The organism is Planosporangium spinosum (genome assembly GCF_049999945.1).
Taxonomy (GTDB): Bacteria; Actinomycetota; Actinomycetes; order Mycobacteriales; family Micromonosporaceae; genus Planosporangium; species Planosporangium spinosum.
This window is the reverse complement of the sequence record NZ_JBLYUB010000001.1, coordinates 170,813-228,483: the sequence shown is the minus strand read 5'-3', so window position 1 is coordinate 228,483 and position 57,671 is coordinate 170,813. Positions and strand designations below refer to the sequence as shown.

43 protein-coding genes and 3 pseudogenes (2 of these 46 running past the window's edge) are annotated in these 57,671 nt (G+C 73.4%); 37 read left to right on the top strand and 9 right to left on the bottom strand.

Features of this window, described 5'->3' with window-relative positions; genetic code table 11:
- The 9 genes in view from ACNTMW_RS01020 to ACNTMW_RS00980 are tightly spaced (at most 14 nt apart) and all read left to right on the top strand, a layout consistent with a single transcriptional unit that may run on beyond the window.
- A protein-coding gene (locus ACNTMW_RS01020) for an AMP-binding protein (protein WP_426631367.1) crosses the window boundary here: on the top strand, nt 1-904 show its 3' portion. It extends 32 nt beyond the left edge of the window; the window shows 904 of its 936 coding nt (coding positions 33-936); its start codon lies off the left edge, out of view; its stop codon occupies nt 902-904.
- The gene (locus ACNTMW_RS01015; RefSeq protein WP_426631366.1) at nt 901-2,127 is read left to right on the top strand and encodes a phenylacetate--CoA ligase family protein; all 1,227 of its coding nucleotides are present in this window, start codon (nt 901-903) and stop codon (nt 2,125-2,127) included. Before ACNTMW_RS01020 ends, ACNTMW_RS01015 begins: the two co-directional genes overlap by 4 nt.
- The gene (locus tag ACNTMW_RS01010) at nt 2,127-3,434 is read left to right on the top strand and encodes an amidase (RefSeq protein WP_426631365.1); all 1,308 of its coding nucleotides are present in this window, start codon (nt 2,127-2,129) and stop codon (nt 3,432-3,434) included. Before ACNTMW_RS01015 ends, ACNTMW_RS01010 begins: the two co-directional genes overlap by 1 nt.
- A 14-nt stretch (nt 3,435-3,448) precedes the next feature.
- Nucleotides 3,449-4,798, top strand: a complete 1,350-nt coding sequence (locus ACNTMW_RS01005) for an ATP-grasp domain-containing protein (protein WP_426631364.1) — start codon at nt 3,449-3,451, stop codon at nt 4,796-4,798.
- A 1-nt stretch (nt 4,799) separates the two neighbouring features.
- Complete coding sequence (locus tag ACNTMW_RS01000) at nt 4,800-6,158, top strand: MFS transporter (protein WP_426631363.1); 1,359 nt, start codon at nt 4,800-4,802, stop codon at nt 6,156-6,158.
- A 2-nt stretch (nt 6,159-6,160) separates the two neighbouring features.
- The gene (locus ACNTMW_RS00995; RefSeq protein WP_426631362.1) at nt 6,161-7,432 is read left to right on the top strand and encodes an ATP-grasp domain-containing protein; all 1,272 of its coding nucleotides are present in this window, start codon (nt 6,161-6,163) and stop codon (nt 7,430-7,432) included.
- Nucleotides 7,432-8,610: a 3-deoxy-7-phosphoheptulonate synthase gene (locus ACNTMW_RS00990; protein ID WP_426631361.1), complete on the top strand. Its 1,179-nt coding sequence runs from the start codon at nt 7,432-7,434 to the stop codon at nt 8,608-8,610. Before ACNTMW_RS00995 ends, ACNTMW_RS00990 begins: the two co-directional genes overlap by 1 nt.
- Nucleotides 8,607-10,271, top strand: a complete 1,665-nt coding sequence (locus ACNTMW_RS00985; protein ID WP_426631360.1) for an HAL/PAL/TAL family ammonia-lyase — start codon at nt 8,607-8,609, stop codon at nt 10,269-10,271. Before ACNTMW_RS00990 ends, ACNTMW_RS00985 begins: the two co-directional genes overlap by 4 nt.
- Nucleotides 10,268-11,770, top strand: coding sequence for an amidase family protein (locus ACNTMW_RS00980; protein WP_426631359.1), 1,503 nt, complete (start codon nt 10,268-10,270; stop codon nt 11,768-11,770). Before ACNTMW_RS00985 ends, ACNTMW_RS00980 begins: the two co-directional genes overlap by 4 nt.
- 36 nt (nt 11,771-11,806) lie before the next feature.
- On the opposite strand, the gene ACNTMW_RS00975 is transcribed toward ACNTMW_RS00980, so the two are convergent.
- The 4 genes from ACNTMW_RS00975 to ACNTMW_RS00960 form a co-directional block, all read right to left on the bottom strand.
- The gene (locus ACNTMW_RS00975) at nt 11,807-14,734 is read right to left on the bottom strand and encodes an ATP-binding protein (protein WP_426631358.1); all 2,928 of its coding nucleotides are present in this window, start codon (nt 14,732-14,734) and stop codon (nt 11,807-11,809) included.
- Between the two features lie 178 nt (nt 14,735-14,912).
- Nucleotides 14,913-15,131, bottom strand: a complete 219-nt coding sequence (locus ACNTMW_RS00970; protein WP_426631357.1) for a hypothetical protein — start codon at nt 15,129-15,131, stop codon at nt 14,913-14,915.
- Nucleotides 15,132-15,196: 65 nt separating this feature from the next.
- A complete protein-coding gene (locus ACNTMW_RS00965; RefSeq protein WP_426631720.1) occupies nt 15,197-18,433 on the bottom strand; it encodes a type 2 lanthipeptide synthetase LanM family protein in 3,237 nt (1,078 codons plus the stop codon).
- A 385-nt stretch (nt 18,434-18,818) separates the two neighbouring features.
- Nucleotides 18,819-18,947, bottom strand: coding sequence for a hypothetical protein (locus ACNTMW_RS00960; protein ID WP_426631356.1), 129 nt, complete (start codon nt 18,945-18,947; stop codon nt 18,819-18,821).
- Here ACNTMW_RS00960 and ACNTMW_RS00955 point away from each other — a divergent pair.
- Together ACNTMW_RS00955 and cspE are read left to right on the top strand one after the other, a co-directional pair.
- Nucleotides 18,946-19,323: a BlaI/MecI/CopY family transcriptional regulator gene (locus ACNTMW_RS00955; protein ID WP_426631355.1), complete on the top strand. Its 378-nt coding sequence runs from the start codon at nt 18,946-18,948 to the stop codon at nt 19,321-19,323. The two genes, ACNTMW_RS00960 and ACNTMW_RS00955, sit on opposite strands and share 2 nt — an antisense overlap.
- 474 nt (nt 19,324-19,797) lie before the next feature.
- Nucleotides 19,798-20,001 (top strand): transcription antiterminator/RNA stability regulator CspE, encoded by a 204-nt coding sequence (gene cspE / locus ACNTMW_RS00950; RefSeq protein ID WP_426631354.1) that lies wholly within the window; start codon nt 19,798-19,800, stop codon nt 19,999-20,001.
- 125 nt (nt 20,002-20,126) lie between these two features.
- Here the strand turns inward: cspE and ACNTMW_RS00945 are convergent, their stop codons facing one another.
- Nucleotides 20,127-22,883, bottom strand: coding sequence for an AbfB domain-containing protein (locus ACNTMW_RS00945; protein ID WP_426631353.1), 2,757 nt, complete (start codon nt 22,881-22,883; stop codon nt 20,127-20,129).
- A gap of 268 nt (nt 22,884-23,151) precedes the next feature.
- On the opposite strand from ACNTMW_RS00945, the gene ACNTMW_RS00940 reads away from it, so the two are divergent.
- From ACNTMW_RS00940 to ACNTMW_RS00855, 18 genes and pseudogenes are all read left to right on the top strand, one after another.
- On the top strand, nt 23,152-24,231 hold the full coding sequence (locus ACNTMW_RS00940) for an ABC transporter substrate-binding protein (RefSeq protein ID WP_426631352.1): 1,080 nt from the start codon (nt 23,152-23,154) through the stop codon (nt 24,229-24,231).
- 89 nt (nt 24,232-24,320) lie between these two features.
- A complete protein-coding gene (locus ACNTMW_RS00935) occupies nt 24,321-25,904 on the top strand; it encodes a sugar ABC transporter ATP-binding protein (RefSeq protein ID WP_426631351.1) in 1,584 nt (527 codons plus the stop codon).
- A complete protein-coding gene (locus tag ACNTMW_RS00930; RefSeq protein ID WP_426631350.1) occupies nt 25,901-26,878 on the top strand; it encodes an ABC transporter permease in 978 nt (325 codons plus the stop codon). Before ACNTMW_RS00935 ends, ACNTMW_RS00930 begins: the two co-directional genes overlap by 4 nt.
- Nucleotides 26,875-27,903 carry an ABC transporter permease gene (locus tag ACNTMW_RS00925; protein WP_426631349.1) on the top strand — a complete coding sequence of 343 codons (1,029 nt, stop codon included), beginning with the start codon at nt 26,875-26,877 and terminating at the stop codon, nt 27,901-27,903. Before ACNTMW_RS00930 ends, ACNTMW_RS00925 begins: the two co-directional genes overlap by 4 nt.
- A gap of 25 nt (nt 27,904-27,928) precedes the next feature.
- Nucleotides 27,929-28,066 (top strand): annotated as a pseudogene (locus ACNTMW_RS00920) (LacI family DNA-binding transcriptional regulator); the annotation flags it as partial.
- Nucleotides 28,052-28,966: a LacI family DNA-binding transcriptional regulator gene (locus ACNTMW_RS00915; protein WP_426631719.1), complete on the top strand. Its 915-nt coding sequence runs from the start codon at nt 28,052-28,054 to the stop codon at nt 28,964-28,966. The pseudogene ACNTMW_RS00920 and the gene ACNTMW_RS00915, both read left to right, overlap by 15 nt.
- A 31-nt stretch (nt 28,967-28,997) precedes the next feature.
- Nucleotides 28,998-32,288 (top strand): LamG-like jellyroll fold domain-containing protein, encoded by a 3,291-nt coding sequence (locus tag ACNTMW_RS00910; protein WP_426631348.1) that lies wholly within the window; start codon nt 28,998-29,000, stop codon nt 32,286-32,288.
- 460 nt (nt 32,289-32,748) lie between these two features.
- Entirely contained in the window at nt 32,749-34,044 is a 1,296-nt protein-coding gene (locus ACNTMW_RS00905) for a patatin-like phospholipase family protein (protein WP_426631347.1), read from the top strand.
- Between the two features lie 204 nt (nt 34,045-34,248).
- A complete protein-coding gene (locus ACNTMW_RS00900; protein ID WP_426631346.1) occupies nt 34,249-35,004 on the top strand; it encodes a metallophosphoesterase in 756 nt (251 codons plus the stop codon).
- 777 nt (nt 35,005-35,781) lie between these two features.
- Nucleotides 35,782-37,131: an aspartate aminotransferase family protein gene (locus tag ACNTMW_RS00895; RefSeq protein WP_426631345.1), complete on the top strand. Its 1,350-nt coding sequence runs from the start codon at nt 35,782-35,784 to the stop codon at nt 37,129-37,131.
- Nucleotides 37,128-38,099, top strand: a complete 972-nt coding sequence (locus tag ACNTMW_RS00890; protein WP_426631344.1) for a UbiA prenyltransferase family protein — start codon at nt 37,128-37,130, stop codon at nt 38,097-38,099. Before ACNTMW_RS00895 ends, ACNTMW_RS00890 begins: the two co-directional genes overlap by 4 nt.
- Before the next feature lie 2 nt (nt 38,100-38,101).
- Nucleotides 38,102-39,124 (top strand): SDR family oxidoreductase, encoded by a 1,023-nt coding sequence (locus tag ACNTMW_RS00885; RefSeq protein WP_426631343.1) that lies wholly within the window; start codon nt 38,102-38,104, stop codon nt 39,122-39,124.
- Nucleotides 39,125-39,205: 81 nt separating this feature from the next.
- Nucleotides 39,206-39,463 (top strand): phosphopantetheine-binding protein, encoded by a 258-nt coding sequence (locus tag ACNTMW_RS00880; protein ID WP_426631342.1) that lies wholly within the window; start codon nt 39,206-39,208, stop codon nt 39,461-39,463.
- A 110-nt stretch (nt 39,464-39,573) separates the two neighbouring features.
- Nucleotides 39,574-41,604 (top strand): AfsA-related hotdog domain-containing protein, encoded by a 2,031-nt coding sequence (locus ACNTMW_RS00875; RefSeq protein WP_426631341.1) that lies wholly within the window; start codon nt 39,574-39,576, stop codon nt 41,602-41,604.
- Nucleotides 41,601-44,459 carry a PEP/pyruvate-binding domain-containing protein gene (locus ACNTMW_RS00870; RefSeq protein WP_426631340.1) on the top strand — a complete coding sequence of 953 codons (2,859 nt, stop codon included), beginning with the start codon at nt 41,601-41,603 and terminating at the stop codon, nt 44,457-44,459. The genes ACNTMW_RS00875 and ACNTMW_RS00870 overlap by 4 nt, the downstream gene beginning before the upstream one ends.
- A complete protein-coding gene (locus ACNTMW_RS00865) occupies nt 44,456-45,571 on the top strand; it encodes a hypothetical protein (RefSeq protein ID WP_426631339.1) in 1,116 nt (371 codons plus the stop codon). The genes ACNTMW_RS00870 and ACNTMW_RS00865 overlap by 4 nt, the downstream gene beginning before the upstream one ends.
- Nucleotides 45,568-46,080: a hypothetical protein gene (locus ACNTMW_RS00860; protein ID WP_426631338.1), complete on the top strand. Its 513-nt coding sequence runs from the start codon at nt 45,568-45,570 to the stop codon at nt 46,078-46,080. The genes ACNTMW_RS00865 and ACNTMW_RS00860 overlap by 4 nt, the downstream gene beginning before the upstream one ends.
- Entirely contained in the window at nt 46,073-46,519 is a 447-nt protein-coding gene (locus ACNTMW_RS00855; protein ID WP_426631337.1) for a type II toxin-antitoxin system RatA family toxin, read from the top strand. The genes ACNTMW_RS00860 and ACNTMW_RS00855 overlap by 8 nt, the downstream gene beginning before the upstream one ends.
- Here the strand turns inward: ACNTMW_RS00855 and ACNTMW_RS00850 are convergent.
- Nucleotides 46,506-46,985, bottom strand: a complete 480-nt coding sequence (locus tag ACNTMW_RS00850; RefSeq protein ID WP_426631336.1) for a hypothetical protein — start codon at nt 46,983-46,985, stop codon at nt 46,506-46,508. The genes ACNTMW_RS00855 and ACNTMW_RS00850 overlap by 14 nt on opposite strands.
- Nucleotides 46,986-47,126: 141 nt before the next feature.
- Here ACNTMW_RS00850 and ACNTMW_RS00845 point away from each other — a divergent pair, with 141 nt between their 5' ends.
- On the top strand, nt 47,127-48,743 hold the full coding sequence (locus ACNTMW_RS00845; RefSeq protein WP_426631335.1) for a CocE/NonD family hydrolase: 1,617 nt from the start codon (nt 47,127-47,129) through the stop codon (nt 48,741-48,743).
- Nucleotides 48,744-48,774: 31 nt separating this feature from the next.
- Nucleotides 48,775-49,254, top strand: a complete 480-nt coding sequence (locus ACNTMW_RS00840) for a cupin domain-containing protein (RefSeq protein ID WP_426631334.1) — start codon at nt 48,775-48,777, stop codon at nt 49,252-49,254.
- A 206-nt stretch (nt 49,255-49,460) separates the two neighbouring features.
- On the opposite strand, the gene ACNTMW_RS00835 is transcribed toward ACNTMW_RS00840, so the two are convergent.
- From ACNTMW_RS00835 to ACNTMW_RS00825, 3 genes are all read right to left on the bottom strand, one after another.
- The gene (locus ACNTMW_RS00835) at nt 49,461-50,186 is read right to left on the bottom strand and encodes a hypothetical protein (protein WP_426631333.1); all 726 of its coding nucleotides are present in this window, start codon (nt 50,184-50,186) and stop codon (nt 49,461-49,463) included.
- 851 nt (nt 50,187-51,037) lie between these two features.
- The gene (locus ACNTMW_RS00830) at nt 51,038-51,745 is read right to left on the bottom strand and encodes an SDR family oxidoreductase (RefSeq protein ID WP_426631332.1); all 708 of its coding nucleotides are present in this window, start codon (nt 51,743-51,745) and stop codon (nt 51,038-51,040) included.
- A 167-nt stretch (nt 51,746-51,912) separates the two neighbouring features.
- Nucleotides 51,913-52,203: a hypothetical protein gene (locus ACNTMW_RS00825; protein WP_426631330.1), complete on the bottom strand. Its 291-nt coding sequence runs from the start codon at nt 52,201-52,203 to the stop codon at nt 51,913-51,915.
- 218 nt (nt 52,204-52,421) lie between these two features.
- Between ACNTMW_RS00825 and ACNTMW_RS00820 the strand changes: the two genes are divergently transcribed.
- The 6 genes and pseudogenes from ACNTMW_RS00820 to ACNTMW_RS00795 all read left to right on the top strand — a co-directional run.
- The gene (locus ACNTMW_RS00820; protein WP_426631329.1) at nt 52,422-53,252 is read left to right on the top strand and encodes an SDR family NAD(P)-dependent oxidoreductase; all 831 of its coding nucleotides are present in this window, start codon (nt 52,422-52,424) and stop codon (nt 53,250-53,252) included.
- 83 nt (nt 53,253-53,335) lie between these two features.
- Nucleotides 53,336-53,641, top strand: a complete 306-nt coding sequence (locus tag ACNTMW_RS00815) for a GNAT family N-acetyltransferase (RefSeq protein ID WP_426631328.1) — start codon at nt 53,336-53,338, stop codon at nt 53,639-53,641.
- A gap of 408 nt (nt 53,642-54,049) precedes the next feature.
- Entirely contained in the window at nt 54,050-56,107 is a 2,058-nt protein-coding gene (locus tag ACNTMW_RS00810) for a DNA gyrase/topoisomerase IV subunit B (protein WP_426631327.1), read from the top strand.
- Nucleotides 56,108-56,214: 107 nt separating this feature from the next.
- Nucleotides 56,215-56,571: pseudogene (locus ACNTMW_RS00805) on the top strand (DNA gyrase subunit A); the annotation flags it as partial.
- A 75-nt stretch (nt 56,572-56,646) separates the two neighbouring features.
- Nucleotides 56,647-57,228, top strand: a pseudogene (locus ACNTMW_RS00800) (LAGLIDADG family homing endonuclease); the annotation flags it as partial.
- Between the two features lie 300 nt (nt 57,229-57,528).
- Nucleotides 57,529-57,671: the beginning of a DNA topoisomerase (ATP-hydrolyzing) gene (locus tag ACNTMW_RS00795; RefSeq protein ID WP_426631718.1), read on the top strand. Its footprint extends 2,338 nt past the window's final position; the window shows 143 of its 2,481 coding nt (coding positions 1-143); it begins with the start codon at nt 57,529-57,531; the stop codon falls past the right edge of the window.

Here is a 57,671-nt window from a genome sequence, read left to right as displayed (position 1 = left end):
TACCACCGGCGAGCCGGTGCGCTGGCTGCGCACCGCCGCGCAGGTACGCGCCGAGGCCGAGCTGCTCGCGGTGCTGTGCGACGCCGGCGACGCGGACGGGATCGTCTGCTACCCGCCGCCCGCGCACCTGTACGGCCACCTGATGGGCCGGGCCCTGCCCGACCTGCTCGGCCTGCCGGTACGTCGGGTCGGGCTGACCGAGCCGGCGCGGGACGCGTTCGCGGGCCTGCGCCGCCCGGTCGTGGCCGCGCTGCCGGCCGCGCTGGCGCACCTGAGCCGCGCGCTGCCGCTGCTGCGCCGGCTGGACCGGCTGACCCTGGTACACAGCAGCGCCCTGCTGCCGGCCGCCGCCACCCGGCTGCTCGCCGACCTCGACGGCCGCGCCGGCCTGGTCGAGCTGTTCGGCTCCACCGAGACCGGGCTCGTCGCGACCCGCCGGGACCCGCTCCGTCCGGAGTGGACGCTCGCGCCCGACGTCGCGTTCGACGCCGACGTACCGGCCGGCGGTGAGGCGCCGCTGCGGGTGCGCAGCCCGCGCCTGGCCACCCGGCCGGGGACCGCGCCGGCCACCCGGTACACCCTCGACGACCTGGTCGACGTCGTCGACGCGCGGACGTTCCGCTGGCTGGGCCGGCGCAGCCGGCTGGTGAAGGTCAACGGCCGGCGGGTCAACCTCGACCTCGTCACCGACACGCTGCGCGGCGAGGTCGGCGCCGACGCCGTACCCGAGCACGTCGTCACCTGCCGCCCGCACCGCGACGACCTGCGCGGCGAGTGGTTCAGCGTCCGGGTCGCCAGCGGCGACCCGGCGGTGCTCGCCGCGGTCACCGCCGCCTGCCGCCGCCTGCCGGCCTGGCAACAACCCCGATCGATCGAGCCCGTACCCGAACGGATCACCACATGACACCTCCCGTCACCGCGCTGCGCGACCTGGTGCGCGCCGCCGCCCGCCACCCGTACTTCGCCGGCAAGTACCGCGACCTGGACCTGGCCGGTGACTTCGCCTTCACCGACGTGCCGGAGATGACCCGCGACGACATCACCGCCGCCACCGAGCAGATCGTCGCCGCTACCGACCGGGCGACGGGCGCGTTCCTGTTCACCAGCGGCGGCAGTACCGCCGAACCGAAGATCGCCTGGATCCCGTGCGAGATGCACCTGGGCGCGCTGCTGCCGCACTGGCAGCCGCTGACCCACCGCGACGTGCTGGCCAACCTGGCCATGCCGGGCCGGCTGTGGTCGGCGCACTACTGCTACAACCGGGTCGCCGAACACGCCGGCGCCGACGTGATCGGCCTGGGCAACATCGGCGACGACGAGCTGGGCCGGTGGCTGGACTTCCTGGTCCGCCACCGCACCACCGCCGTCGCCGGCACGCCGTCGCAGCTGCTGAAGATCCTGCGGTACGCCGAGCGCACCGGCCACCCGATCGCCACCCGGCTGCGGGCGGCGCTGTGGTTCGGCGAACCGGTCGACGCCGAACTGCTCGACCTGCGCGACCGGTGCGCCCCGCACCTGGAGCTGTGGGGCAACTACGGCTCCACCGAGACGTGGGTGATCGGGACCAACGGCCCCGGCTGCCCGGTCGACACCTTCCACGTCCTGCCGTACCAGCACGTCGAGGTGGTCGACGGGCACGTCCTGGTCAGCACGCTGCATCCGGGCGCGGTCAGCCCGGTCATCCGGTACCGCATCGGCGACCGCGCCGCGTTCACCGACTGTGCCTGTGGCCGGCCGGCGGCGCTGCGCCTGGGCGGCCGGGAGGGCGCGCTGGTCAAGTTCGCCGGCACCCTGGTCGACCCGCAGGACCTGGTCGCCGTCGCGCGCGCGGTCCCCGGGGTACGCGCCGCCCAGGTCGCCCTCATCGCCGGCGCCGGCGGCGAGGCCATGGAGGTCCGTGTCGTCGGGACCGGGGTGAGCGCGCCGGCGCTGCGGGAACGGCTGCTCGCCTCGCACATCGACCTCGGGTTCGGGCTGCGCGGGGAGGACGACACGTTCCGGGTCCGACTGGTCGACCGGCTGGCGACCAGCGCCCAGACCGCCAAGACCCCCGCCCTGGTCCGGGAGTCCGCGGCCGCCGCGCCGGTCCGGGAGTCCGGAGCCGCCGCCCTGGTCGGGGAGCCCTAGTGTCCGACGATCGCTTCACCCTCCCGCTGGCGCGCCGCCGCGAGCTGGTCGAGACCGGTGCGCTCGACCCGCACGCGTACCGGCGCGACCTGGTCGAGCACATCCGCGACGCCGACCCGGCGGTCCGGGCGTTCGTCGACTGGCGCCCCGGTGACGTGGCCGCCTCCGGTGTGCCGTGGGCGCCCTCGGTCACCTACAAGGACACCATCGACGTGGCCGGCTACCCGACCCGGCTGGGCATCCGCTCCGGGTACCGCCGGTACCCGCGGGCCTCGGCCGAGATCGCCCGGCGACTGGCCGCCGTGGGCCTCGGTTGCGCCGGCAAGGTGGCCACCACCGAGTGCGCCCTCGGGTCGGTCAAGCCCAGCCGCAACCCGCGGTACCCGCACGTGTCGCCGGCCGGCTCCAGTACCGGCTCGGCGGTGGCGGTGGCGGCCGGGTTCTGTGACCTGTCGGTGGGCACCGACTCGGGCGGCTCGCTGCGCTGGCCGGCCGTGTACTGCGGGGTCACCTCGCTGCGGGTGACGCCCCGGCCGGAGCTGCTCGCCGGCGTGCACACCGTGGCGCCGAGCCTGGAGTCGGTCGGGTTCGTCGCCCGTACCGCCGCCGACCTGGCCTGGTGCTGGCGCACGTACGGGCTGGGCGCGGTGGTCGGTGCGCGGGCGGTGCGGCCGTCCGGCCGGCTGCGGGTCGCGGTCACCCGCCCGCCCGGTGAGACGCTGCACCCGGAGGTCGGCGCGCTGCTGGACCGGGTCCGCGACGCGCTCGCCGGCTCCCACCACGCCGTCACCGAGGCCGACCTGCCCGAGGTCTGGCGGCTGCGGGCCCCGGCGGGTGAGCTGCTGGCCCGGGAGGCGCACGACAGCTTCGCGGAGCTGGCCGCCGACCCGGGCGTCGAGCTGGGGCCCGACACCCGGGCCGCGATCGACCGGGGGACCGCCGTGACCGATCCCCGGTACCGGTGGCTGCGCGCGCTGCAGGCGGATGCCCGGGTCCGGCTGGCGCTCCTGCTGCGCAGGGCGTACGACCTGCTGATCATGCCGCTGGAGGCGGACCTGCCCGACTCGGCCGACGCGCGGCCGGCCAGCACGCTGCCGGAGCCCGGTGGCGGCGCCATGACCCTGGTCGCCAACCTCGCGGGGCTGCCCGTCCTGGCCCAGCCCCTAGCAATGTCCACACAGGATTCACCGCTCGGTGTGCAGGTGCTCGCCGCGCCCGGCGCCGACGACCTGCTGGTGGCCGCCGCCGAGCTGCTGGCCGGCCTCGACCTGCCGGTCCTGGCCGGCAGCCCGGAAACCGGCAGATGAGAAGGGAAGAGCAGATGGATGCAGAGCGGGACGCGATCGTCGTCCTGGGCGCACTGTTCGGGGCGCGCTACCCGGCCCTGGTACCCGCCGCGTCGGCGCGCGGCCTGACCGTCCTCGGCGTCGACGCGCCCAGCCCCGGCAAGCAGCGCTTCGACGCCGCCCGCCACCGGTACCCCGACCACCCGCTCGCCGGTATCGCCGAGCTGGCCTGGACCACCGGCGACCGGCACGACGAGATCCTCGACCGGGTGCTCGGCTGGACCGCCGCCGGGTACGCCGTCCGCGGGGTGCTCGCGTTCGGCGAGGACTACGTCGAGGCCGCCGCCCTGGTGGCCGACCACCTCGGCCTGCCGTCGCCGGGCCTGCGCGCCGGCCGGGTCTGCCGGAACAAGCTCCTGCAACGGCGGTACCTCGCCGCCTGGAGCCCGCGGTCCTGGCTGCTGGCCGGGCCGGGCCGCGGAGACCGGGCACGGACCTGGACGGAGTTCCCGGCCGTGGTCAAGCCGACCGGACGGGAGGCCAGCTCCGGGGTCCGGCGCGTCGACGACCGTACCGGTCTGCTGGCCGCGCTCGACGGGTACGACGCGGGCGAGCCGCTGCTGCTCGAACAGCTCGTCGCCGGCCACGAGGTGTCGGTGGAGACCCTGGTGCAGGGCGGCCGGGTCGTCTTCGCCGCCGTCACCGGCAAGCGCACCAACGAGACCGGCGGTGCGTTCTTCGTCGAGATGGGGCACACCACCGACGACCCGTCGCTGGACGACGCGACCCGGGGCGCGGTGCTCGGCACCAACCGGGCGGTGCTGGAGCGGCTGGCGTTCGCCGACGGCGTCGCGCACGCCGAGTACCGGATCACCGCCGACGGCCGGGTGTACCTGATGGAGATCGCCGCCCGCGCGGCCGGCGACAGCATCGTCATGCTGTACCACCTCGCCACCGGCGCGCCGATGGAGGAGGCGATGCTCGCGATCGCGCTGGGGGAGCCGGCGAGCTACCCTCCGCCGCGCCGGTACGTCCGGCAGGTGTACGCCGACCACCGGCCCGGGGTGCTGCGCGGCGCCCGGATCGACGGCCTGGACACCCCGCTCACCTGGCTCGTCGAGCGGTGGATGTGGCCACCGGTCACGCCGTGCGCGCCGGGCGACCCGGCGACCGTCCACATGGTGGTGGTCGGCCGGTCCCGCGGCGACGAACTGGTCGAGATCCGGCAGTCCGGGGACCGGGCGCTGATGTACGTCGTCGACGCCGACACCCCGGCCGAGCTGGACGAGCTGGAGGCCCGCTGCGCCGCGGCGGTCTCGCTCGACGTCGAGCCGCGGGACGAGCCGGCGCGGATGGCCGCGCCCGTCCCGGTGAAGGCGGGCTGACGTGGCCGGATACGCCCGCGCCGCCGTCGCCGCCGTCGTGCGCGAGCGCCTGGAGGCGCTGCGCCCCCCCGGCTACCGGCGGATCGCCGCCTCCATGCTGGTGACCAACTTCGGCAACGGCATGCAGTTCATCGCGAACGTCTGGCTCGTGTACACGATGACGAAGAGCCCGTCGGCGGTGCCGCTGGTGCTGCTGACCGCCGCCGTGCCCGGGGTGGTGTTCGGGCCGTTCATCGGGGTGGCGATCGACCGCTTCCCGCGCCGGCTGGTGTTCGCCGCCGCCGAGGTGGCGTCGGCCGCCATCCTGCTGGTGACCGCGGTGCTGGCGCTGACCGGGGCACTGCGTACCTGGCACGTCTTCGCCACGGTGTTCCTGCTGGGGCTGACCGAGTCGACCGCCGTGCCGACCGGTACCACCCTGGTCCGCGAGATCGTGCCGGTGGGGCGGCTGATGGCCGCCAACGCCACCACCGGGGTGGCGGTGCAGACCGGCAACGTCACCGGCGCGGCCGTCGGTGGGGTGCTCATCGCCTGGACGTCGGTCAGCTCGGTGCTGCTGGCCAACATGGTGACGTTCGGAGTCTCGGCGCTGTTCGTGCTCGGCGTGCGGACCACCCGACGCATCGAGGTACCGGACGGGGAGGGCTGGCGGGAGTCGGTGCGGCGGGCCGCCATGGGGCTGACGTACCTGCGCACCCACCCGAAGATGGTGCCGTCCTACGCCATGCTGCTGGTGCTGTTCGCGACGCTGTACCTGCTGAACACACTGCTCGCGCCGTTCGCCACGGACGTGCTGCGGGTCGGCGCGGACGGGCTCGGCTTCATCGACGCGATGTTCGCCCTCGGCGCGATCGCCGGCGGGATCGCGTTGCCGCTGCTGACCGCCCGGCTCAACCGCGACCGGCTGGCCGGCCTCGGCGTGATCGGTCTCGGTGCCGCCCTGATGGCGCTGGGTGGCTCGCGCGGCCTGCTCGTGCCGATGCTGCTGTACGCCTTCGCCGGCATCAGCTTCCAGTCGTTCTACATCTTCCGTACCCGGGTGCAGGAACAGGTGCCCGTCGACCTCCAGGGCCGGGTGATGGCGCTGCTCATCACCAGCGTCGCCGGCTGCCGGCTGGTCGTGTACGGCATCCTCGCGATCGTCGCGTCGACGGTGACCCTGCGCCTGATCTACGCCGTCGGCGGCGCGGCCCTCGCGCTGCTCGGTGTCGGCGTGACGATCGCCGCGTTCCGCCGGCCGTTCGCGTCCGCCCCGCCGGTGGAGCCGGAGGAGCCGGAGGAGCCGGAGAAGCCGGCCGATCATCCCGCCGCCGCGCCCGTCGCCGGGCCGGTTCTCGTCACCCGGACCGAGAGGGGCTGACCATGTCGACCCGACGCCCTGCGCTGATCCTGCTCGGCGGGTCCGCCGTGGCCTGGAACCAGCGCTTCCTGGCCGCCGCCCGGGCCCGCGACCTCGACGTGCTGCTGCTCGACGGCCCCGGACCGCAGGCCGGGGCGCTGCGCCCGTACGCCGCCGACGTGGCCGTGGCCGCCGCCCGCGACCTGACCGGGGTCGTCGACCGGGCGGCGGACTGGGCCGGCCGGTACGACGTCCGGGGGGTGTGCGTGCTGCGCGAGGAGTACGTCGAGGCCGGCGGCGTGGTCGCCGACCTGCTCGGCCTGCCCTCGCCCGGACTGCGCGCGGCGCGGGTGTGCCGCGACAAGCACCTCCAGCGCCGCTACCTGGCCGCGTGGAGCCCGGACTCCACCCTGGTCACACCCGCCTGGCGGGCCGGCTGCGCGGACACCTGGAGCCGCTTCCCGGTCGTGGTCAAACCGGTCGGCCGGCTCGCCAGTTCCGGCGTGCGCCTGGTCACCGGACCCGAGCAGCTGCGCGAGCGGCTGCGCGGGTACGGCGGCGACGAACCGCTGTTGCTGGAGGAGCGGGTCACCGGTCCGGAGTACTCGGTCGAGTCGCTCAGCGCGGGTGGCGCGGTCGGCTACGCCGTGATCACCGGCAAGCGCACCACCGAGGCGGACTCGGAGTTCTTCGTCGAGACCGCGCACACCACCCCGGCGCCCGACCTGGCGGGCGAGGTCGCCGAGCGGATGCTGGCCGTGCACGAGGCGGTCCTGGAGCGGCTGGCGTTCGACACCGGCATGGCGCACGCCGAGTACCGGGTGACCCCCGGCGGCCGGGTGGTGCTGACCGAGATCGCGGCGCGGCCACCGGGCGACAGCATCATGGCGCTGCACTGGCTCGCGACCGGTGCGCCGCTGGAGGACGCCGTCGTCGGCCTCGCCGTGGGGGAGGCGGTGAAGCACCCGGCGCCGGTACGGTTCGCCCGGCAGGTGTACCTGCCGCACCAGCCCGGTACGCTGCGCGACCTGACCGTCGACCCGGCGCTGGGCACGGCGCCGACCTGGTTCGACCCGGCCGTGGTACGGCCGCAGGTCAGCGGGTGCGGGTCGGCCGGCGACCCGCCGGCACTGCGCTGCGTGGTCGGCCTCAAGCCCCCAGGTACGGTCCTGGGGCCGGTGCGGGAGTCCGGCGACCGGGCGGCGATGGTCGTCGTCGACGCGGACACCCCCGCCGAGCTGGACGCGGTCGAGGCCCGCTGCCGCGCCGCCATCACCCTGCGGGTGGCGCGCTGATGTCCACGATCGTCACATCGACGTCCCCGGCGGCCCCGACCGGAACGGCGGCCATCCACGCCGGCTGGCCGTCAGCCACGGCCGTCGCCGCCGTCACCGCCGAGCTGCGCCGCCGGCCGCCGCTGGTGGCGTACGCCGACTGCGCGGCGCTGACCGGCCGGCTGGCCCGGGTCGCCGACGGCGGCGGGCACGTGCTCCAGGCGGGTGACTGCGCGGAGCTGTTCGCCGAGGTGTCGGCGGCCGGCACCGCCCGCAAGATCGTCCAGCTGCACGACCTGGCCTCGGCCGTCACCCGCGCAACCCGGGTACCGGTGGTGCGCATCGGCCGGCTGGCCGGGCAGTTCGCCAAGCCACGCTCCCGGGCGACCGTACCCGGACCCGGCGGCGAGCCGCTGCCGGCCTACCGCGGCGACGCCGTCAACGACCTGGTTCCCACGCCCGCGGCGCGCACCCCGGACCCGCGCCGGATGCTCACCGCGTACGACCGGTCGGCGGAGGTCCTCGGCCACCTGGCCGGCGGGCCGATCTACACCAGCCACGAGGCCCTGCTGTGCGAGTACGAGGAGGCGCTGGCCCGGCTGGACCCGGCGACCGGCGTCCGGTACGGCTCGTCCGCGCACCTGCTGTGGGTGGGCGACCGCAGCCGGCAGGTCGACGGCCCGCACGTCGACCTGCTGGCGCGGGTGGCCAATCCGGTGGCCGTGAAGCTCGGGCCGACCGCCACGGCACACGACGTCGCGGCGCTCGTCGAGCGCCTCGACCCCGACCGCGCGCCCGGCCGGCTGGTGCTGGTCGCCCGGCTCGGCGCGGGTGCCGTGGTCGACCTGCTGCCGCCGCTGGTCGAGGCGGCCCGGACGGGTGGCGCCCGACCGGTCTGGCTGTGCGACCCGATGCACGCCAACACCGTGTCCACACCGGACGGTCGCAAGACCCGGCCGGTTGACGACGTGGTACGGGAGGTGACCGGCTTCGTCGGCGTGCTGCGCGCCGCCGGCGTGCACCCCGGCGGGCTGCACCTGGAGACCAGCCCCGACGACGTCACCGAATGCGTCGAGGCGCGCGCCGACCTGCCGGCCGCCGCGGCGCTGCCGCGCTACCGGACCGCCTGCGACCCGCGGCTCAACCCGGGGCAGGCCCGGCGGGTGGTCGAGGCGTTCGTGCGGGAGGTGACCCGGTGAACGCGCCGACGGTCCGGCGCGGCGGCGGCCCGGCCGGCGGTGAACCGGTGACCGCCCCGCCGCTGCTGCTCGGCGTCGACGCGCTGCGCCCGGCCGACGCGGCCGCGGTCGGGCGGCGGCCCGGCGGCCGCCGGTTCGACCTGCCCGACGAGGCGGCCGACCGGGTCGCGCGCTCGGTCGCCGCGCGGGACGGGTTGGTCGCCTCCGGCCAGCCGGTCTACGGGGTGACGACGGGGTTCGGCGACCGCAACGTCGGCCACATCTCGGCGGCGAAGGTGCGGGCGCTGCAACGCAACCTGGTGCGCTACCACCTGGTCGGCAGCGGCCCGCCCGCGCCGCCGGAGGTGGTCCGGGCGACCATGCTCATCCGGGCCAACTGCCTGGCCCGCGGCTGGTCCGGGGTACGGGCCGAGGTGATCGGGCTGCTGCTGGACTGCCTGGCCCACGACATCCTGCCGGTGGTACCCGAGCGGGGGTCGGTCGGTGCGAGCGGCGATCTGGTGCCGCTGTGCTACCTGGCCAACCTGCTGACCGGCCAGGGCGAGGTCGACCACGCCGGGCGCCGGACGTCGGCCGCCGAGGCGCTGCGCGCGTGCCGGCTGCGCCCGGTGGAGCTGCAGGCCAAGGAGGCGCTCGGCCTGGTCAACGGCACGTCGTTCATGTCCGGGTACGGGGTGGTCGTCGCGGACGAGGCCGCCGAGCTGGCCGTCGTCGTCGAGGTCTGCACGGCGCTGGCGGTGGACGTGCTTCGCGGCAACGCCGACCACTTCCACCCGATCATCCACGCCCAGAAGCCGCACCCCGGCCAGGTACGGTCGGCCGCGGCCGTCCGGTCGCTGCTCGCCGGCTCGGCGCTGTGCCGCACCCACCGGGACGTGCTCGACGCCAACCGCGACCTCGGCGACCGCGGCTACCAGCTGCTCGACCACCCCATCCAGGACCGGTACTCGGTCCGCTGCGCCCCGCACGTCGTCGGCGTGCTGCGCGACACCCTCGACTGGGTCGACCGCTGGCTGGCGACCGAAATCAACTCGACCAACGACAACCCGCTGTTCCACCCCGACGCCGGCACCGTCCACAACGGAGGGAACTTCTACGGCGGCCACGTCGGGCTCGCGATGGACGCGTTGAAGGTCGCGCTGGCCAGCGTCGGCGACCTGCTCGACCGGCAGCTCGCCCTGATCGTCGACGAGAAGTTCAACAACGGCCTGCCGGCGGGGCTCGCCGGTCCCTCCGGTACCGGCGAGAGCGGACTGCACCACGGCTTCAAGGGCGCCCAGATCGCCTGCTCGGCACTGGTCGCCGAGGCGCTCAAGCTGGGCATGCCGGCCACCGCGTTCTCCCGCTCGACCGAGGCGCACAACCAGGACAAGGTCAGCATGGGCACGATCGCCGCCCGCGACGCGCGTACCGTCGCCGGCCTGGTCCGCGACGCGGCGGCGCTGCACCTGGCCGCCCTGTGCCAGGCCGCCGACCTGCGCGGCGCCGACCGGCTCGGCGCCGGTACCCGGGCCGCGTACGACCTCGTCCGCGCGCACGTCGGCTTCGTCGACGCCGACCGCCGGCTCGACGGCGAACTGGCCGCCCTCGGCGCGGCGCTGCGCGCGGGAGCGATGAGCGCGGCCGTGGCCGGCCACCTGACCGGTGAGGAGAAGCCGTGACCCGCACACCCGAGACCGCGCTGCTCGACTACGCCATGGGCGCAGAGATCGGCGGAGCCGCCGGCGCGGATCCGCGCGGAAGCACCGGCGCGGAGCTGTCCGGAGGTGCCGAGCAGGATCAGCGCGGAGCCGCCGGTGCCGGTCCGCGCCGGCCCGCGCCCGCGCCGCGGCCGCCGGAGCTGCTCGCCTTGCCGCTGCGCGAGCGGGTACGGCTGGTCGAGGCCGGCGAGGTGGCCGCGGCCGACTGGGCGCGGCAGGCCGACGAGTGGAGCCGGCGGGCCGACACCCGCTACCGTGCCTGCGTCGAGCTGCGCGCCGCCGAGCCGGGCGCCCCGCCGGTACGCGTCGGGGTCAAGGACACCGTCGACGTCGCGGGGTTCGCGACCCGGCTGGGGCTGCGCCGGTACCGGCACTATCCACAGTGGTCAGCCGCGCCGCTGCGGGCGGTACGCGGGGCGTGGGTGAACGCGAAGGTGGTCACCACCGAGCTGAACATCGGCCTCGGCTCCGGCTGCGTCAACCCGTACTTCCCCGACATCAGCCCGGCCGGCTCCAGCACCGGATCCGGGGTGTCGGTGGCCGCCGGCATCTGCGACCTGTCGCTCGGCACCGACGTGCTCGGCTCGGTACGGTGGCCGGCCGGGCGCTGCGGCGTGGTCGGCCTGCGCCTGACCCACGACGAGCGGCAGCTGTCCGGCGTGTTCCCGCTCTCGCCGGCCATGGACGCGCCCGGCTGGGTCGCCCGTACCGCCGACGACCTCGCGTTCGGCTTCCAGCGGCTCGGGCTCGGTGCCGGCGGACCGCTCGGTACCGCGAGCCCGTTCGCCCTCGACGAGCCGCCCGGGCGCCGCCGGTTGCGGGTCGGCATCGTGCGGGAGGTCGGAGACGACGACGTCGACCCGGAGATCCTCGCTGCCCTGGACCGCACGCGCGCGGCGCTGGCTGGGTACGGCCACCCGAGCGTCCCGGTCGGCCTGGGTGAACTGTGGCGCTGCCGGGGCGCGGCCTGGGAACTGTGCTCCCGTGACGCGTGGCACGGGTACCGGGTGTGGCGCCGCTGGATCACCGACGACCTGCTGGAGTCGACCCGGCTGGCGTTGGAGGCCGGGGCGCGGGTCAGCGACGGCCGGCACGCCGAGATCCGGGCCGCGATGGCCCGGGAGCGCGCCCGGGTGGCGGACCTGTTCACCGCGCAGGGTGTCGACGTCTGGCTGCTCCCGCTCGACCCGGACGTGCCCCGGCCGGCCGGCGCGCCGGTGGCCGCTGCCTCCACCATTCCCGACCCCGACGACCCCGGCTACGACCGGGAGGCCGGCTACACCCCGCTGGCCAGCTTCACCGGCCTGCCCGCGATCACGTTTCCGGTGGGCCGGACCCGCGACGGCACGGCACCGCTGGCGGTGCAGGCGATCGCGCCGCCGTACCGGGAGGACGTGCTGCTGCGGCTGGCCCGCGACGTCGCGCACGCGGTCGGTGACCTCGGCTTCGCCCCGCGGTGATCCAACCTGTGGTCAGCCGGTCAGCCGGTCAGCCGGTCAGCCGGTCAGCGTGGCGGAGGCGTGCGCGTTGAGCGCGTGCCGGTCGGGCTGGCCGGTCTTGGCCATCAGGCTCGCCACGTGCTTTTCGACGGTACGCGGGGAGATGTGCAGGCGTTCGGCGATCGCCCGGTTGGTCAGCCGCTCCACCAGGAGTTCGAAGACCTCGTACTCCCGGACGGTCACGCCGAGCGCGCGCAGCGCGGCGGGGATCCGGTCGGACCCGCCGCGCCGCTGCGGCACCGTGGCGCCGGCCTGGCGCAGCAGCGCCCGGCACGCCGCCGCCACCGGTACCACCCCGCAGTCGTGGAAGTACCCCTCGGCCGCCTGCAGCCACGCCGTGGGCTCGCCCCAGCCGTCCTCGCACGCGGCCTGCGCGACGAGCCGGAGGCCGAGGTGGCGGGCCATCCGGAACGGTGCGCCGACCCGCCCGGCCTCGGCGACCGCCGCGACCGCTTCGTCGCCGCGCCCGTCCCGGCCGGCCAGCACCGCGCCGGCCAGCAGCGCGAACTGCCGGTTCCAGCGCAGCCGGCTCGTCGGGCCGGCGGTGACCGCGGCGTACTCGGCCGGCCCCGCCTCCCGGCACAGGACCGTCAGCAGCAGGTGCAGGCCGTGCCGCCCGGTCAGGTGGAAGACCGACGGGTTCTCCGCCTCCCACGCCAGGGCCCGGTCGAGCTCGTCGCGGGCGCGCGCCCGGTCCTCCTCCAGCAGGGCGCAGAATGTGCGGGACAGGCCGAACACGAGCTGCTGGTGCCGGGACTGGTTGCCGCCCCAGCGGCGGAAGTCGGCCAGCGCCCGGTCCATCTCCCGCCGCCGGCCCTGGTGCGCGCCGAGCATGGCCCGGGTCAGCAGCAGGTACTGCACGATGTCGGTCAACCGCAACCGCTCGGCGGTCGTCCAGCAGTGGTCGATCTGGGCGGTCGCGGCGGCGAACTCGCCGCGCAGCACCGACTGCATGGCCAGGATCGCCTCGGTGTCACAGCTCGCCGGTACCGACCCGACCCGCAACGCCTCCTGCCGGGCCTGCTCCAGCCGGGTGGTGTCGTCGTCGGCGAGGGCGTCGTTGCCGCCGAGCCGGACCAGCGCGTGCAGTTGCCAGAGCGGGAGGGTGTGTTCCTGGGCGATCAGCCGGACCCGTTCGAAGCACGCGGTGGCCTCGGCCAGGTCGCGGCCGCGGGCAAGGGTGCCGATGAGCTGCCACGCCTGGCACGACACGACCGGCAGCGGCACGGCGTCCGCGACGGCAGCCGCCCGTCGGGCCAGCGACTCGGCGACGTGCAGGCGGTCGCGGCCGGGCTGTTCGACCGCATGGTAAGCGGCCACCGCATCGACCGGCGCGACCAGTTCGGCGGGCGCGTCCGGGCCGAGCAGCCGCCGCGCGGCCCGGATCTGGGCGCTGCCGTCGGCCCACCGGCCGGCGATCACGGCCGCCCAGGCCAGCCTGGTGTGCAGGGCCGCCCGCCGCCGCGCGACCAGCGCGTGGCCGCCCTGCCCGTCGAGGGAGTCCACGCAGGCCACCGCCCGGTCGAACTGGCCGGCCTCGGCCAGCGCGTACAGCAACGACTCCACCGCGTCGGCGCGAACCTCGGCGGCATCGCCGGTGTCGTCGTGCACGAGCAGGTCACGGGCCCGCTCCAGCAGGGTCACGGCCGAGGTGGCCGCCCCGGCGGCGAGCGCCCGCCGGCCGGCCTCGGCCAGCAACCGGCCGGCGACCGCCGGCGCGCCGCTGTCGAGCCGCAGGGCCGCCGCGAGCTGCAGCCACTCGCCGGGCATCCCCGGGTACCGCTGCTCGACCGCGTCCGCGGCACGGCGGGCCAGCTCCGCGCGGTCGGCCGCGGTCAGCTCGGCCAGCAGTGCCTCCGCGGTGAGCGGATGCCGGAAGGCGTACCAGTCCGGTGCCTGGTCGTCGAGGACCACCAGCTGCGCGGCGAGAGCCGCGTGCAGATGGCTGAGCAGGCTGCGGTCATCGAGTCCGGTGACCGACTGCACCACCGGCAGCGGGAACCGGCGCCCCAGGACGGCGGCGGCCGACAGCAGGGTACGGCCCTGCGGACCGAGCAGGTCGGCGCGCCGGGCGACGCTGCGGGCCACCGTGGTCGGCACCTCGGTGCGCAGTTCGCGGGTGACCCGCCAGCCGTCCGCGCCGGGGACCAGGACGCCGTTGCTGATGAAGCCGTTGAGCAGCTCCTCGACCACGAAGGGGTTGCCGGCGCTGTCGGCGCAGATGCGGTCGAGCACCGCGGCCGGCACGCCGTCGGGGGCGCCGTCGAGATAGGAGGCCGCGAGCAGCCGCAGCTCCTCCCGCTCCAGCGGGCTCAGCTCGATCAGGTCGCACGCCCGGCGCTGCGCCGCCGAGCGGATGAGGTCCACCGCCGGGCTCGGCTCCGCCCGGACGGTACCCAGCAGGAGGGTGGGCTGCCGGTCGAGGTTGTCGACGAGGTACTCCACGACCGCGAGCGTCTCGGCGTCGGCGTCCTGGAGGTCGTCGAGGGTCATCAGGCAGCCGCCGTGGCGACCGACCACGCCGGTCAGGCGCAGCACCGCCTCGGCGAGCAGGACGGGCGAGCCGCCCGCCGGGGGTGGCTCGCCCCGGCTCCAGTCGGGCACCAGGCGCCCGAGGACCGGGCCGTACGGGCCCAGCTCGTCCGGGTCCGGCGCGTCGCCGCCCCGCACCAGCGACAGCAGCGCCTCGGTCAGCGGGCGGAACGGGACCATCGGACCGATCGTGCTGCCCCGGCCGCGCAGCAGCCGCATCCGGACCCCGAACGCGCGGGTGGCGACCTCGGCGGCCAGCCGGGACTTGCCGATCCCGGCCTCTCCGACCAGGAACACCGCGCTGCCGTGCCCCTGCCTGGCCGCGGTCAGTGCCCGGTCCAACCGGCTCAGTTCGGTGTGACGGCCAACGAGAACCGACGCCCGCGTCTGCATGCCCGGTAACGCTAGTGCCACGACGTGAATACATCTGGCGGCAGATAACGCAATCTACTGTCGATTCGGCGACAGTCGGGTGGCCCGAATGCGCCATGGCGGTCGATCGGGTGGCCCGCCGTCGCCGTGGTGGTCGGTCCGGTGGCCCGCCGTCGCCGTGGCGGGCCACCGGTGGTCGTCAGAGCAACGAGATGCTGATGGTGGCGATGGAGGTGTCCGGCGGCAGGCCCCCCGCCGCCAGGCTCGACCCCACGCCCAGGTCCGTTCCGGCCAGCGCGGCCGCGCGGGCGCCGAAGGTACCCACCGACGGCAGCCGGATGTCACCGGCGGGGTGGTCCGTGGTCACGCCGGCGCCGGCGCCGGTCGTCGCGGTCGAAGTGGGCTCGGTTACCTGCATCGCTACTCCTCCTGGAACGGTGTGTCAGGTTGTCCATCTCGGACGGCGGCGGTGGCGGTCGGCGCCTACCGTCGCGGCTTCGGGGTCGGCGCCAGCAGCAGCACCGACGGGACCTGTGCGGGGAAACCCAGCCGGAGCAGCCCGTACCCAATACCGGCCAGGCCGGTCAGCAGCCCGGGGGAGGGCACGGCGTCCGGCGTGCCGCACAGCGGGCCGTAACGGTCGAGCGCCCCGGCGATCAGGCCGGCGCGGGTCCGCTGCGCCCGCGCCGCCTCCTCGTCACCGCGCTCGGCCAGTACCGTGAGCGCCTCGACGGCACCCAGCTCGCCATGGCACAGGCTGAGGTCGTGGCGCAGCGGCGCGGCCTCGAGCGCAGCCACCCGCCGGGCGTCACCGGCCGGGCAGTCGGGCCCGGCGCCCTCGCCGCAGTCCACGTGCGACATCAGCGCGCCGGCCGCACCCGTGCACCAGCCGAGTCCGCCGTCGACCGGAACGGTGCCGTCGGGCCTGCCGCCCACGGGCACGGCTGTGCTGTCGGGCGCGCCACCGGAGGCGGCGGGCCGGCCGTGCAGGAGCGTGGTCGCGGCGTCGCGGTACCGGTCGTCACCGCGTGCGGCGGCCCGCGCCAGCGCCCACCCGACCCCCGCGGCACCGTCGAGGAAGCCGGCCGGCAGCCCGGCCGGTACGCCACCGGCCCGCTCCACCAGGCCGGCGAGGCGGTCGGCGCAGGTACGCGCGAGCGCGGCGGCGGCATCGAGGCCGGTCTCGGCGTGCACCGCGGACATCGCCGCGAGGCAGCCGGCCAGGCCGGTGGCGATGCCGGCCGGGCCGGCGCGGTGCGCGGCGGCCGCCGCGAGGCCTACCGCGGCCGGCAGGCACTCCCGGATGTCCGGGTCGCCGGTCAGCGTGTGGAACCGGGCCAGCGCGTAGGCGATGCCGCCGAGGCCGCGGAAGCCGCCGCAGCCGACCGCGTCGACCAGCTCCGAACGGTCGGCGAGGAACTCCAGCAGCAACGGCACCGGACGCATCGCCTGGCGGGCCAGCTCGGCGTACCGGTCGACCCGGCTCAGGCGGGCGAGCTGGGCGAGGAACAGCGCGACGCCGCAGTACCCCTCGGCGAGGCCGGCGCCCATCGGCAGGAGGGTCCACTGCCGGTCGTCGACCAGTTCCAGGCTCAGCCAGTTGGCCCGGTCGCCGGCACGGAGCGCCCGCGCGACGAGCTGGTCGCCGATCCCGCAGGCGGCGGCGAGCATCCGGTCCGGGCCGGGCGCGGTCGCCACGACCGGACCCGGCAGGACCGGCGCGCCCCCATGCCCGGCGTCCGGGCGCCGGGTCGCCAGCGCGGAGCTGACGATCCACTCCTGGTCCCGCAGGTCCACCTCGCCCATCCTGCCGACTTTCGCGAGAGTGGCTGTCAGCGGTGCGACATCGAGCATGTCAGGTAACCGCTGACCCGAGGCGGTCCACAGGTCGCGCGAGCCCGGCCGGCCGGTCACCAGTGGTACGTCGCCGGCCCACAGGTCGTCGGTCTCGTACGGCAGCAGCCGACTGGCCGCCGGATGGGGGACCGAGGACCAGAGCACGTCGAAGAGGTGTTCCCGCTCGAGCGCGTCGCGCAGCACTTCGGGATGCGTCGACTCGTCGAGTACCTGCTGGTAGAGCTGGGTCGGGCGGAGCACGATCCGGATCTCGTCGCGGGCGCAGCCGCGGAGCAGGTCGGCGAAGTCCGCAGCCGCCGCGGCGATCGCCCGGTACCCGGCCCGGAAGCCCGACAGCAGCGACGCCCGGTGGTCGGCGGGGTCGATCGGGTCACCGTCGAGCGTCGGGCGGTTGCGGGCGCCGGCGAACCTGCCGGTGCGGCGGGTCAGCCGCATCTCGTCGGTCGCCGCGGCGTCCCAGGCGACCACCGGTACGGGCAGGGCCGCCCCGGCGTCGCCGCCGAGCCCGGACAGGTCCGCCGCGCCGGCGTCCCCGGCGATCGGGCGGGGTAGCAGCGCGGTGCGGCTCACCGACGACGCCAGCGCCTCGGCCGCCGGGTCCGGGCCGAGCGCGCCGGACAGCGGCAGGTTGGGGTGGAACAGCGTCTCCACGTCGACGGGTACCGGCTGGTCGCCGCAGGCGATGATGTTCTCGCAGTGCATGTCCGCGGCGTCGACCGCGTACAGCAGGGCGAGCAGCGCGCCGAGGCGACGGTAGAAGCGCTCCACGTCATCCGCGTCGCGGCATGGCAGGGCCGGGACGAACTCCTGCCAGCCGTACCCGTCGCGGGGCAGGGTGGCGACCGTGCGCAGGGCGAGGTCCGGTACCCGCTGCCCGAGCCATCGGACCAGCTCGGTGAAGTGGACGTGCAGGGTCAGCGGGCGGGGCTTGTAGACGACGGCGCGGCCGTCGGCGAAGCGCAGGACCGCCACCGAGCGGCCCCGGCCGTGCGCATCGCCGGCGCCGTTGTCGGCCGCGACCAGCGGGCCCGGGTCGGCCCCGCCGAGCAGGTCGGCCACGACGGCGGCCCGGTCGGTACGGTAGCGCGCCAGCAGTTCGGCGTGGGCGTCCACGGCGTACCGGGCGCCCTGCACGAGCAGGCGCGCGAGTACCGGGTAGGTCCGGAACAGCTCGGCCAGCCCAGGGCGGGTCGCGGTCTGCCGCAGGAAGTCGGCGAACCGCTGCCGACCATCGTCGCCGCGCAGCCGGCCGGCGGTGCGCGCGGTGTGCAACTCGAGTACCAGTGTCCGGGCGGCGAGGCGGGCCAGCCGGTGACCGACCTGCACGGCGAAGCCGGCGCGGACGGCGGCCAGGTCGACCACCGTCTCCGGTACCCCGGCGACCCGGGCGACCAGCCGGTCGGCGGCGTCGGCCACGAGCGGGTGCAGGGCTGCGGAGAACGATTCCAGGACCGGGACGGTGTCCGGCGGGCGGTCGGTGTCCGGTGGCCGGTGGGCGCCGTCCGGCGGGCGGTGACCACCGGACGGAGGGTGATGGTCACCGCCGGACCGCCCGCCGTCCGGGGCCGGATCGATCCGCTGGTACGGCGCGGCGGCGAGCAGCTCCTCGGCGGCGGCCGCCCAGCCGGGCCTCGACATGCGCGCCGCGAGCGCCGGCAGCGGCTCCCGGAGCAGGCGGTGCAGGTGCGCCTCGTCGAGACCGAGGTCGGCCACCCGGGCGGCAAACCGGCGCGGCCCGTCGGGACGGCCGTCCGGCAGTGGGAACCGCCCGGACGGCGGGACGGCGAGCCGCTCGGCGAGCGTGAGGCCGGGCGCCCACCAGTAGCCGACCAGCGGCGTCCCGCCGGGCCGCGCCGGGAGCATGTCAACCACGTGGTACAGGCTGTCAGTCGCCGCGCCCGAAGGCATGGGTGCCGACTACCCGCATTCTTCATGATCCGGTCGGTCGCGGGTCGGTCGCGGGTCGGTCGCCGGTCGGTCGCCGTCCCGCCAGACCGCCTACGGCTCATGATCGTGGAAGGTTTTCCGTCCTGGCACGCGGAAAATCCTCCACGATCATGAGCGGGGTGCCGCTGTGATCATGAGCGGGGTGCCGCTGTGATCATGAGCGGGGTGCCGCTGTGATCAGGAGCGGGATGCCGCTCCGGATGGGCCGTCCCGGATGGTCCGCTGTGCGGCACCCTTAGTTGTGCGTTGATTGTCGATTAAGTCCCTGGTGCGTGGCCGGTACGGGCGGCAGGGTTGGCAGTCAGCCGACGGCGCGCGGTGCGGCGAGCCCCGGTCGCATCGCGCCCCGGCGGCGCAGCGGCCGGCGGTGTGCCACCTGTTCCCGGTCGCCGACCACGACCCTCCGGGTGCGAAGGAGACGATCGCGCATGTCGGACCAGGCTTTCCCGACCAAGGACGACCTCGACCGCGAGGTGGTCGCGGTGCTGACGGCGGGCGACCGGCCGCTCACCCTCGACCAGGTACGCGAGCGGCTCAGCCGGGCGGTCATGGCGACGACGGTGATGACGGTCCTGAGCCGACTGCACGAGCAGGGGCTGGTCCGGCGGGCGTGGGTCGGCCGGGCATACGTGTACACGACCTCGGCCGACCGGGCCGAACTGGCGGCGGACCGGATCCGGGTCCTGCTGGACACCGGCGGTGACCGGCGGGCGGTGCTGACCCGGTTCATCGCGATGCTGCCCCCCGACGACGAGCGGGTCCTCATCGATCTGCTGACGGGGGCGCCGGCCGAGACCGGCCGGTGAGGTCGGGCCCCGCAGCACAGGGCAGATTTGCGGGGCCCGAACACCGTGGCGCCCTACGGGCGCCGCCCGGGCCGCGACGGGTCCGCCGAGCCTGGTCCGCTCACCGTACACGCCGGTCTTCGCGCCGCCGCGCGCGGTGCCTCCTTTGTCCGGATCGACCCGTCCCGGACCGGGTGGGCCGGGCGTCGGGACAGGGTGGGCCGGGCGTCGGGACAGGGTGGGCCGGGCGTCCGGACCGGGTGGGCCGGGAGCCCGCCGGCCGCGCCGGTCGTCCGGTTCGGTACTTCGGCGGGACGTGTGTGCTTCGGCGAGATCCTTGGTAGGCTGCCTGAGGTATTTGGATAGGTGGTTCGCCTTATCCCGACCGGTTAGGTTTCGCACGTGCGTGGCCAGCAGGTTGGGCGATGTGGAGCCGCTAGACCAACGGCTTCCGGACCTGCGCCCGCAGGTCCTCGCCTGACAAGGAGTTTTGCAATGGCACAAGGCACCGTGAAGTGGTTCAACGCCGAGAAGGGCTTCGGCTTCATCAGCCAGGACAACGGCGGCGACGACGTGTTCGTCCACTTCTCCGCGATCCAGACCAACGGCTACCGGTCGCTGGAGGAGAACCAGCGGGTGGAGTTCGAGATCACGCAGGGCCAGAAGGGCCCGCAGGCCGAGCAGGTCCGCCCGCTCTGAGCTGAGCTGACCGAGCGGGTCCGCCCGCTCTGAGCTGAGCTGACCGAGCGGGTCCGCCCGCTCTGAGCTGACCGAGCCCCGGGTCCGTCACCACGGACCCGGGGCTCGATGCCGTTCCGGGGCGGTCAGGGTGCCCAGGCCGGCGCCGGGTGCCAGGTGGTGTCGGCGTCGTAGCTGGCCGCCGCGTCGACCCGGTGGGGGCCGCCGGCCGCGGCGATCCACACCTCTGCCGCGTAGTGGCGCAGGTGGTGGGCGGCGATGTTGTACGAGGCGAGCGTCACGTCGCCGGTGCCGTACCGGCCGGGCTGGGCGCAGAACGTGGCGTCGGCGGCGAACAGGGCCGAGCTGTCACCGGCGTCCTTGCGGACCCGGAAGTCGGCGTGCCGCAGGTATTGCCCCGGATAGTTGCGCGACTCAAACGAGTAGCAACTGCTGTCGGCCAGCCCGTGCCGGACGACGAAGGTGGCGTCGGCCTTCAGGGTGGCGTCACTGCCGGCCGTGACCACCTCGGTGTAACCGAGGCTGTTGTAGTGCCGCAGATACCGGTCGGGGTAGCCGGGCGTGACCACCTTCAGCGACGCCGGGGCGTCGGTCGTCAGGTCCACGTCGCTGCGCCACCACGGCGGCGCCACCTGCCAGGTGGTGTCGGCGGCCCAGGACGCGGTGCCGTCCCAGGGGTTCGGGCCGCCGTTGGCGGCGATGTACACCGTCGCGTCGATGTGGCGCAGGAACCGCCCCGGGAGGTTGTACGACTCCAGGGACACCCCGGCGGTGGTGTGCCCGGCCCGCGGGCAGAACGTCGCGTCCGCGGCGAACAGCGCGCTGCCGTCGCCGGCGTCCAGCCTGATTCGGTAGCCGCTGTGCCGCAGGTACCGCCCCGGGTAGTTGCGCGATTCGAACGACCAGCAGTCGGCCGACGCCAAACCGGGGCGCAGCCGGAACGTCGCGTCCCGCTTGGTCAGGTCGTCGCTGGCGGCCGACACGGGCGAGGTCACGCCGAGGCCGTCCGCGTGCCGCAGGTACCGGTCGGTGCAGCAGGCCGTGGTCGCCCCGAGCGACACCAGCGCGTCGCGTCCCGGACCGTCGGCGGCGGCCCGTACCGCGAGGTTCGCGTCGCGTACCTGGGCGGCGTTGACCTTGAGGAGCTGCCGGTCGTACGTCCACAGCCCGTTGACCTCGTTCTCGACGTCCGTCGGTTGGGTGTAGATCGACGCGGACAGGCCGCGGGAGCGGACCAGCCCCTGCAGCGTGTCGGTGACCTCGACGTACCGGCCGGTGAGCGTCGCGGCGTCGGGTGCCATCTCGTACGCGAAACCGTTGCCCGGTGACCACTCGTGCCCGGCGACGCGCAGGCCCAGCCCGCCGAACTCGCCCAGCACGGCGACCCGGGTCGCGGTGGGCGGCGCGGTCGTACCGGGCCCGACGTAGATGTGGTCATCGATCACGTCGCCGTTGCCGCCGTCGAAGCCGCAGCAGTTGGAGCCGGAGTTGTTGTCCACCAACCGGGTGGGATCCCAGCTTTTCACCAGGTCGGCGATGCGGGCGGGGTCGTACTCGCCCCAGCCCTCGTTGAACGGCTGCCACTGCACGATCGAGGTGATGCCGCGGAGCTGGTCGACGATGCGGTGCAGTTCGGACTCGAAGTTCGTCCGGTCGGCGGCCGAGGGGGTCACGCCGGTCCGCATCGACGGCATGTCCTGCCACACCAGCAGTCCGAGCCGGTCGGCCCAGTAGAACCAGCGGGCGGGTTCGACCTTGATGTGTTTGCGGACCGTGTTGAAGCCGAGGTTCTTCTGCTGCTGGAGGTCGAACCGCAGGGCCTCGTCGGTGGGTGCGGTGTAGATTCCGTCCGGCCAGTACCCCTGGTCGAGGGTGCCGAGCTGGAAGACGAACCGGCCGTTGAGGACCGGCCGCAGTGCGCCGCCGACGACCGCCTTGGAGATCGAGCGCATCCCGACGTACCCGCCGACGGTGTCCCCGCCGCCCGCGCCGGTCAGGGTCACCCGCAGGTCGTACAGGAACGGGTCGTCGGGGCTCCACAGGTGCGTGTCCGGTACGGGTATCCGCAGGTGCTGGCCGAGCGCGCCGTCGCCCGAGCCGACCACCCGGCCGCCGGTGAGTACCTCGGCGTGCACGCCGGCGGTACCGGTGCCCTGCACGACCAGGTCGAGGGCGCCACCCGGGACGTCCGGGGTGGGGTCGAGCCGGGTGACGTGCGCGGCGTTGGTCGGCTCCAGCCACACGGTCTGCCAGATGCCGCTGGCGGCGGTGTAGAAGATGCCGCCGGGGTTGAGGCGCTGCTTGCCGAGGGGGATGCCGGCGGCGTCGACAGGGGAGTGCACCCCGACGATGATCTCGTTGCTGCCGGTGCGCAGGGCGTCGGTGATGTCGAACGAGAACGCGTCGTAGCCGCCGGTGTGGCTGCCGATGGCACGGCCGTTGATCCAGACGGTGGCCTGCCAGGTGACCGCGCCGACGTTGAGCTGGATCCGGCGACCGGACCATCCACCGGGGACGGTGAAGGTGCGCCGGTACCACATGTCGGTCTCGTGCCGGGCGATGCCGGACAGCGCCGACTCGATCGGGTACGGCACCAGGACGGTTTCGGCGAGGTCCCGGCCGACCGGCGGGGTGGTCAGCGAGGTGGCCCGGGCGAACTGCCACTGGCCGTTGAGGCTCTGCCAGTCGGGGCGGGTGAGCTGCGGGCGCGGGTACTCCGGCAGCGGGTTGGTGGTCGAGACCTGGTTGGTCCAGGGGGTGACCAGCGGCGGGGTCTTGGGTGCGAAGGCGGCCCGGGCGGCCTGCGGTACGGCGAGGCCCCCGGCGGCCAGGGCCAGCACGGCGACCAGGGCGGCGCGGAGGGTACGGCGGGGTCGGGGCATGCGGGTGCCTCCTTCAGTGGTGGCCGCACCCGGTGCGTCAACGCACGTGGGCGGGGCGCCGGGGATTCACCAAACGAAATCTTGTCGTAACCAACAGCGACATGTATAACGTTATAGAGCTAGCTCGATAGATCAGCAAGGGTCAATGTCAAACCCTTCCGTCGGCCTTGTTTCGTCAGCACGCGCCCGCCGTGCGGTTTCTCCCCACCCCCACACCGACCGGCCCGCCGGCCGGTACCTCCGTGCTCCCGTCATGAAGGAGGAACCCGTGATCACACGTCACCGCAGGCTGGCCAGCGGTGCGACGGCGCTGCTGGCCGGCGCGTCGATCCTGCTGGCCGCCTGCGCCAAGAGCGAGGACAGCACTACGCCCACCGGCGGCGACGCCGCCCAGCAGCAGGTCACCACGCCCAGTGCGGGCGCCGCTGGCGGCTGCACGCTCCAGGCCTACGGGGCACCGAAGCTGGACCTCACCGACGCGGTCGTCGGCTTCTCCCAGTCGGAGAAGGAGGCCAACCCGTTCCGGATCGCCGAGACACAGTCCATCAAGGACGAGGCGGCGAAGATCGGGGTCAAGAAGCTGCTCACCACCAACGCGCAGTCGCAGTTGGCCAAGCAGATCAGCGACATCCAGGACATGCTGGCCCAGGGCGCGCAGTTCCTGATCGTCGCGCCGCTGAACTCCGACGGCCTCCAACCGGCACTGCAGGCCGCCGCGGCCAAGAAGGTCCCGGTCCTCACCATCGACCGGAAGATCAACGCCACCGCGTGCAAGGACTACCTCGCGTTCCTGGGCTCGAACTTCGTCGACCAGGGCAAGCGGGCCGCGGACGCGCTCGTCAAGGCGACCGGCGGCAGGGGGAAGGTCGCGATCCTGCTCGGCTCCTCGGGCAACAACGTGACCACCGACCGCACCAACGGCTTCGTCGACCAGCTCAAAGCGAGCGCGCCGGGCATGGAGATCGTGGCCCAACAGACCGGTGACTTCGCCCGGGACAAGGGCCAGCAGGTCATGGAGCAGTTGATCCAGAGCCGGCCCGACATCAGCGCGGTGTACGCCGAGAATGACGAGATGGCGCTCGGCGCCGTCACCGCGCTCAAGGGGGCCGGCAAGAACCCGGGCAAGGATGTCAAGATCGTTTCAATCGACGGTACCCGCAACGCCGTCCAGGGCATCGTGGACGGCACGATCAACGCGGTGATCGAGTCGAACCCGCGCTTCGGCCCGCTCGCCTTCTCCACCGCCCAGCAGTTCTACGGCGGCGCGGCCGTACCGGAGAACGTCATCATCTCCGACCGGGCCTACGACGGCGACAACGCCAAGGACTCCCTCTCCGGAGCGTACTGACCGGACGCGGTCGCCGGCGGCGTTCCCGTGCCGCCGGCCTCCGCCAGGCCCCGAGGGGAACGCATGAGCGAGCGGAGCGAGGCGCCGTCATGAGACCGATCGCCGAGATGGTCGGCGTCTCCAAACGCTTTCCGGGCGTGCTGGCACTCGACGACGTGTCGTTCACGCTCGCGCCCGGCGAGGCGCACGCGCTGGTAGGCGAGAACGGCGCCGGAAAGTCCACTTTGATCAAACTGCTGACCGGGGTGTACACACCGGACGGTGGCGAGATCCGGTACGCCGGCCGGCCGGTGACCTTCCGGCGCCCGCTGGACGCCCAGGCGGCCGGGATCTCCACGATCTACCAGGAGGTCAACCTCGTCCCCCGGATGAGCGTGGCGAGCAACCTCTACCTCGGCCGCGAGCCCCGTGGCCGGTTCGGGCTCATCGACCACCGGCGGATGCACGCCGACGCCGCCGCGCTGCTGTCGCGGTACGGCATCGATGTCGACGTCCGGGCACCGCTGCGGTCGCTCGGCCTGGGCGCCCAGCAGATGGTCGCGCTCGCGCGCGCCGTGTCGGTCGACGCGCGCGTCGTCATCATGGACGAGCCGACCTCCTCGCTGGAGCCCCGCGAGGTGGACACCCTGTTCCGGGTCGTACACGACCTGCGCGACCAGGGCGTGGCGATCAGCTACGTCAGCCACCGGCTCGACGAGCTGTACCGCATCTGCGACCGGGTCACGGTGCTGCGCGACGGCCGGGTCGTGCACACCGGCCCGCTCGCCGGCCTCGACCGGCTGCACCTGGTCTCGCTGATGCTCGGCCGGGACATCGCCGAGGTCCGCCGGCACGGGCTCACCCGGTTCGGCGAGTCGCACACCGCCGCGGCGCGCGAGCCGGTCCTGCGGGTACGCGACCTGACCAAGCGGCACGTGCTCGCGGGCGTGTCGTTCGACGTGCGCCCCGGCGAGGTCACCGGACTCGGCGGGCTGCTCGGGTCCGGCCGGTCGGAGACCGCGAAGGCCATCGTCGGTGCGCTGCCGGTCGAGCGCGGCGAGGTGACCGTCGCCGGCCGGCCGCTGCGCCGGCTGTCGCCCGCGGCGGCCGTCCGGGCCGGCATCAGCCTGCTGCCCGAGGACCGCAAGGCCGAGGGCATCATCCCCGACCTGTCGGTGCGCGAGAACATCGTGCTCGCGGCGATGCCGCGGCTGTCCCGCGCCGGCGTGGTCTCGCGGGCCCGGCAGGACCGCGTGGTCGAGACATTCATGCGGCGGCTGCGGATCAAGGCGGCCAGCCCCGACCAGAAGGTGTCGCAGCTGTCCGGCGGCAACCAGCAGAAGGTCCTGCTCGCCCGGTGGCTGTGCCTGAACCCTAAGGTCCTGCTGCTCGACGAGCCGACCCGGGGCATCGACGTCGGCGCCAAGGCTGAGGTCCAGCACCTCATCGACGACCTCGCCGCCGAGGGGCTGGCCGTCGTCCTCATCTCCTCCGACCTGGAGGAACTCGTCGAGGGCGCCGACCGGATCGTGGTGCTGCGCGCCGGCGCGATCGTCGACGAGCTCACCGGCGACGACGTCAGCGAATCCCACCTCATGGCCGCGGTGGCCGGCGACGACGCCGTCGTCGCCCGCGACGCCGTCGTCGCCCGCGACGGCGCCGTGGCCCGCGAGCACACCGGAGGTGCCGCATGACCGACGTGACCGCGGCCACGGGCACGGCCGCGCCGGCGTTCGACCGCCAGCGTGCCGCCCGGTACCTGTCCTCCCACGGGGTCTACGGCGCCGTCGCGGTGCTGCTGCTGGTCAACGCCGCGTTCACCGACCACTTCCTCACCATCGGCAACCTGCGCACCCAGCTCATCCAGGTGGCACCGGTGGTCATCGTCGCGCTCGGGATGGCGATGGTCATCGGTACCGAAGGGGTGGACCTGTCGGTCGGCTCGGTGATGGCGCTCGCCGCGGCGGTCCTGCCGCTGTACCTCGGCTACGGTGCCGTACCCGCGATCGCGCTGGCGCTCGTCGCCGGTGTCGCGGTCGGCGCGGTCAACGGGACACTCGTCGCGGTGGTGGGGCTGCAGCCGATCGTCGCGACCCTCGCGCTGTTCGTCGGTGGGCGCGGCCTCGCGCTGGTGTTCGCCGGTGGGCAGCTCAAGCAGATCCACAATCCGGCGCTGCTGTCCCTCGGCGGCGACGACGTGCTCGGGGTGCCGGCGGTCGTGCTGGTCGCCGGCCTGCTGGCGGTCGCGGTGGGGTTCGTGGTGCGGCGCACCACGTTCGGCCGCCAGCTCGTGGCGGTCGGCGGCAACCGGGCGGCCAGCCAGCTCGCCGGCCTGCCGGTACGCCGGGTGCTGTTCGGCGCGTACATCGTCTGCGGGGCGTTCGCGGCGTTCGCCGGAGTGCTCGCCACCGCCCGGCTCACCGCCAGTGACCCCTCGGCACTCGGCAATCTCATGGAACTGTCCGCGATCACCGCCGTGGTCGTCGGCGGCACCCCGCTGACCGGCGGCCGGATCAGGGTGCTCGGTACGGTCTTCGGCGCGCTGCTGATGCAGCTCGTGCGCGCCACCCTCATCAAGCACGACCTGCCCGACTCGGGCGCGCAGATGGCGCAGGCCGTGATCATCCTCGTCGCGGTCTACGCGGCCCGGGAACGGAGGGCGCGGTGACCGACTCGACGACGCGCCCCGTGCTGACCGCCCCGCGCCGGGAAACGGCTTCCACGACCGCCGCCGCGAGCCGCTCGGAACGGTGGGCGGCGGCCGTGCAGCGGCACGGTGCGCTCGCGGTACTGGTCACCGTGGCCGCCGTGGCCACGGGCGCGTTCCCGGCCTTCGGCACGCTCGACAACGCCCACCACGTCGCCATCCAGTCGTCGTTCCTGGCCATCGTCGCGCTCGGGATGACCTTCGTGATCATCGGCGGTGGTATCGACCTGTCGGTCGGCTCGGTCTTCGCGCTGGGCGGCGTGCTCGCCGCGTACGCCTCCCGCTGGGGCCTGCTGCCGGCGCTGCTGCTGCCGCTCACGGTGTGCGGTGTGATCGGCGCGGTCAACGGGCTCCTCGTGGCCAGGGCCCGGATGCCCGCCTTCATCGTCACCCTCGCGAGCCTGCTCGGCGCGCGCGGCCTGCTGCTGGCGATCACGGACGAGGGTGCGAACACGTTCCTGGTACCCAGGGGCTCCGCGTTCGCGCACCTCGGGCAGGGCACCCTCGCCGGGTTCGGCCACCCGGTGTACCTCGCGGTCGCCGCGTTCGTCCTCGGCGGCCTGCTGCTGCGGTACACCCGGACCGGGCAGGCGGTGTACGCGGTCGGCGGCAGTGAGGACGCGGCCGCCCTGATGGGGCTGCCGGTCGCCCGCGTCAAGGTCACGGTGTACCTGCTGAGCGGGCTGCTCGCCGGCCTTGCCGGTGCGCTCAACGCGGCCCGGCTGTCATCGGGGGTGACGATCATCGGGGTCGGCCTGGAACTGGACGCCATCGCCGCCGTCGTCATCGGCGGCACGCTGCTGGTCGGCGGCGCCGGCACGCTCAGCGGGACGCTCTGCGGCGTCCTGCTGCTGGGCGTCATCCAGAACGTGATCAACCAGATCGGCTCGCTCGACTCCTCGTACCAGTCGGTGGTCAGCGGCGCGTTCCTGATCGTGGTCGTCGTGGCGCAGACCTGTCTCGGCCGCGCCCAGCGGATCCGGTGACGAACCGGCGACTCGGAGGGAATGCCCGGTGGGAGTCAGTCTCAAGGACATCGCCAAGCGGGCGGGCGTGTCGGTGGCGACGGTGTCCAACGTGGTCAACGGATACCGGCCGGTCGCCGCGGCCACCCGCGAACGGGTCCGCAAGGCGATCGACGAACTTGGCTACAGCCCCAACCTGTCCGCGCGGCACCTGCGCAACGGCCGGACCGGGATCATCGCGCTGGCCATCCCGGAACTGAACAACGCGTACTTCGCCGAGCTGGCCGACGCGGCGATCCGGGAGGCCGGGCTGCACGGCTACACCGTGCTGCTCGACCACACCGACGGCAACCGGGAGAAGGAACTGCTGGTCAGTCAGGGGTTCCGGGCCCAGGTCATCGACGGGCTCATCCTCTCGCCGGTCCAGCTCGACCGCACCGACGTGCTGCGGCGGACCAGCCGGACCCCGATGGTACTGGTCGGGGAGCGGGTGTACGACGTGCCGTACGACCACATCGCCATCGACAACGTGGCCGCCAGTACCGAGGCGATGCGGCACCTGCTCGACCTCGGCCGGCGGCGGATCGCGTTCGTGGGCGCCCAGGCCGACGCCAACCGGGAGCCGGCCCACCTGCGCCTGCGCGGGTACCGCGCGGCGCTGCGGGACGCCGGGCTGGCGTACGACCCGGGCCTGGTGGTGACCACCGACCGGTTCGGCCGGGCCGACGGCTCAGGCGGCCTGCGGCGGCTCATGGCGCTGCCCGAGCCACCCGACGCCGTCTTCGCCTACAACGACCTCATCGCCATCGGCGCGCTGCGCGCCGCGGCCGACCTGGGGGTGCGCGTGCCCGACGACGTCGCCGTGGTCGGCTTCGACGACATCGAGGAGGGGCGGTACAGCAACCCGACGTTGACGACCGTCTCGCCGGACAAGGCGGCCATCGGCCGGCGGGCCGTGGCCGCCCTGATCGGCCGGCTGGACGGCAGCCGCGCCCCCGAACCCGAGGAGGTGCGGGTGCCGTTCGCGCTGGTCGCGCGGGAGAGCACCCTCGGCCGCCCGGCAACCGACGACCTACCGCGATGACAGGGTTCCCGGCGTGTGAAGGAGGGCTCCGGTGAGAAGACGACGGATCCGGCACGAGGACAACGGTGTTCGCGGACGGCGGCCGTGGGCGTCGCTCGTCGCGGTCGGTGCGCTGGTACTGGCGTCGGTCGCCGTGCCGGCGGGCGGCGCCGGCGCCGCACCGGCGCCACCCGAACGGCACGGGCTGCGCGGCGACTACTTCGTCAGCGCTCCGGGTACCTACGGCCAGTTCACGACGCTCAAGGCGACCGTCGTCGACGCAGGAATCGACTTCGCCGACCTGGAGCCGGCGCTCGACAGCCTCACCGGGCAGCACGACAACGTCACGGTCCGCTGGACCGGGCAGATCCAGCCGCGGTACTCCGAGCCCTACACGTTCTCCATGGTCGGCGACAACGGCTTCCGCCTCTGGGTCGACAACCAGCCGGTCATCGACCACTGGGTCGACGACTGGGACAGGCCACAGACGGGCTCGCCCGTAGCGCTGCAGGCCGGGCACCGGTACGACCTGACGGTGGAGTTCTTCGAGCACATCGGCGGCTCCCACCTGCACCTGAGCTGGTCGAGCCCGAGCCAGCCGACGGAGATCGTGCCGAACTCGGCGCTGTACCTGCCGCCGGGCTTCGACTACCCCGGCCCGCTGTCGGCGACGGTCTCCCGGGACGGCGGCAGCGTGGCGATGACGTTCGACCAGCCGGTGCGGCGGGTACCGGCGGCGGCGACCGGGCACGTCACGCTGTCGGTCAACGGCACCGGCTGGCCGGTCCGGTCGGTCGCGCGGGACCCGAAGAACGCGGCGACGGTCCTGCTCCGCCTGGCCGAGCCGGTCCCGCGCCAGGCCGGCAACACCATCCGGGTGGCCTACGACGGCCAGGGCGGCATCACCGGAGGCGGCGGTGCGGGAGTCGCGGCCTTCCACACGTACGCGCTGAACGACTCGGCGCACCAGCTCACCACCCCGTGGGCCAAGGACGTCTCGGCGGCGAACGCGCTGCCGGAGTACCCGCGCCCGCAGTTGACCCGCGCCGCCTGGCGCAACCTCAACGGCACGTGGCAGTACCAGGCCGGCACCGCCACGCAGGCCCCGCCGACGGGTGACCTGTCCGGGAAGATCCTCGTGCCGTACCCGCCGGAGTCCCTGCTGTCCGGCGTCCAGCGGCACGACGACCACATGTGGTACCGCCGCACCTTCACCGTGCCGCCGGCCTGGCGGATCGGCGACCAGCGGCTGCTGCTGCACTTCGGCGCGGTCGACTACCAGGCCACCGTGTGGGTCAACGGCGTACAGGTGGCCACGCACACCGGCGGTTACAGCGGCTTCGACGTCGACGTCACCGACGCGCTCACCGGTACCGGCCCGCAGACGCTCCTGGTCAAGGCGGTCGACCCCGGTACCAGCGGCCCGGACAACCAGCCCGTCGGCAAGCAGCGCAGCGACCCGAGCGGCATCTGGTACACCCCGTCGTCGGGCATCTGGCAGACGGTCTGGATGGAGCCGGTGCCGACCGCCCACATCGACCGGCTCGACCTGACCCCCGACCTGACCGACAACACCCTCGAACTCACCGTGCGCGCGGCCGGGGTGACCGGCGAGAAGGTCGAGGCGACGGCCTGGGACGGTGACACGGTGGTCGGCTCGGTCACCGGTCCGGTCGGCGCCGCGCTGGCCCTGCCGGTGCCGCACCCGAAGCTGTGGAGCCCGGACCGGCCCTTCCTGTACGACCTGAAGGTCCGGCTCGTGGACGGCCGCCGGACGGTCGACGCGGTGGGCAGCTACTTCGGGATGCGCTCGGTGTCGGTCGGCGACTCGGGCGGTCAGCCGCACATGCTGCTCAACGGCACGTTCGTCTATCACCTCGGCACCCTGGACCAGGGCTTCTGGCCCGACGGCCTGTACACCGCGCCGACCGACGCCGCGCTGAAGTTCGACCTGCAGCAGCAGAAGGCGCTCGGCTTCAACACGGTGCGCAAGCACATCAAGGTCGAGCCCGAGCGCTGGTACTACTGGGCCGACAAGCTCGGCCTCCTCGTCTGGCAGGACATGCCCGCGATGAACCCGGACCGGGGGACCCCGCTCACCGCCGCCGACAGGGCGGAGTTCGAGGCCGAACTGCACACGATGATCGACCAGCACCGCAGCCACCCCGCTATCACCATGTGGGTGCCGTTCAACGAGGGCTGGGGCGAGTACGACCCGGCGCGCATCGCCAACCAGGTCAAGACCTGGGACCCGAGCCGGCTGGTCAACGCCGACAGCGGCCAGAACTGCTGCGCATCGCTGCCCGACCCGCACGCCGGCGACATCTACGACAACCACAACTACCCCGAACCGGGGCACCCCGTACCGACCGACCACCGGGCGGTCGTCGACGGTGAGTTCGGCGGCCTGGGCCTGAAGGTCCCCGGGCACATGTGGTTCGGCGGGGGTTTCGCCTACGAGATGACGGACACCGCGACGCGGTTGACCGACCGCTACGTGCAGCTGAGCAAGGACCTGGAGTCCTGTGTCAGGTGCGGGCTGTCCGGGTCGATCTACACCCAGCCGTACGACGTCGAAGGCGAGATCAACGGGCTGATGACGTACGACCGGCGGGTCCTGAAGGTCGACGCCGGCCGGGTCCGGGCGGCCAACGCCGCGGTGCTCGCCGCGGCCGGTACCGTCGCGAACCCGCCCCCGCCGCCGCCCGGCACGCCCGGCCTGACCGGGGTCGGCTACTGGCCGCTCGACCAGGTGACCGGCGGGACGACGCCGGACGCTTCGGGCCGGGGCCATGACGGGACCCTGGTCAACGGTCCGGCTCCGGTCGCCGGCAGGGACGGCGACGCGCTGCGGTTCAACGGCACCGACCAGTGGGTCGACAGTGGCGCGAGCATCCTCGACACGACCGGCGACTACAGCGTGTCGGCGTGGGTGCGGATCGACAGTCCGGGCGGTGCCTTCGCCACGGCGGTGAGCCAGGACAGCGACGGTGGCAGCAGCGCGTTCTTCCTCCAGTACTCGGGCGCCGACCACCGCTTCGCGTTCAGCGCGGTCGGGGTCCGGGCGCTGGCGCCGACCGCGCCCGAACCGGGGCGGTGGTACCACCTCGTCGGGGTCCGCGACGCGCCGCACAACCAGCTGCGGCTCTACGTCGACGGCGGGCTCGCCGGCACGGTGGCCCACTGTCCCGGCGTCGCGGCGGGCGGGCACACCGTCATCGGGCGCGCGCAGTACCAGGGCAGGCAGGTGGACTTCTGGGGCGGCGCGCTCGACCAGGTGCACGTCTTCGACCGCGCGCTGTCCGCCGCCGAGATCGCCACGCTGTACGCCTCCGGCGCGTAGCGCCGGGCGCGCCTCCGTGATCAGGGAGGGTGTGGCGCAACGACAACGCAGGCTCTCCCTGATCACGGTGGACGGGTCAGACCTGGTGGAGCCAGGCCACCACCACGGTGGTGCCGGCGGCAGCCGCTACCGGCACCACCCGGGCGCCGCCCATCGTCACCGCTGCGCCGATCACCCGGCCCGGCGCTGGTTTGGCCGCTCGCGACGGGGTAGGTCATGCAGCGGCAACGCTGAGCGCCGTGACGGGTCGGGGACACCGGACCCGCACGCGTCCGGAGCAGGAGGTGGCAGCGGATCATCGCCGTGGTCGGCGCTGCACGCGCTCCACCGGTGACCGCCGCTGGCCGCGCAATCCCTCAGAGCAGCTGTCAGCTCCACCGTAAGCAGCAATCAGCACGGTATCCGTTCTCGCGTCGGTTCTGTTCGGGGCCGGCACGCCGGCGGTCGGGGAGGAGCCTCCATGGTGGCGAAGCCGAGAGAAGAACGCACGTACAACGGAGGGGCGGAGCGCGAGCCTCCGGTGGGTGTGGTGCTGGCGGGCGCCGGGGCGCGCGGCGCGTACGAGGCGGGCATGCTGTCGGTCCTGCTGCCCCGGCTCGGGGACGAACCGAAGATCTTCGTCGGTACGAGCGCGGGAGCGCTGAACGCGGCGCTGTTCGCCTCGCTGGCGCACAAGCCCGCCGACGAGGCCGCGGAGGAGGCCGTGGAGGTCTGGCGGAGCATCCACAGGTCCATGGTGCTCAGGCCGGCCTGGGCGACGTTGCCGGCCGTGGGGGTGTCCTACGTCGCGAGCCTGCTCGGCCTTCCCCGCCGGTTGACGAGCCTGCTCGACACGGCGCCCCTGATGCGCACCCTCCAGACCGAGCGCATCGTGGACTGGAACCAGTTGCACGAGAACGTGAGCCGGGGCCGGGTGCGGATGCTCGCCGTCGCCACCACCGAGGTGGAAACGGGGCGGACCAAGATCTTCTGCGAGAGCAGCGTGCACGGCGCGCTGCCCGAGTCCGACGAGGAACGCGCGGTCGACTACGTGGCCACCCGCGAGATCAACTGCACCCACGTGGCGGCGTCGGCGGCGATCCCGATCGCCTTCCCGCCGATCCGGATCGGCACCCGGCGGGCCTCGACCTGGCACATGGACGGAGGGGTGCGGCTCAACGCGCCGCTGAAGCCGGCGATCGCGCTGGGTGCCCGGTCCCTGGCCGTCATCTCCACCGATCCCGGCCAGTACAAGCCGGCGGTCGGCTACCCCGCCAGTGAGGCGGCGCCGACCGTGCAGGACGCCGCCTACCAGGTCGCGCGCGCCGTGCTCGGCGACCGGCTGGTCGAGGACATCAGGACCCTGGAACGGACGAACACCTTCCTCAAAGAGGACGTCAAGGTGGCCAGCCGCGCAGGCCGCAAGTACGAGCGCATCCCGTACGTGTTCGGCGGCCCGGACTCCGAGGACAGCATCAGGGACCGTGCGGCTCAAGCCCTGTCGGAAGCGCTGCACGGAGTACGGGCCCTGACCAATCCCGACCTGGCGCTGCTGAACGTGGTCCTCGGCATGAGCCCGGGCTCCCGGTCCGACCTGCTCAGCTACATCTTCTTCGAACCGGAGTTCATCCAGCAGGCCATCACGCTCGGGCAGGAGGACGGAGAGCGGCTGGTGTCCTCCGGTCCGCTGTGGAAGCTGGAGGGGTCGTACAGCGCGGAGGAGGTGCGGCCGGAGGCGCGCCCGGAGATCCGACCCCGGAGAACCGCCGCCAGGTGACGGCGGCCCGGGATCGGGGTGACCGTCCGCGGGCCCGCCGGATGCCGGCATCGCGGTCGACCGTGGGTGGCGACCGCGCGGTCCACCTCGGGTGAACTGGCTCTCGCGTCCGGGGGTACAGCCGGTCGAGAATGCGGCGGTATCGGCCGCGAGGATGCGGCCGATACCGCCACATCCTGATCCGGCGCGGGAAGGGGTAACCGGATGCTCGTGGTAGCGCACGTCAGCGATCTGCACCTCGACGGCGGTGCCCGCAACGCCGAGCGGGCGGCCCGGGTGGTCACCTATCTCAACCGACTGCCACGCCCGGTCGACGCCGTGCTGGTCACCGGCGACATCGCCGACCATGGCCTGCCGGACGAGTACGAAGAGGCCGCCGAGTTGCTGGCCCCGTTGCCGTACCCGGTGCTCACCTGCCCCGGCAACCACGACGTCCGCTCGGCGTACCGGAAGGTCCTCCTCGGCCAGGATCCGGATGACGCCCCGATCAATCAGGTGTACCGGGTCGGGCCGGCGGTCTTCGCGATGTGCGACTCCACGGTCCCCGGCCGGTCCGACGGCCTCCTCGCCGACGAGACGCTCGGTTGGCTCGCCGGCGTGCTGGACGACGCCCCTGCCGGCACGCCGGTGTTCGTGTGCTTCCACCACCCGCCGGCCGTCCTGCACAGCCCGTTCATCGACGACATCCGCCAGTTCGGTGAGCGGCGCCTGGCGGAGCTCGTCGCCGCCCACCCGGACGTCGTGGGGCTCCTGTGCGGACACGCCCACACCGGCGCGGCGACCACCTTCGCCGGCCGCCCGCTGCTGGTCGGGCCCGGCGTGAAGTCCACCCTGCTGCTGCCCTGGGAGGAGAACGGGCAGCCGGCGGACCACGAACTGCCACCGGCGCTCGCGTTCCACGTCCTCGCCGACGACCGGCGGCTGACCACGCACTACCGCGTGGTGCCGCCCCTTCCGTGACCCTCTCCTGATCTGAATACTTCGTGGGCCCCAGCCCCGCGACGTCGTCATGATCATGAGGGGGCGGGGCGGAGGTCGGCGAACAGTGCGCGTGCCTACCGTGCGGTAACCCCGTCGGGCAAGCCGTCGCGACGGTGACCTCATCCACACCGGCCGGCCCTCGGGCGAACGGCGCCTCGCGGCGGTAATCCGCGTGGCCGTTCCGCCCCGTTACCCGGTGGCCGCCGTGCGTCGCGGTTACCAGCGAGTACGGCTGCCATGCGACCGGACCGGTCCGCCGGGCGACCGGAATCGTCGCCCCCGTGGCGGTCGGCAATTCCGGGTATTTCTCTGCCGGCGTGACATGTGGCACGATCCCGCTGCTTCAATTCGGGTGGTCGCACTTGTTAGTTTGCTGCGGTAAATATGTCCCGCCCTGGCGGAGGGGAGTGGCGCAGATGCCCAGGGGGAGTTCTGTGCGGGTGCTGCGTGCGGCCGGCCCGGATTCGTGGGTTCGGGCGTCGGTGAGGATGTCCCAGGACCGTTAGAAAAGCTGTTTGGGCAGGTGGAGCGAGAGGTTCGGGCATGAGGGACGGAGTGGTCCGCCGCTCGGGCGGGCGTTGCGTCATTGTGCAGAACGGTTCTTCGGCCGCCCCTTCCATGTGCCTTTAACATTCCACCCGAGCGGTTTTATGAACGGTCCGGAGAATATTCGTCGGAGTCCTCCTGGCACGGTGGAAACCGTTTTCTCGTCTGTCGGGTGCCGCTGCTGCCGCGGTAAGAGCCAAGGATATTGTCTTGTTCAACCCCCTTGCGAATAAGAATTCGTCACCGGTGCCGTCGCCGGCCTCCGACGTGTACGGGGTCATCCGGCGGCACGTCTCGCCGGGTCTCGCGCTGGGCGGCAAGCTGGTCGGGCGCGGCGCCCACGAGGTGGCGGCCACCGGCGCCACGGTGCGCCTGTCCGACGGCCGGGAACTGGTCGACTTCGGGTCGTACGCGGTGACGCTGCTCGGCCACCGGTACGGCCCGGTCGTGGACGCCGTCTCGGCACAGCTCGCCGTCCTGCCGACCGCCACCCGGGCCCTGGCCAACCCGACCGTCGCGGCGTTCGTCGAGGAGCTGGTCGGCCGCTGCGGGCCCGGCCTGGACCGGGTCTGGCTGGGCAGCGACGGCGCGGACGCCGTGGAGGTGGCCCTCAAGCTGGCCCGGCGCGGCACCGGCCGACCGCGCGTGCTCGCCGTCGACGGGGCGTTCCACGGCAAGACGCTGGGGGCGCTGGCGGTGACCGCCGCGCCGGAGTTTCGCGCCGGCCTGACGGGTACCGCCCTGGCGGGGGTCCTCGCGCCGGTCACGCACATCCCGCGCGACGACGCCGGAGCGGTCGCCCGGGAGGCACGCGCCGGCGACGTCGCCGCGCTGATCATCGAACCGGTCCAGGGCGAGGCCGGTGCACGGCCGCTGGATGCCGGAGTCGTCCGGCGGTGGGCCGCCGACGCGCGCACCGCCGGGGCGTTCCTCATCAGCGACGAGATCCAGGCCGGCCTGCGCCGCTGCGGACCGTTCTCGGTGGCCGTCGACGCCGGCTGGCGGCCCGACGCCGTCCTGTTCGGCAAGGCCCTCGGCGGCGGCGTCCTACCGCTGTCCGCCGCCGTCGGCACCGCCGAGCTGTTCGCGCCGCTGATCGCCGACCCGACTTGGCACAGCGCCACCTTCGGCGGCCATCCGCTGTCCTGCGCGGCCGGCCGGGCGGCGCTGCGCGCCGTCGACGAGCTGGCCGAGCGGGCCGACGACCTCGGTACCCGGTTCGGCCGGGCACTGCACGACCTGGCCGCCGGCCACCCCACGCTCGTCACCGAGGTACGCGGGCGGGGCCTGCTGTGGGGCGTCGACGTCGCCAGCCCCGCCCTGGCCGGCTCCGTCCTGGTCGAACTCGCCGACGCGGGCCTGCTGGTGTCACCGTGCCTGAGTTCCCGCCGCACTATCCGTCTGCTGCCGCCGATGGTCACCACCCCGGCGGAGCTGGCGCGGGCTCTCGACGCGCTGGCGACCGCCTTCGCCGCCACGGAGCGCTTCGCCGCGGCGGAAAGCTCCGCCGCCACCGAGCGCCCGGTCGCGGCGGACTCCGTACCGGGCGGTGCGGGATGAGCGTCGCCGTCTCGACCGGGCGGTACCGCGCGCTGCCGTGGCGCCTGGCGGCCTGGGGCCGGGAACGGTACCCGCTCGCCGTCGCCGGTGTGCTGGCCCCGGCGTACCTGGTGGCCGTCCTCTTCGGACGCGCGCTGAGCCATCCCGGGCCCCCGCGCCCGCGCCCGTCCGACGCGGCCGGCTTCGCCGCCGTGTGGGCGTTCTTCCTGATGGTCCGGATTCTCGACGACCACAAGGACTACGCGCGCGACCGTGTCACCCATCCGGGCCGGCTGCTGCAGCGCGGCGTCGTGACCCTCGACCAGCTCAAGACGGTCGCGGTGGGCGCCTGGGCGGTCCAGTTCGCCGCCGTGCTGGCCGTCGAGCGCGGCCCCGGCCGGGTGGGGCTGTGGTGGCTGGTGACACTGGGGTGGACCGCGCTCGCCGCGAGGGACTTCTTCCTCGGTACCCGGGTCGCGGACCGGCCGGTGCTGTACCCGCTGCTGCACCTGCCCCTGTCCGGGCTGGCCTGCCTGTGGATGGCGCAGGTCGGCGCCGGTACCCGCGCCCTGCCGGCCACCGGCCTCGCGGTGGCGGCCCTCGGCGTCGCGGTCGCGGGCTGCGTGGACGTCACGCGCAAGCTGGTACCCGACGGTGGCGGCCGCGGGTACGCCGTGGCGCTGGGTGCCCGACGGGCCGCCGGAGCCGGTGCGCTCGCCGTCGCGATCCACACCCTGGTCCTGGTGGCAGTCGTACGGCTCGGAGGCGGGTCGGTAGCGGTGACCGCCGCCGTGCCGCTGCTCGCCGTCGCGCCACTGGCGGCGCTCGCCCGGTACGCGACCGTGCCGGTTCCGGCGTCGGCGTCGGCGTCGGCGGGCACGGCCGCGCCGGCCCACGCCCGGCCGGCCCGCTACGGGCTGGTGGTCGTCGTACCCGCGCAGCTCGCCGTCGCCGCGGCGGCCCTGCTCGTCGGCGCGGGGCGGTGGTGAGGGTGCGCCGGATCCTGGTGACCGGAGCCACCGGCCTGGTCGGGTTCGAGGTGTACGACCGGTTGCGCCGCCGCCCCGGCGTCACGGTGACCGGGGTGAGCCGGCGCGGCTCGGACCTGGTACCCGGTGTGGTCTGCTGGCACCTCGGCGCCGAGCCCCCGCCGCCGCCGCTCGCCGGCCGGTGGGACGTCGTCGTGCACACGGCCGCCGACGTGCGGTGGTCGCTGAGCCCGGATGAGGCACGCCGGGCCAACGTCGACACCGTCGCCGCGCTGGCGCCGCTGGTGTCGGCGGACACCCACGTCGTCCACGTGTCCACGGCGTACGCCGGCGGCCACCACGGCGACGTGTCCTCGCCCGACCTCGCCGACTACCGCAACTCGTACGAGTGGTCCAAGGCGAACGCCGAACGCCTCGCCCGGCAGCGGTACCCCCGGCTCACCGTGGTCCGTCCGGCCCTCGTCGCCGGCCGGCGCACCGATGGCCGCGCCGCCCGGTTCTCCGGCATGTACACGCTCGTGCGCGGCATGGCCACCGGTACCGTGCCGGCGCTGGCCGCCGACCCGCAGGCCCGGTTCGACCTGGTACCGGTCGACGACCTCGCCGACCTGGTCCTGGCGGCGGTCGACGACCCGGACAGCGCCGGTGCGGTGTGGACGGTCGCCGGAAGCGACACCGCGCCGACCGTCGCCCACGCGGTCGACGTCATCATGGCCGCGCTCAACGGCTGGCGGTCCGCGCACGGGTGCGAGCCGCTGGAGGTACCCCGGATCATCGCGCCGCACCGGTGGCACCGGTTCTTCCGGCCGTTCGCGCGCGAGCACCTGACCGTCCGGCAGAACCGGATGCTCGACCTGCTCGCGGTCTTCGAGCCGTACCTCGCCTCGACCGTCGCGCTGTCGGCCACCCACACCGTCGGCGGGGTCGACGACTGCCTGCGCGCCTCGGTGCGCTACTGGGCCGCGGCGAACCCCCGCCTCGCCGCGATGACGCCCGTGCCGTGGCGGGCCGTCGACGCGGCGTGAGGCGTACGCGCACCCGACCGAACCGCGCACACCGACCAGCCCGAGCGGTGGACGACCGCTATCGACCGGAGGAGAGAGCACATGGCGGAACCGAGCATCGCCGCGCGGGTACGCGACCTCGTCATCGAGGCAGCGCCGATCGCGGTCGGCCGGGCCGACCCGAACCTGGCGCTGACCGACGACCTCGGGTACGACTCGCTGTCCCTGCTCGAACTGATGAGCCTGCTCGAGGCCGAGTTCGACCTGCCGCCGGTCGACGGTGACTTCCGCGCGGTCCGCACGGTGCGCGACGCGGAGGAGATGGTGCGCCGGATCCTCGACGCCCCGACCGTGCCGTGAGCCGGCGCCGCGCCGACTGACCGGGCGCGCCGTCCCCCCTTAAGGCGCGCCCGTCCCCGTGCGGCGCGCCCATCCCGTGACACGACGAGAGCTGTGATTGGTGGTCGAAGGTGGTTCGTACCGCGAACATCCAGGAGAGGCCGGGCCGGTACCGCAGACCGGTGCCGCCCGGGCCGGACGGCCGGACCGGTACCGGCGCGTCGGTGATCCTCGGGCCGGCGCACGCCGCGCCGGTGCCGGAGTCGCTGTCGGTCAGCGCGGCCAAGCGGGCGCTGTTCGCCGTGGACAGCTACTTCCGCGACAGCTGGGAGGACCTGTGTGAGCTGCCCGCCGACGACGTCGACCGGATCCTGCGCCACCACGCCCTGCTGCTGCTCAAGCCGGACGCGGTGGTGGGGCGCCGACTGGAGACCGCCGCCGGGTGGCTCGCCCGCCAGGGCACGGTGGTCGCCGCCGAACGGGTCCGACTGGACCGGCACACGATCCGGGCCATGTGGCAGTACCAGTGGAACGTCGCCAGCCGGGACCGCCGTGACCTGGCCGACCTGCTCTGCCACGGCGACGGGGACTCGCTGCTGCTGGTGGTGCGGATGCCGCCGGACACCCGGCCCGCCACGGCGCGCCTGTCGGCCGCCAAGGGGCCCGCCGACCCGGCGCGGCGCACCCCCGGACAGCTGCGCCACCTGCTGGGCAACGAGAACTTCCTGCTCAACTTCGTCCACGCCGCGGACGAGCCGGCCGACCTGGTACGCGAGATCGGCGTGCTGTTCGACGCGCCCGAGCGGCGCCGGCTGTACCGGCAGCTGCGGCGCGGCGCCGACGCCACCGCCGCGGTGGAGACGGCGGTGCGCGACCTGTACGAGCGGACACCGGCCCGCGATCTCACCCTCTCCGGCCTGCTCAGCCGGCAGTACCGGCGGCTCGACGGCCGCCGCGGGCCGGCCGTCCGGGAGTTGGCGGCTGCCCTGTCCGCCACCGACGCCGGGCTGAACGCCGACTGGCGGGGGCTGTGCGCGCTCGCCGAGCGGGCCGGGGCGCCGTTCGATGCCTGGGACCGCGTCGTGCTGGGCACCCACCTGATGGTGGCGTCCGAGCCGGGGACCGTGCCGATCCTCGGCGCGGCCCCGCCCACCTCGGCGCCGTTGCCCGCCGTGCCACCCGGGCCCGCCGTGCCGGCGCTGCGCTTCGACCAGCCCGTACCGTACCGCCTGGTGCACAAGGCCGGCATCGACGAGGTGCTGGTCACCGACTGCGCACCGGGAGCCGGCGACACCTTCGTGCTGGCCGGCGAGCTGCCGCTGACGCACTGCTACCTCAACGACGTGACGGCAGCCGGTATCCGCTACGACGTGATGGCGCTGCTGGAGCTGGCCCGCCAGGCGTCGTACGTCGTCACCCACCGCCACCTCGGGGTTCCGCTGGACCGGCCGTTCCTGCTGCGGCGGCTCGGGGTCGACCTGGCGCCGGGGGTCGCGGTCGCCGAACAGCCCGACCGGCTGCGGGTGGTCACCCGGTACGCGGTGGAGCGGCTGTACGAGTCGGCGCGCCCCGGACTGGTCGGCCGGTTGGCGTTCACGACCACCGACGGCCGTCCGATCGGTACCGCCGTCGCGTCCTTCTCGTGGGGGCCGGTCGCCGCCTACGAGCGGATGCGTGCCGAGGCCCGGGCGGCCCATGGGCTCGGCCCGCGGATCGGTCCGCCGCCGGCCGGGGGTGCGCCGCTGTTGCCGGCGGTGAGCGTGGGGCGGGTGGCGCCGCGCAACGTCCTGCTCGCCGGCTTCACCGACGCCGACGACGGCGGGTTCGGCGTCGATCTCACCGTCGACGTGGCGTACCGGGGACTGTTCGACCACCCGCACGACCATCTGCCGGGAATGGTGCTGATCGAGGCGGCCCGGCAGGCGGCAGTCCGCGCGGCGGCCCGCGACCTCGCGGGAGTGGCCGGGTCGCCGGTGCTCGCGGCCCTGGACGCGTCGTTCGTCGCGGTCGCGGAGGTGGACCTCCCGGTGCGCTGCGTCGGCCGGGCGGTCCGGGCCGGCGCGACCGGTTCCGAGATCCGGATGTCGATGCGCCAGAACGACACCGAGGTGTCGTCGATCGTGGCGACGGTCCTGGCCGACGGTGTGGAGGAGGGGCGATGACCGCGACGGCGTCGACCGCGGGTGAGCCCGCCGTCCTGGACCGGCACAGCAGCCCCGACGCGGTGCACGCGTGGGCCGGCGGCAAGGCGGCGAACCTGCACCGGCTGAGCCGGGCCGGGTTCGACGTCCCGGCGTGGGCGGCGGTCGGTACCGGGGTGTGCGCCTGGTACCGGGAGACCACCGGGCTCGGCCGGCGCGTCGACGCCGCGCTCGCCGGGCTGCGCGACGACAACGCCGAGGAGGTGGCCGCCGCCGTGCGGGCCGTGTTCGCCGCGACCGACCTGGACGCCGCCAGCCGGGCGGCGGTCGAGGCGGCGTACGCCGCGGTCGGTGGCGGCGCGGTGGCGGTCCGCTCGTCGGCGTGCGGCGAGGACTCCGGCCGGTTGTCCTTCGCCGGCCAGTACGACTCGTTCCTCAACGTGACCGGCGCGGACGCCGTGGCCGACCGGGTCCGGGACTGCTGGGCGTCGGCGTACTCGGCCCGATCGCTGACCTACCGCCGGCTGCACGGCCTCCCGGTGGACTCCGTCGAGATGGCCGTCGTGGTCCAGCGCCTGGTCCCCGCCGACACCAGCGGCGTGCTGTTCACCGCCGACGTCGCGACCGGCCGCGCCGACCGGATGCTGATCAGCGCCGGGTACGGGCTGGGGGAGGGGCTCGTGTCGGGCGCGGTGGACGCCGACACCATCACCGTCGACCGGGCCGGCGGCGGAGGCGTCGACACGGTCATCGGCGACAAGCGCGACCGGGTGACCGCCGCGCCGGGCGGCGGCTGCCGCACCGTCACCGTCGCCCCGGCCGACCGGCGGGTACCCGCGCTGACCACGGACCAGATCGACCTGCTGCGTGACACCGGCGAGCGGGTCGAGGCGCTGTACGGGGTACCGCAGGACGTCGAGTGGGCGTTCGCCGGCGGCCGGCTGCACCTGCTGCAGAGCCGACCGCTCACCGGCACCGGCGGTATCGCCGGCACCGGGGGTCCCGCCGGCACCGGGGGTCCCGCCGGCACCGGGGACCCTGCCGGCACCGCCGGGACCGTCGACGAGCCGACCGCCGGCGAGGTGAGGGTCTGGGACAACTCGAACATCATCGAGAGCTACGGCGAGGTCACCGCCCCGCTGACGTTCAGCTTCGCCCGCCACCTGTACGGGCGGCTGTACCGGGAGTACTGCGCCCTGCTCGGCGTGCCGCGCGCGCAGTTGGCGCTGATGGATTCCGACTTCGCCAGCATGCTCGGCTACTTCGACGGCCGGGTGTACTACAACGTCCTCAACTGGACGAAGGTCATCGGGCTGCTGCCGGCGTACCGGGTCAACCGGACGATCCTGGCGGTGGCCATGGGGGTACCGGAGACGCCGACGGAGACCGCTCACCGGCCGCCCCCGCTCGCGTACCGGTCGCGCCTGCTCACCGCCGCCGTGCGGGCCCGGGTCGCGGCGACGTTCGGCTGGTACTGCCTGACCGTGCGCGGCTCGGTCGCGCGGTTCCTGCGCCGCTTCGACGCCGTCTACCGCGAGTTCGACGCCCGCGACTACTCCGGCATGCCGGCCGCCGCGGTGTACCGCCACTTCACCGAGGTGGAGCGGACCCTGCTGGCGCAGTGGGGCCGGATGGCCGTGCTGGACAACGTCGTCATGCTCTCGTACGGGCTGCTGTACGCCCTGACCGCCCGCTGGCTGCCGGACGCGCCGGAGTGGTTCCGGTGGCACGTGGTCAAGGTGGGTGACGACGTCGAGTCCACGCTGCCGGCCCGCCGGCTCACCGAACTCGCGCGCGAGCTGACCACCCGGCCGGAGGTCGCGCCGGCCGTCCGGAACCTGCCGCCGAAGGCCGCGCACGCCTGGCTGCGCGACGCGCCCGGGCCCGACGCGGCCTGGCTGCGCGCCGAGCTGGACGACTACGTGTCCCGGTTCGGCTACCGCAGCGCCAACGAGCTCAAGCTGGAGGAGCCCGACCTGCGCGAGGACCCGACGCTGCTGATGTCGATGCTGCGCGACGCGCTGCTGGCCGCCGACGCGCCGGTGACCGCGGCGGGCGGTGAACCGGGCCCCGGACCGGACCGGCAGCCCGGCGGCGAGGACGCGGACGCGTACCTGGACGCCCACCTGCGCGGGCCGCGCCGCTGGGTGTACGAGCGGGTCCGCGGCCGGGTGCGTACCGTGCTGCGCGAGCGGGAGCGGGTGCGGTTCGCCCGTACCCGCGCCTTCGGCATGGCCCGGCGGATGTTCACCGCGATCGGGGCGGACCTCGCCCGCAGCGGCGCGCTGCCGGGCGCCCGGGACGTTTTCCACCTGCGCCTGGAGGAGCTGCGCGGTGCGTTCACCGGTACCGTCGACCACCGCGAGCTGGCTCCGCTGGCCGAGCTGCGCCGGTCCCGGCAGTCCGAGCAGCGGCGGCTGCCGGCACCACCGCCGCGCTTCGTCACCGCCGGCGGGCCGTACTGGGGCCGGCGTTACCCGGACCCGGCCACCGGGTCCACCGTCGACACCGGTTCCGCCGGTGCCGATGCCGACACCGGTCGGGTACTGCGCGGCACTCCGGCCGGCCCTGGCCTGGTCACCGGCCACGCGAAGGTCCTCGACCAGCCACGCGACGCCGGCTCCGACATCGTGGTCACCTACCGGACCGACCCGGGCTGGGTCGGGGTGCTGTCCTCGGCGTCGGCGCTGCTGATCGAACGGGGCAGCCCGCTCACCCACGTCGCCATCGTGGCCCGCGAACTGGGCGTACCCACGATCGTCGGAATCCCCGGGCTGACCAGCCGGGTCCGGACCGGGATGCGGCTGACCGTGGACGGCGCGCGGGGCACCGTCCGGATCGACGAGGCAGACATCATCGACGAGGAGAACGCATGAGCATCCCCGACGACCCCCGGCGGCGGGCCCTGCTCGACCGGCGGCTGCGCGACCTGCACGGCGTGGGCGTCGACGACGTGCTCGACGTCCTGGAGTACCTGCGCGAACCGGGCGACACGGCGGTGGCCGGCGGATCGCTGACGTTCGGGCTAGGCAACCGGCTCAGCGACTTCGACGTCGTGATCTGCGGCGCCGGCACGTCGCGGTCGCTGGTACCGCTGGAGCACTGGGTGGGCGACCTGCGGGTGGACGTGTGGACCCGGTCGCACGCCGACGTCGACACGCTGTTCACGCTCGCCCGGCGGGCCCTCGCCGGGGCCGCGCCGATCGCCGGCGCCTTCGGCAGTATCGAGCAGGAACAGCAGCTCAAGCTGCTGCACCGGATCGCGTTCGGACTGGACCTGGCCGGGCCGGCGCTGGCACCGGCGGCCGTGCCGGACGTCCGGTCGGTCGCCCGCGACCTGGTGGTACGCGAGTACGCCGAGCGGCTGCGCGAGTCGGTCTGGGTGGCACAGGCCGCCGCCCGCGCGGGGCGGTGGCTGACGGCGGTGTCCAACGCCCGGGAGGCGGTGGAGGAAGCCTGCACGGTCGTGCTGACCGCCAGGGGGGTGCCGTTCACCGGGGACAAGTGGCTGCATGAGCGGCTGCGCGGCCACGCGCCCGACCTGGCGGATGCGTATCGCCGGTATGCGGCGCTGCCGGACCGGGCCGACGACTGCGCCGTCTACGTCGCCGACGCGGTGGCCCTCGCCGGGCGGCTGACCGGCCTGGTGACCGGGGTGGCCGAGCTGGCCGCGCAGGTCGGCTGGATCGCCGACGACCTGCACCTGCACGCGGCCGGCGGTACCCGGCTGCTGGTGGCGCCCCGCTGTGGCGGGGTGTGGGAACTGTCCGATGAGGACGCCGCGGCGTGGGCCGAGCTGTCGACGTCGACCGCGTCGCCGGACCCGGCGGGATACGGCCGGGTGGTGTGGCGCGGCGCCGACCCGGCGCTGACCGGGTTCTGCCTCGGCCTGTACGAGCTGGGGCTGCTGCGGCTGGACTGGGACCGCGGCGTACCGCTGGCGGAGCTTTCGATCGTGGTGGAGCCGAGCGGGGTGGGGAGCGCATGAGAACCGTCGAGGTCGACGCCCGGCGGTACGCCTGGTGCCGGGGGCACGCCGTATGGTGGGTCGGCCTGCCGATCGCGGCGCTGCTGGAGGACGTGAAGGGCGCGCTGACCGAGGGCCAGGACGGGCTGGTGCACCGCAACGCCCGCATGATCGGCCAGTACTGCGCCGTGGTGCTCAACCTGGTGCTGCACCACGACCGGCCGCTCCCGGCGGCCCGGGTCCGGGCCTCCTGGGCGCTGGCCCGCGTTGGCGACCACCCGCTCGGCCGGGAGTGCGAACGGCTCGTGCGGGCCGGCTGGGAGGTCCCCGCCGGTGAACTGGTGGCGCGCTGCGAGCGCCTGGTCGCCGACGTACGGGCCCTGCTGGGCGACATCCCGGACCCGCTGGTACCCGAGGGGTACTTCCCGTCGCTGGCGCTCGCGCGGGACTGGTTGAAGCTCGCCGAACTGGTCGGCGAGGAGGGCTTCCTGCCCAAGGAGTGGACCCAGGAGGAGGGCCGCAATGCCTGACGTGGCGATCGACCTCGACATCCGGGCACCCGCCGCGCGGGTGTGGCAGGTGGTCACCGATATCGAGCGGTACCCGGACTCGATGGACAGCGTGCGCTGGGTGAAGATCCTCGACGACACGGACCCGCTGGCCCGTCGCAGCGGATGGTCGGTGCTGCTCAAGGGCTCGATCCTGGAGTGGGAGGAGGTCGAGCGGCTCGACCCCGAGCGCCTGGTCATGGCCTTCCACCAGGTCACCGGTGACATGGAGACGTTCGACGGCCAGTGGCGGGTCACCCCTCTCGACGACGGACGCACCAACGTGACGCTGCGCATCTCGTTCGAGATCGGCATCCCGCTGCTGGCGGAGATGCTGAACCCGGTCGCCGAACGGTCGCTGCGCGCCAACTGCCGGGAGATGCTGCTCGGCATCGAGCGCGACGCGGTCAGGCCCGGTTGAACCGGTAGAGGTCGCAGGTGTCGGGATCACCGACGTACCGGTAGAGCCAGGGATCGTCGCGGCTGCCGGAGATGTCGAGGAAGGCGCCGTAACCGCCGTTGTACCCGGGCGGGTCCGTGAAGGACACCTGGACGTCCCCGAAATGGTTGTCCGAGGGCTGGAGTGACCACGTCCCGTCCCCGGACAACGGTGGGCGCGCCTCACCGTCGTCGGAGTTGTTCAGACCGCTCGCGGTGAGACGGCCGTCCGGATGCAGCTCCAACCGGCCGCCGTCGTCCGTCACGTACGAGCCGGCGAGGTCGGCCGCCGTGATTCCGGCGGGGCGCTCGGTGCCGCAGCCGAAGTAGTTCACCGGACCGAGGACGACCCAGGCGCCGGCGCAGGCGGTGAAAAGGGCACCGCACGCGCAGACAGCGGTGAGGACGACTCCGAGGGAGACAGCGGCGACCGTGCGACCCGTGTTCACGCGCGCAGAGTACGACACCGCGTCGCGTGGACGGTCGCGGCCGCTGTCCGGCGAACCGACCCGGAAGAATCGACGCTTGCTCATTTCCCGGGGGCTGTCCATCATCGAGCGCACGCGATCGCACGATCGGGAGGAGCGCCGGTGAACCTGGTCAGCCATATCCTCGAACGCCGGCTGAAGCTGTCCCCGCCGGTGACCCGTGACCTGCTCGTCCAGCGGGACCTGCGGGTACCGATGTCCGACGGGATCGACCTGCTGGCGGACCGGTGGGCGCCGCGGGCCGGCGGCGAGGCGTTGCCGACCGCGCTGATCCGCACCCCGTACGGCCGGGCGGGCCTGTTCGGCGAGGCCATGGCCAGGCCGCTGGCCGAGCGCGGGTACCAGGTGCTGATCCAGAGCACCCGCGGCGGGTTCGGCTCCGGCGGTACCTTCGACCCGATGCGCCAGGAGCGCGCCGACGGCCTGGCCACGCTGGACTGGGTGGTCACGCAGCCGTGGTTCGGCGGGTCGATCGTGCTGGTCGGCCTGAGCTACCTGGGGTACGTGCAGTGGGCCGTGGCCGATCGGCTGCCACCGCAGGTCAAGGCGATGATCCCGCAGGTGACCGAGTCGGCGCTGACCCTGGAGTTCCTGCGCGCGGACGCCATGTCGCTGGAGACCCCGTTCGGGTGGGGTGCGCTGATCGGCAGCCAGGAACGCCACTGGGCGCTGCTGCGGCAGCCGGTGCAGGCCCGGAGGACCCGCCGCGCGCTGTACACGCTGCCGCTCAGCCGGGCCGACGTCGCCGCCCTGGGCGGGCGCTCCGACTACATTCAGGACATCCTCGCGTACGACGCGGACCACCCGCGCTGGGCGGACTTCGACCACCGGCACCGGGTGGCCGAGGTGACCGTACCGGTCAGCTCGATCGGCGGCTGGTACGACATCTTCCTGCCCGGCCAGCTCCGCGACTTCACCGTCCTCCAGGACGCCGGGCGGCCGGCCCGGCTGACGGTCGGGCCGTGGACGCACCTGGACCTGGACGGTACGGCGGTGCGCGAGGCCGTCGAGTTCGGGCTCGCCCACGCCCGCGGCGAGCAGCCGCCGGAGCGGGCGCCGGTGCGGCTGTACGTGATGGGCGAGGAAGCCTGGCGCGACTTCGACTCCTGGCCGCCGGCCGGCTACGCGGCGCGGCGCTTCCACCTCCGGCCCGGCGGTGCGCTGGCGAGCGAGCCGCCCGGCGAGTCGGCGCCCGACCGGTACCGCTACGACCCGGCCGACCCGACGCCCGCGGTCGGCGGTGTGCGCATGGTCGCCCGGGGCAGCGGCCGCGTCGACAACACGGCCCTGGAGGCCCGCGCGGACGTACTCACCTACACCACCGCGGTCCTCGACTCCGACGTGGAGGTCATCGGCGAGGTCGGCGCCGAGATCTGGTTCCGCTCCAGCCTGCGGTACGCCGACGTCTTCGTCCGGCTCTGCGACGTCGACCCGCGAGGCCGCTCGTCCAACGTCTGCGACGGCCTGGTCAGCCTCTCCGGCGCCGACGAGATCTCCCGGGCCACCGTCACGCTGTGGCCGACCGCGCACCGTTTCCGGCGTGGCCACCGGATCCGGGTCCAGGTCTCCAGCGGTGCCTTCCCGCGGTACGCCCGCAATCCCGGTACCGGTCAACCGCGCGCCACCGCCACCGTCCTCCGGGCCGCCGACCAGGCGGTCTACCACGATCCGGTGCACCCCTCGGCGGTGCTCCTGCCGGTACGGCAGGCTCACTGTTGACCGGCGAGGCTTCCTGGAAGGGGACGAGGCCATGACCTATCCGCCGCCGCGCTACCTCGGCGCCGAGGGAGCGATCAGCGCCACGTACCGTCCCGTCGAACAGGAACCGGAGCTGACCTATCCGAACGGCAACACGGCGCACTACCTGGCCACGGGCGCGTCGACCAACGGGCAGTTCGGTCTGTACCGGTGGGAGATGGGCCCGGAGCCCAGCGGCCCCGACCCGCACTTCCACCGGTCGATCTCGGAGTCGTTCTTCATCCTCTCCGGTACGGTGCGCATCTACGACGGCACCCGCTGGATCGACACCCGGCCGGGGGACTTCGTGCACGTACCCGAGGGCGGGGTCCACGCGTTCCGCAACGAGTCGGGGGAGCCGGCGTCGATGCTGCTGCACTTCGCGCCCGGCGCGCCCCGGGAGGGGTACTTCGAGGGCCTGGTTGACCTGGCCGGAAAGAGCGAGGAGGAGCGGGCGGAGTTCATGCTCCGCCACGACACCTTCTGGCTGTAGTGCAGCCCGAGTACGTCATCGGCGTGTACGTTGACGCCTCGGATTGCCGTCGTGACGCGGTGTGGCACGGTTCTTCCGTGAACGCCCCACGGCCGGCCTCCGACCGGCGGTTTAGGGCCGCCCAGCGACTCGACGTACACCAACGACCTCGTAAGGGGGGTCGCGGGGTGCCACTGCCTTGTGTTGGGGCGCTACGAAGCTGTGGATCAACGTCTCGGCGAAGCGGGCTGTTCGCTCACTCTAGAATCATCGAAATCGTGCAAGAATCGCTTGGCCACCCTGGTCTGCGACGCTATGCCCATGATTGAGGAAATCACGGCCGCTGCAATTCCGAAAATTACTGCCGGAAGTAGCAAGCGGAAACTCAGCGCCCAGCAAAGGCAGACCACCATGCCTGCGACGCACGCGGATTTTCTGTCGATCCGTTGGCCGGTCTCGTACGCCTTGACGACAAGTTTGGGCACTTCGCGCTTGCGGACTGTTGCCGCGTGCCAACTGGCGAGAGGGGCGGCAAGGGCAAATATCGCGTAGCAGAGCAACCAGTGGCGCAGGCTCTTGAGTTCGGCTAATGCACTTGGCCATTGGGTGCCGAGGACATGGGTGGGCCACAGGAAGAGAGCGAGCTGAGCTGCTGCGATGAGGAAGGAGACCAGGACGCCCGGCAGGTGCAGTGGGCCAAATAATAGAATTGAGCCGATCTGAATGGAGTAGTAGGCGAGTATCGCGGCGGTGGTTGAAGCTATGGCGATACCAATTGAGAGGTATCCGATCCTATCTGCATGTCCGCGTACGAAGATGCGACCGAACAGTGTGAGGGCGAGCAGTGTATTGGCGCTCGCGACAATTATGGCGAACTCATGCCAGTGATCACGTGTATGATTCTCGATCCGTTCTCGTACTCGGCTCAGCGCATCGTCGTGATCGATCTTCATCAGGGATACCTGCCTACCCTCAGTTCAGGAGGTGATGTTGCTGAAGTTCGATAACTGGGCTCGATCGTCGGTCTTGGTGCCGGCAATGGCGCGAACTCTGCTGAGAGTCGCCAATAGTACTGAACGACGCGTTCCATGGGAAGGGCCCTACGGGTCAGTTGCGTATGCCAGATGGTCGCGAGAATTGGTGGCCCAGTCGGACCCGGTCCGCCCCAGTCGTCCGCTTGGCTCGTCTATACGGGAAAAGCCGGAGGAAGCCCAAGGGTGCTCGTAGTTGACAACAACAGTGACAACGACCGCGCCGGACGGAAGTCGACATCGAGCTACGACGACCGTGTTGTTCGTTGCCAGCAAGGAAGGCAAACATTGGTTGTGACTGGATCTTCGAAAGGGGTCAACGGTCCAATGGTCCGCATATGAGTGCAGGATGAGCGACCGTGATCGTTGCTGGGGGCAAGGATCGGCCGGACCGGACAGCCATCGCGGCGGTCCCATGATCAGGTCATCGTCAGGGCCTGGCGCGACAACCCACGGCCACCGAGGTCAACTAGCAATCACCGATGTGGTGGCTGGCCGGAACGGTGATCGGCGCTCTTCGTCCGTCTTCGATGAAGCGGAGATCAGTTCAACGCCGAGTAGTGTGCTCGGCCCGCAGCTACATAGGCGGCGACCCCGGATGCCGGCCTGCCGTAGTCGAGCCGCCGGGCTGATCAGGTCCGTCAGTGGATTGGTCTGGAACGTCGCGACGCCGGTGACGTGCTCGGGTGGGACGAGGTGGCGAGTGGGCTTCGCGGCGTCGGCGCAGGCCGACCGGGACGGTTGCAGGTCGGGACGTGGCTGCGTCAGCGTGACTAGGCTGGCCGGTACCCGTGCTGACGGCTGAGGTGTATCTCGTGGGTGCGCCGGACCTGCCCCGGTGCGGCGAGGAAGGCGACCGCCGCCGCGATCTCGTCGAGCTCGGTGCGCAGACCGGCACCCGGCCCGGTGCCGTCGTGCTGTCCGATCGTGCCGTCGATGACCACCAGGGCGACGTGGATACCGTCCTCGCGGAGTTCGTTCGCCGCCGCGTGCACCAGCGCGCGGGTGGCGAACGCCCCGGCCGCCCAGAGGCCACTACCAGCCCGCGCCCGCAGGCTGGAGCCGCCGGTGAGCTGGACGAGTGTGCCGCCGCCGGGCCGTAGCGCGGCCGTGCCCGTGTGGAGAAAAGTGAACGTCTGTTCCGCCACGGGTACCGCCCAGGCCCGGAACGCCGCGAGGTCGGCGTCGGCGACCGGACCGCCGCCGAACGGACCCGGCGGTATCCGGGGCGCCGTCGCGTTCACCACCAGGTCGAGCCCGCCCTGCTCGGCTCGGGCGTCCGCGAGGACCTCGTGCAGTTCGTCGGGGTCGGCGGCGTCCGCCCGGACTGCCCGCGCACCCCGGTCCCGCACCGCACGTACCGTCTCCTCGCTGCGGGCGACCGCCGTCACCCGCCACCCGTCGGCGAGCAGTCGGTCGGTTATCGCGCCGCCCGTGTTGCGCGCACCGAGGACGACGGCGCTGCGGGCAGCGTCAGACAAGGCACCCTCCCGGGTTCGACGGAGCCGACGACGCGGGACGTCACCGTCGGCGCGGGTATCCGACGAACCGCGCCGCCCGTGATCGTCTCATCGGACGGCCCGCCGCTTCTCCCGGCCCCGGGCCGGCCGGCGCCGGGTCCATCGTTCAGGTACCGGGGCCGCCGGGCTCAGTCCCGGCGGTCCTCGCCATCGGTCGGACCCGCCGGCGTGCGCTCCGGCCGCGCGTCACCGGACGACCAGTCCACGTGGCCACCGCGACCCCCGGCGCTACCCGCACCCTCGCTGCTGCCCACGCCGGACCTCGGATCGATCGGATTCTCGACCCGGTCGCTGCCCGCCGGCTCGTCGGGCAGCGCGTCCGCGGCCGCGTCGCCGATGCCCTGGAACGTCTCCTCGGCGATGTTCGCCTTCGGTACCGCGATGTCCTCGGCCTTCCGCCGGACCTCGTCCTCGGCCATGATCGACCTCCTCGTTCAGGTATTCGCTGATGTCATACCCGTCGGCCCGATCGTCATGCGGGCGTGACGGTCGGCCGTCGGGCCGCCCGACGGACGAGGGGAGCGGCCGGACCGGTCGGCGGGAATGGGGTGACCGGCCCGGCCGGCCGGGGGAGAATGACCGGGTGCCAGGGCCGGGGGAGAATGACCGGATGCTAGGGCCGGGGGAGAATGACCGGGTGCCAGGATCCGACGTCGACACCGCCGCGGGAGCGAGCGAGTCCCGTTCCGCATCACCGGCCGGGGTCCGGGTCCTGATCACCGGGGCGACCGGTGGCCTGGGGCGGGCCATGGCGCAGGCCCTCGCCGACGCCGGCGCCCGCGTCGTCGTCACCGGCCGCGACGAGGCCCGCACGGTCGCCGCCGCCGGCGAGATCGACGCCGGTCGGGGCCTGGTGGCGGGTACCGTCATGGACGTCCGCGATGAGCGCTCTGTCGCGTCCGGGGTCCGGCGCGCGCGGGACCTGCTGGGCGGGCTGGACGTGCTGGTCAACAACGCCGGTCTCGGGATGCGGACGGTCAACCCGGCGTTTCTCACCGAACCGCACGGGTTCTGGGAGGTCCCGCCGGACGGCTTCCGCGACCTGGTCGACACCAACCTCACCGGGTACTTCCTGGTCGCCCGCGAGGTCACGCCCGGGTTCATCGCGGCCGGCGGCGGCCGCATCGTGAACATCTCGCTCAACGAGGAGACGATGATCCGCCGGGGCTTCGCGCCCTACGGCCCGTCGCGGGCGGGATCCGAGGCGCTGTCCCGGGTGATGGCGGCCGACCTGCGGGAGTACGCGGTGTGGGTGAACGTGCTCCTGCCCGGCGGGGCGACCCGCACCGGCATGGTTCCCGATCAGGTGCCGGAGGCGGTCCGGGAGCGGATGCTCGACGCCTCCGTGATGGCCGCACCGATCCGCTGGCTGTGCTCGCCGGCGGCCGACGGTGTGACCGACCAACGGATCGTGGCGCGGGACTTCGACGAGTGGCTGCGCGCCCGGGCGGTCGAACCCGCGCCCTGAGCCGGGCGGTCGAACCCGCGCCCTGAGCCGGGCGGCGCCGACAGCGCGGACCGGGGCGCCGGGCCCGCCATAGGATGGTCGGCGTGACCATCGGGGTGACCGACGTGCCGGAGCGGGAGCGGTTCGAGGCGCGCGACAGCGACGCCGACGAGGCGCTGGCCGGTTACCTGACCTACCAGCTCACCGGCAAGATCATTGCCTACACCCACGTCGAGGTGACGGTCGGTTACGACGGCACCGACGTGGCCGACGCCCTGACGCGCGCCGCGATGGACGACGCCCGGGTCCGTGGCCGCACCGTCGTCGCGATCTACCCGCCGCTGACGCAGTGGCTGGCCAGCCATCCCGAGTACCGGAAGATCGTGGCCGGATCCAAGAAGATAAGGTAGACGCCGGAGTCCGTCGGCTCCGCTGGTCGCACCCACCGTGCCGGCCGGTGACGTCGCCCGCCGTACGAGGCCGGGAACGCCGTACGGGCCGGGAACGCCATGTGGGGCCGGAACGCCGTACGGGTGGGAATTTCGCCCGCCGCAGGGCGTTGGTCATCGAGGCCTTCCCGCCCGAACCGCGCCGGAGCGCACCGTCGGCGTCCACGCCACCGGCGTCGACCGCCCCGCACCCACCGACCGGTGTAGCCGACGCCACGGTCCGATGTTGTTGACACCACGGAACGACTTGCGGCCGTGCTCCCGTTCGATGTCAGACCAGGCGGCTAGGCTCTCGTGGTCGTCCGGCGGGTTGCTCGATCACCCCCGCGCCGGACGCGCCCGCCCGCCAAGAACTTGGAGTACGACCAGGTGACTGCACAGCCCGAGACCCTGTACGGGGCCGACAACCTCACGCACCTCGAGGGCCTGGACGCCGTTCGCAAGCGACCCGGTATGTACATCGGCTCCACCGACAGCCGTGGCGTCGGTCACCTCGTCAACGAGATCCTCGACAACTCCACCGACGAGGGCGTCGCCGGCCACGCGACCCACGTCGAGGTGACGCTGCACGCCGACGGCTCGGTGCAGGTCGACGACAACGGCCGCGGCATCCCCACCGACATCCACGCCAAGTCGGGAATGTCCGGTGTCGAGCTGGTGCTGACCCGCCTGCACGCCGGCGGCAAGTTCGGCGGCTCGGGGTACAAGACCTCCGGCGGTCTGCACGGCGTGGGCGCCTCGGCGGTCAACGCCCTGTCGCGCCGCTACGACGTCACGGTGAAGCGGGCCGGCAAGGTCCACCAGATGTCGTTCCAGCACGGCGTGCCGGGCGTGTTCGACGGTCCCGGGCCGACCGCGCGGTTCACCCGGGAGTCCGGCCTGCGGGTCACCGGGAAGATGAAGCGCGGCGAGTCGACCGGCACCTCGACCCGGTACTGGTACGACGCCCGGTACTTCGAGACCGGCGCGGCGCTCGACGTCGAGGCGGTCCGCGCCAAGCTGCGCAACACCGCGTTCCTGGTCCCCGGTGTCACCTACGTGCTGCGCGACCAGACCGGCGACGAGCCGATCGAGGAGACGTTCCACTTCCCCAACGGCCTGGTCGACATGGTGGACTTCCTGGCCCCGGCCGGCGACAAACCGGTGTGCGGCACCCTGCTGGTGACGGGCGAGGGCACCTACAAGGAGAACGCCGCCGACGAGAACGGCGTCATGCAGTCCAACGTCGTGCGGCGCGCCGAGGTCGAGATCGCGTTCCGGTGGGGGACCGGGTACGAGCGGACCGTCGAGTGCTTCACCAACACGATCCGCAACATGCACGGCGGTACGCACCGCAAGGGGTTCGAGCGGGCGGCCGTGCGCGCCCTGACCGAGGCGATCCGCAACACCCGCGGCCTGCTGCGGCCCAAGGAGGACCTGCCCACCCTCGACGACGTCCTGGAGGGCATGACCGCGGTCGTCCACGTGCGCATCCCGGAGCCGCAGTTCACGTCGCAGACCAAGGACGAGCTGTCCACCGCCGGGATCACCCGCGTGGTCCAGTCGCTCGTCGAGCAGCACCTCAAGGCGTGGGTGGACGACCGTAAGACGAAGACCGAGGCCCGTACGATCCTGCAGAAGATCGTCGACGCCGCCCGGGTGCGGCTGACCCAGAAGCAGCAGAAGGAGGCCGCCCGGCGCAAGACCGCGCTCGAGGGCGCGGCGATGCCGGCGAAGCTGGTGGACTGCCGGTCTACCGGCGTGGCGCGCAGCGAGCTGTTCATCGTCGAGGGTGACAGCGCGCTGGGCACCGCCCGGCTGGCCCGGTCGTCGGAGTACCAGGCGCTGCTGCCGATCCGTGGCAAGATCCTCAATGTCCAGAAGGCCAACCTCCAGCAGGTCCTCGACAACGCCGAGTGCTCGGCGATCGTCCAGGTTCTCGGCGCCGGCTCGGGCCGCACGTTCGACCTCGGCTCGATGCGCTACGGCCGCGTCCTGATCATGGCCGACGCGGACGTCGACGGCTCGCACATCCGGACCCTGCTGATCACGCTGTTCGCCCGGTACATGCGCCCGGTCATCGAGGCCGGGCGGCTGTACGCGGCGATGCCGCCCCTACACAAGATCACGACCAAGGGCCGTAGCCCGGAGACCATCTACACGTACACGCAGCCGGAGATGACGAACACCGTCGCCCGGCTGGAGAAGGCCGGCAAGCAGATCGTCACGCCGATCCCGCGGTTCAAGGGCCTCGGCGAGATGGACGCCGACGAGCTCTGGGAGACCACGATGAACCCGGCCACCCGCGCGGTCCGGCGGATCACCCTCGACGACGTCGAGGCGGCGGAGCGGATCCTGGAACTGCTCATGGGCGAGAAGGTCGAGCCCCGCAAGAACTGGCTCATCGACTCCGCCAACCGGGTCGACCAGGAGACGATCGACGCATGAGCCCCCGAACCGGCGCGGGCGCGCCCGATCCGACGGCGCCCGGTCCGACGTATGAGCGCACGAGCCACCGCCGCGGTATCCGCGGGTCCGTCGAGGAGAACTGAGCAATGGCACGCCGTAAGGACAATCCGTCTAAGGTCGACCTGTCCGTCTTCGACCAGGCCGGGAAGCGGGTCATCGACCACTCCCTGCAGGACGAGGTCTCGACGTCGTACCTGGAGTACGCGTACTCGGTCATCCACTCCCGGGCGCTGCCCGACGCGCGCGACGGTCTCAAGCCGGTCCACCGCCGGATCCTGTACTCGATGAACGAGCAGGGCTACCGGCCCGACCGCGGTCACGTGAAGTCCGCCCGCGTCGTCGGTGACTGCTTCGTGCGGGGCACGCTCGTGTCCACCCCCACGGGTGTGCGTCCCATCGAGGCCATCGGGATCGGAGAGTACGTTCTCGACGGGCGGGGAAATCCGGTGCCGGTCACTGCCGTCTACGAGAACCCGACCTCCGACCTTGTACGGGTGACGTGGTCGAACGGCCACACGATGGTGGTGACGCCCGGCCAGCGGTTCCGGACGGTGGGCGAGGACCTCACGGCCGGCTGGACGGACGCGAAGGACCTCGTAGGCCGTCTCACCATCGGTTACGGTGCCCGCCGGCACCCACATCTTCGGGGTGACGGCGGAGATCTGTACGACTACGTGCGGGGTCTCGTCGCGGCCGAGGGATTCGCGGTGGACCGTGCCAGACCGGCGGATGGACGGGTGCGAATTCACATGTGCGACGTCGATCCGCTCGATGTCGCGCACGGCTGGGCCATCGCGGTGGGGTTGAACGCGACTCGTGGAAAGCGCGAGGCGAAGAATCCGAGACACCGCGACCAGCACATCCTCACCTTCAGTCGGCACGAGGGCCTGCTCGACGTCGGCCGCCCGCTGAGTGACGCGAAGTCGGTACCGGAAGACGTGCTCGCCGACCGTTCCCGCTGGGTGCCGTTCCTCGCCGGCCTGTTCGACGGCGACGGCTACGTGCGCAAGCGGCATCGTGAGATCGTGTTCGTCAGCACCAGTGTCCGGATGGTGCAACAGATCTATTCGATGCTCGCGGACTCCGGAATTCATGGCCATCACTGGTCGCGGCCAGGAAGTGCCGCGCACAAGTCCCTCCACGGCCTCTCGTTCTCCGGACGAGACGCGGCGATCCTGGCGTCGGCGCTGCTTCGGTGGGTCAAGATCGGTTACAAGCAGGACGGCCTTCACCGGCTTACCGAGATCGAATACCGGTACGGCGGCAAGCAAGGTCATGACCGGCTGCCCTACGGTCCGGTCATCGCCGAGTTCTCGGCGGCCCATGTCGGCGGAGGCTGGTTGCGGGACAAGGATGGGATCGCTTTCCGCTCATCCCTGTCCCCCGGTGGCGGCACGCCGGTGCGGTACGGTAAGGATCGATGGGGCAGACCGCTGGCTGAGCGGTCCTTCCCCCTCTGGCGCGCGGAGCGGGACGGCTGGGTCGATCGGCTACGGCGCATCGGTTCGCCGCTCGCCGAACGCCTTGATGCCCTCTCCGGGGC

What these genes read in the sequence shown, in the direction of transcription:
- ACNTMW_RS01015 (WP_426631366.1), top strand. Translation starts at nt 901, where the DNA reads ATGACACCTCCCGTCACCGCGCTGCGCGACCTGGTGCGCGCCGCCGCC.
- ACNTMW_RS01005 (WP_426631364.1), top strand. Translation starts at nt 3,449, where the DNA reads ATGGATGCAGAGCGGGACGCGATCGTCGTCCTGGGCGCACTGTTCGGG.
- ACNTMW_RS00995 (WP_426631362.1), top strand. Translation starts at nt 6,161, where the DNA reads ATGTCGACCCGACGCCCTGCGCTGATCCTGCTCGGCGGGTCCGCCGTG.
- ACNTMW_RS00990 (WP_426631361.1), top strand. Translation starts at nt 7,432, where the DNA reads ATGTCCACGATCGTCACATCGACGTCCCCGGCGGCCCCGACCGGAACG.
- ACNTMW_RS00975 (WP_426631358.1), bottom strand. Translation starts at nt 14,734, where the DNA reads ATGCAGACGCGGGCGTCGGTTCTCGTTGGCCGTCACACCGAACTGAGC.
- ACNTMW_RS00970 (WP_426631357.1), bottom strand. Translation starts at nt 15,131, where the DNA reads ATGCAGGTAACCGAGCCCACTTCGACCGCGACGACCGGCGCCGGCGCC.
- ACNTMW_RS00965 (WP_426631720.1), bottom strand. Translation starts at nt 18,433, where the DNA reads ATGCTCCCGGCGCGGCCCGGCGGGACGCCGCTGGTCGGCTACTGGTGG.
- ACNTMW_RS00955 (WP_426631355.1), top strand. Translation starts at nt 18,946, where the DNA reads ATGTCGGACCAGGCTTTCCCGACCAAGGACGACCTCGACCGCGAGGTG.
- ACNTMW_RS00960 (WP_426631356.1), bottom strand. Translation starts at nt 18,947, where the DNA reads ATGCGCGATCGTCTCCTTCGCACCCGGAGGGTCGTGGTCGGCGACCGG.
- cspE (WP_426631354.1), top strand. Translation starts at nt 19,798, where the DNA reads ATGGCACAAGGCACCGTGAAGTGGTTCAACGCCGAGAAGGGCTTCGGC.
- ACNTMW_RS00945 (WP_426631353.1), bottom strand. Translation starts at nt 22,883, where the DNA reads ATGCCCCGACCCCGCCGTACCCTCCGCGCCGCCCTGGTCGCCGTGCTG.
- ACNTMW_RS00935 (WP_426631351.1), top strand. Translation starts at nt 24,321, where the DNA reads ATGAGACCGATCGCCGAGATGGTCGGCGTCTCCAAACGCTTTCCGGGC.
- ACNTMW_RS00930 (WP_426631350.1), top strand. Translation starts at nt 25,901, where the DNA reads ATGACCGACGTGACCGCGGCCACGGGCACGGCCGCGCCGGCGTTCGAC.
- ACNTMW_RS00905 (WP_426631347.1), top strand. Translation starts at nt 32,749, where the DNA reads ATGGTGGCGAAGCCGAGAGAAGAACGCACGTACAACGGAGGGGCGGAG.
- ACNTMW_RS00900 (WP_426631346.1), top strand. Translation starts at nt 34,249, where the DNA reads ATGCTCGTGGTAGCGCACGTCAGCGATCTGCACCTCGACGGCGGTGCC.
- ACNTMW_RS00890 (WP_426631344.1), top strand. Translation starts at nt 37,128, where the DNA reads ATGAGCGTCGCCGTCTCGACCGGGCGGTACCGCGCGCTGCCGTGGCGC.
- ACNTMW_RS00880 (WP_426631342.1), top strand. Translation starts at nt 39,206, where the DNA reads ATGGCGGAACCGAGCATCGCCGCGCGGGTACGCGACCTCGTCATCGAG.
- ACNTMW_RS00870 (WP_426631340.1), top strand. Translation starts at nt 41,601, where the DNA reads ATGACCGCGACGGCGTCGACCGCGGGTGAGCCCGCCGTCCTGGACCGG.
- ACNTMW_RS00865 (WP_426631339.1), top strand. Translation starts at nt 44,456, where the DNA reads ATGAGCATCCCCGACGACCCCCGGCGGCGGGCCCTGCTCGACCGGCGG.
- ACNTMW_RS00860 (WP_426631338.1), top strand. Translation starts at nt 45,568, where the DNA reads ATGAGAACCGTCGAGGTCGACGCCCGGCGGTACGCCTGGTGCCGGGGG.
- ACNTMW_RS00855 (WP_426631337.1), top strand. Translation starts at nt 46,073, where the DNA reads ATGCCTGACGTGGCGATCGACCTCGACATCCGGGCACCCGCCGCGCGG.
- ACNTMW_RS00840 (WP_426631334.1), top strand. Translation starts at nt 48,775, where the DNA reads ATGACCTATCCGCCGCCGCGCTACCTCGGCGCCGAGGGAGCGATCAGC.
- ACNTMW_RS00835 (WP_426631333.1), bottom strand. Translation starts at nt 50,186, where the DNA reads ATGAAGATCGATCACGACGATGCGCTGAGCCGAGTACGAGAACGGATC.
- ACNTMW_RS00825 (WP_426631330.1), bottom strand. Translation starts at nt 52,203, where the DNA reads ATGGCCGAGGACGAGGTCCGGCGGAAGGCCGAGGACATCGCGGTACCG.